This window comes from Mesorhizobium sp. B1-1-1 (genome assembly GCF_006442955.1).
Classification (GTDB): domain Bacteria; phylum Pseudomonadota; class Alphaproteobacteria; order Rhizobiales; family Rhizobiaceae; genus Mesorhizobium.
This window is the reverse complement of the sequence record NZ_VFWW01000019.1, coordinates 1-55395: the sequence shown is the minus strand read 5'-3', so window position 1 is coordinate 55395 and position 55395 is coordinate 1. Positions and strand designations below refer to the sequence as shown.

Sequence of the window (55395 nt, the reverse complement as noted above, 5' to 3'; positions counted from 1 at the left end):
ACGATGACGCCGGAATAGTCGGCGTTCTCTTCCTGGGCCGCGATCTTCACATTGGCATCCGGCTTGTGCTTCTTGAAGTCGAGGAAGGACAGGCTGTCATTGATGGTTGCGTCGGCGCGGCCGGTCAGAAGCAGCTGGATCGACTGGTCGAACCCGTCGGTGCCGACCAGTTCGGCGCCGTTGGCCTCGGCCAGTTTGCCGAAATTCGAAGTCAGCGACTGCGCCGACTTCTTGCCCTTGAGATCGGCGAAACTCTTGATGTCGGTGTTGTCGCCGCGCACGATCAGCACTGCCTTGGAGGCGATGTAGGGGTCGGAGAAATCGTATTTCGCCTTGCGGGCGTCGGTGATGCCGACTTCGTTGATGACCGCGTCATAGCGGTTGGCATCGAGGCCCGCGATCAGCCCGTCCCATTTGCCCTCGAGGAACTCTACCTTCACGCCGAGCTTGTCGCCGATCGCCTTGGCGATTTCGACATCGAAGCCGACCAGCGCTCCGCCGGCATCATGATAGGTAAAGGGTGCGTAGGTGCCCTCCGTGCCGACCTTGATGACGCCGGCCTGCTTGATCTGGTCGAGATTGGCGCCGGCATAGCCTGCGGTAACAGCCAGAACCTGCAAAGTTCCGGCGACGATGAGCGACTTGAGCCATTTCATTTTTCTGTGATCCCGTCCTGGCCTGATATCCGGCATGGTGTGTGAGCGCTGGAAATTGACAGATGTGAGTTGAAAAAATAAGGAATGAGATTTCAAAAACATCCATTATTCGGAATCGGATTCTACCACTGACGTTTCTGGCGGTGCCTCGAACCCGCCCGGAGTTTTTTCGCGCAGCCTCCACGCCGCGCCGCCGGCGGCGGAACCTTTCCCGCGCATGGCACGTTTTGCGTTCGTTGTAGGGCAGGACGCCGTCATTTCAAGTCGAGCGGCTGCCGGGTTTCGAAATGACATCCGTATCGCCAGAGCCAGGGAGTGCCTCATGATGGAAGACACGGCAGGACGGATCATGGTCCGCGCGGCAATGAGGGCTCCCTATCTCGAACGCGACGAGGAGTTGCGGCTGGCGCTGCGCTGGAAAAAGGACAACGACCAGAACGCGCTGCACAGCATCACCGTGGCGCATATGCGCCTGGTCATTTCCATGGCCTCCAAATTCCGTCATTACGGCCTGCCGCTTGGCGATCTGGTCCAGGAGGGCCATGTCGGCCTGCTCGAGGCCGCGGCCCGTTTCGAGCCGGAGCGCGAAGTGCGGTTTTCGACCTATGCGACCTGGTGGATCCGGGCCTCGATGCAGGACTACATCCTGCGCAACTGGTCGATCGTGCGCGGCGGCACCAGCTCGGCGCAAAAGGCTCTGTTCTTCAACCTGCGGCGCCTGCGCGCCCGGCTGGCGAACGGCGCCGCGGAGCCGCTGTCGAACAGGACGTTGTACCGCGAGGTTTCAGCGGCCCTCGGCGTCTCCGAAGCCGATGTCGCGCTGATGGATTCGCGGCTCTCGGCGCCCGACTCCTCCCTCAATGTCCCGCTTGCCGACGATGGGGGCGCGACCGAGCGGATGGACTTCCTCGTGTCGGACGATCCCTTGCCCGACGAGGTCGTCAGCGACACCATCGATATCGAACGCCGCTCGATGTGGCTGAAGGCGGCGCTTGCCGCACTCAACGCGCGTGAGCTGCGCATCATCGAGGAGCGTCGGCTGAGCGACGAGGGCGCGACGCTCGAAGCGCTCGGCGAGACGCTTGGCATTTCCAAGGAACGCGTGCGCCAGATCGAGGCCCGCGCCATGGAAAAGCTGAAAGTGGCGCTGGTGAAGCAGAACCCGGAATTCCTCGCCACCGCCGCCTAAATCCATTCCAGGAAAACTACCTAGAAGTTTCTCGTCCCAAAAACGAGAGAGCGGGTCAGCGCCGACTATCGGCTATTTGTCGGTGACGATCTTGACCTTGTCGCCGGCCGAAACCGCAGCCCCCGGCGACAGCGCGTTGAGCACCCGGAACAGGTCGAGTTTGCGGTCGACGCCGACCATCTGCGCCGAAAGCGAACCCATCGTCTGCCCCGGCTGGACGGTGACCACGCGGATATGCAGCGGCTTCAGCGCCGCCTTTTCGGCGGCACTCAGAATGCGGAACGAGCCGCTGACGGAACGCGCCACGGTGTCGAGCGACGTGCTGGCGGATGGTGCCGCCGTCAGCAGCCGGTAGACCTGGCCGCCGGCGCGGATTACCGCGATATCGAACTGCCAGCCTTCGGCGCCTGCATGCGCCGTCGCCGCCTCGTTGCCGTTGATCGTTTCCTGCCTGACGCTCGCGTCGTCGAGACCGGCCACCCAGCCGCTCCTGATATAATCGGTCAGCGCACGGTTCTTGTCGATCGACACGCCGTCGAAGCGGATCGCAATGTCGCCCGGCCCGGTCGCCGTCACGGCGGCGGCCGAATTGTCGATGATGAAGCCCTCCGGCACCGAGAAGGACACGCCCAGGCCCGGATGCAGAAAGGTCTCGCCGCGCACATACCCTTCTTCCGGCGTGTCGCCGTAGAGCAGGCCGTCTATCCCGGCGAGGAAGGCGTCGCGATCGCGGGTGCCGACGCCCGGCGGGCCGAACTGGCGGGCATGGCGTTGCGCAAGGTCGATACGCTGCGGCGTATTGGGATGCGTTGCCAGGAAATCGAGGCTGGCGTCGGTGGCGCCGCTGATCGAGCGGAAATCGGTGTAGGCCGACATGGACTGCAAGAAGCGGCCGGCGGCGTAAGGATCGTAGCCGGCTTCGCCGATCGACTTGATGCCGATCGCGTCGGCCTCCAGTTCCTGGTTGCGCGAAAACTGCGCCAGTCTCAGCTTGCCGCGGATCAGCGCCGCCTTGGCGGTCGGGCTGTCGCCGAGCACGTCGGAAACAACCTTGGTGGCGAGCCCCTCCTCGGCCTCGAGCTGCTGGCGCTGCAGGCCGTGGTTAGCGGTGACGTGGCCCATCTCATGCGCGATGACGGCGGCGAGCTCGGCCGAATCATTGGCCAGCGCCAGCAGGCCGCGCGTGACGTAGAGGTAGCCGCCCGGCAGTGCGAAGGCATTGACGTTGGGCGAATTGAGGATGGTGATACGATAGGTCTGGGTCGGGTTGGCCGACACCACCGTCAGGCTGCCTACGACCTTGGCGACCATGCGCTCGAGCTTGGGATCGGAGTATTCGCCGCCATAGGTCGCCAGGATGCGTGGATGCTGCGCCTTGGCCAGTTCGGCCAATTTGTTATTGGCCGCGACATTGTCGACCGTGATCGGTTTGTCGGAAGGCTGGAAGCCGGATTCCTGGACTTCCGGAGGTGTGAACATCTGGCAGCTTGCCAGGGCCACGACAAAGCCGGCCAGCGCCAGAAAGCGCGCCAGCATTTTCCCTCTTGGTCTTTCCGTGCCGGTCGGCAGAACGGCTTCCTTTCGGGTCTGGCGCATGCCCGCGAAAATCGGGGCGATCCTCGCAAGGGCTCATGCGCAAATCAAAGCATTACAGCATCCACGCCATACCAACGCGCGGCGGATGCTGCAGGCAAATCACGGCCTGCACCGGACCGGTACAGGGCGGACCTAGCCACACTACCTCTGTCATGGCAAGCAATCGCCCCGTCGCCAGGAGCCGGTTTGAGCGTAAATTATGTCCGCTTCCGGGCAATATCTCGTGATCCAGCCTCCCAGGCGCTTGTGCCAACATAGCGCCGGAAAACTTCAGGACCAGCCCCGGCAAAGAAATCATCCGCCTTGCCCTTGGCGGCAACCATGCCGTTGTCGAGGAACACCACCTCCTCACAAATACGGCGTGCGTCCTGTGGCTGATGCGTGACGAACAGCAGCGTCATGCCCCGCTCGGCATGCACGTCGGCGACAAGATCGAGCATGTCGTCGCGCAAGGCCGGTCCGAGTGAAGCGAAAGGCTCGTCCAGAAGAAGCACCGGGCGGTTGCGAACCAGCACGCGCGCCAATGCGACACGCTGGCGTTCGCCTCCCGAAAGTTCGCGCGGCAGGCGTCTTTCCTTGCCCGCGAGGCCGGTGCGCGCGATCGCCTCCGCGATGTCAGCGCGGTCGGCCTCGGTCAGCCGCAGCGAGGGCGAGCGGCCGAGCCCGACATTCTCTTCGACCGAAAGATGGGCAAAAAGATTGTTTTCCTGGAACACCATCGACACCGGCCGCGCCGAAGGCGGCGCCGCGCCGACATCGGCGCCGCCGATCAGCACGCGGCCAGCCTGCGGCGTCTCGAAGCCCGCCACCAGATTGAGCAGCGTCGACTTGCCCGAGCCGCTCGGCCCCATGATGGCGGTAATTTTCGACGCGGCGAAATCGACATCGAAAACGAGCGGCGCGTCGCCGTAGCTGAACGAGACCGTGTCCAGCCGCACCTCGGCTCCCCTTGTCGCACCATTGGTGGCGCCCGCAGCCATCAGTCTCGTTCTCCCCTTCCCAGCCCGCTCGCCGCCACCACAAGCGCAAGGCAGACCAGACCGAGCAGCAGCGCCAGGCCGGCGGCGTCCTCGGTACGGTAGCTGCCCATGCGCGCCAGGAGAAGGTAGGGCAAGGTCTGCACGGAATCACTGCCGAACAATGCGATGACGCCGAGATCGCCAAGCGACAGCGCCATGGCAAACGCGAAAGCGGTGGCCAGCGGCCGTCGCAGCGAGGGCCAGTCGACCAGCCGCAACCGGGCCCAGCCCGCTATTCCCAGAAGCGCGCAGAGCCGCTCATGGCGCTCGCTCGCCGCATCATAGGCGGGGCGGATGGCACGGATGGCGAAAGGCATCGCCATGACTGCATTGACAGTGACGACCATGACCGGGGCTATGGCAAAGACATCGCCGACATGGCGCAGCAGAAGGAACCAGCCGGCGCCGATGACGATGGGCGGCACGACCAGGACGAAGCCGGCACCGGTGTCGGTGGCGTGTTCGAGCACGGTCCGCGGACCGGAGCGGCGCTTCAGGGCCAGCACGCGGCGCGCCATGGCGAGCGAAAGCGACAGCGCAACCGACAGCAGCGCCGACAGGAAAGCCAGCACGGCGCTGGTCAGCGTCGCCTGCCGCACCGCCGCTTCGCCGGCGAGACGACCGAGGTCGGCGCCGAGGCCTGACATCACCGTCGCCGTCATCGGCCCGGCGACGAACAAAAGGGCCAGCACGACGAGCGCGGCATTCAGCGCGGCCTCGGTCCTGCCGGCCGAGACGTAGCGGCGCGGCGCCACCGGCAGATTGGCGTCACCGGTGGTGTTGGCGCCGAGCCGCGTCAACGCCAGCACCACGACAAAGGTCAGCGCGATCTGCAGCAGCGTCAGCGCCACCGCCCGCGCGGGATCGAAATCGAAACGCAGAGCCTGGTAGATGCCGACCTCCAGCGTCGTCGCGCCGGGGCCACCGCCCAGCGTCAGCACGATCGTGAAGGATGTGATGCAGAGCATGAACACCAGGCCGGCGACGCCCGGCAGAGCGGCGCGCAGTGTCGGCCACTCGATCAGCCGGAAAGCCGGTGCGGCACCCATGCCGAGCTGGCTCGCCAGCCGCCATTGGTCGGCTTGGATGGTTTGCAGCGCTTCGAGGAACAGCCGCGTGGCCAGCGGCAGGTTGAAGAAGACATGAGCAACGAGGATGCCGGAGAGGCCATAGATGCCCGGCCAATTGTAACCGCCGACGGCACCAAGAAAGCCGGCGAAATAGCCGGCGCGGCCATAGAGCGCCAGGATGCCGAGCGCCGCCACGATCGCCGGCAGCGCCAACGGCAGGGCGAAGAGCTGGAGGATGAAGCCGCGGCCGGGAAAGCGCGGATGCCGCGACAGCGCGCGAGCCACGAACAGGGCCGGCGCCACCGACAACAGCGTCGAAAGCGCCGCCTGCCACAACGTAAAGCGCACGACGCGCAGGAGATAAGGATCGAAGGCTGCCCAGGCTCCGGAGAAATCGTTCGCGCCTTCGAAAAGAAGACCCGCAAACGCGCCGCCGATCAGGAGCCCGATCGCCGCAAGCGCGAGGATACCGGCGGAGATGCGGGGGTCAGACGCGCGCTGCACGCTGCGCCACCCAAAGGACCTTTAGCGAGCGTCGCGTTCCTTCGCGCCCCCCTCTGTCCTGCCGGACATCTCCCCCACTTGGGGAGAGATTGGCTGCTTCAGCGCTCCACCCTCTCCTGTGACGTCGCCAATTGGCGAAAGCCGTCGTGACGGCCAATCTCCCCCCTCGTGGGGGAGATGTCCGGCAGGACAGTGGGGGGCGCTGTAGAGCACTCATCATCCGATCATACGACCAAACTACTTGCTCATCACCGCCAGCCATTCATCCACCCATGCCTTGCGGTTGGCCGCGACCTCCTCGGGACTGAACAGCAAGGTTTTGGTCGGTTTGACCAGTCTGTCGAAGGCCGGATTGAGCGGCTTGTCGGTCTTGCCGGCCGGGAACATCCAGTTGGTCTCGGGGATGGCATCCTGGAATTTCGGCCCGGTCATGAAGGCGATGAACTTTTCCGCCAGCGGATTTTTGGCTCCCGTCGTGGTGATGCCGGCGACCTCGATCTGCAGATACTCGCCCTCCTCGAAGGAAGCGGCCTGGTAGCGCTCGGTGTTCTCGGCAACCATGTGGTAGGCGGGCGAGGTCGTGTAGGACAGCACCATCGGCGCCTCGCCCTTGGTGAACAGGCCGTAGGCCTCGCTCCAGCCCGGCGTCACGGTCAAGACCTTCGCCTTGAGCTTGGCCCAGGCCTCCGGCGCCTTGTCGCCATAGACCGACTTCACCCACAACAGCAGGCCGAGGCCCGGCGTCGAGGTGCGCGGATCCTGGATGACGATCTTGTCGTCGGCACTGCCCTCGACCAATTCCTTCAGGCTCTTGGGCGGCGTCTTCAGCTTCTGCGTGTCATAGACGACGGCGAAATAGCCATAGTCGTACGGGACAAAGATGTCGTCGTTCCAGCCGCCCGGCACATTGAGCCCGGTCACGGCGCCATGCGGCGCAAACAGGCCAGTGGCCTTGGCATCGGCGGTGAGATTGGTGTCGAGGCCAAGCACGATGTCGGCCTTGGTCGCGGCCCCTTCCAGCTTGACGCGGTTGAGCAGCGCGACGCCGTCGGCAACCGAGACGAAGTCGACATCGCAGCCGCATTCGGCCTCGAATTCCTTCTTCACCACCGGGCCGGGGCCCCAGTCGGCGGTAAAGCTCTCATAAGTGTAGACGGTGAGCTTGTCCTTGGCTAAGGCCGGCCCGGACAGAACCACGACCATTGCAGAGACAAGGGCGTATAAAAGCGTGCGCATCGGCGCCTCCTTCGTTCGGGTTAAAGGAATTGAGGCGTCGGACTGTCCGAAACGTCTAATCCCTCCGCCGGTACAAACCGGATCAGGTTCAGCGGGTTGGCGAGACTGCCTCTCAGCCGGTCCGCGAAATATCGCGTCCGGCACCCCGTTAGAGCGCCTCGACACATAGGCCCGGCCGGTGAACCGCGCAAGTGGCTGTTTGCCGGCCTTCCGTTTCCGCTGCCGGGCTGGTAAGGGCCACACGATATGAGCACATTCACCATCCTGCTTGGCGGCGATCTCATCCGCACGCCACGGCTCGACCGTCAGGTCGAGGGAACCCGCGTCGTCGCCGCCGATGCCGGCATCGGCCATGCAAGCACGCTCGGCCTTGTGCCGGAACTGTGGGTCGGCGATTTCGATTCCGTGCCCGCCGGCCTGCCGGATGAGTTGGCCGCCGTGCCGCGCCGGACCTTCCCGGCAGAGAAGGACGCCACCGATGGAGAACTCGCGATATCGGCCGCCCTGGAGCGCGGCGCGACCAGCCTCGTGCTCGCCGGCGCCTTCGGCGGCAAGCGCGCCGACCATGCCTTCCTGCACATGGCGCTCGCCCTGCGGCTGGCCGGGGCCGGGACAAAGGTGCTGTTGACCAGCGGCGCGCAGGAAGCCGTGCCCCTGGCGCACGGCACGGCCCGCTTCGACTATGCCGACGGCACCCTGTTCTCGATCCTGGGTTTTTCCGAGCTTGCCGGGCTGACCGTCGCCGGCGCGAAATGGCCGCTTGACCGCGTCAAGGTCGCGTTCGGCTCATCGCTGACCATCTCTAATGAGGTCAAGGGCAGGCTCGAGATCGCGCTGGGAGCGGGGCGCGCGCTGCTGCTCGCCCATCCCTATCCCTTGCCAGAAAGCTGACATGGCGCCGCCTCTTCTCAATCTCGACGGAATAAAACTGACGTTCGGCGGCACGCCCCTGCTCGACGGCGCCGACTTGGCTGCGTCGGCAGGCGACAAGATCGCGCTGGTCGGCCGCAACGGGTCCGGCAAGTCGACGCTGCTCAAGATCGCCGCCGGCCTGATCGAGCCGCAGGACGGCGAGGTGTTCCGCCAGCCATCGGCGACCGTCCGCTATCTGCCGCAAATGCCCGACATGGACGGCTTCGCAACCGTGCGCGCCTATGTCGAGGCCGGCCTCGGTCCCGCCGACGATCCTTATCGCGCCAGCTACCTGATGGAGCACCTCGGCCTCTCGGGCGAGGAGCAGCCGGGCGACCTCTCCGGCGGCGAGGCCAGGCGCGCCGCCCTTGCCCGCGTCATGGCGCCCGAGCCTGATATCCTGCTGCTCGATGAGCCGACCAACCACCTCGATCTCTCGGTGATCGAATGGCTGGAAGAGGAACTCGTCCGCACCTCCTCGGCCCTCATCGTCATCTCGCACGACCGCCGTTTCCTTGAGCGCGTCTCGCGCGCCACCGTGTGGCTCGACCGGGGCCAGACGCGCCGGCTGGATAAGGGCTTCGGCCATTTCGAGGAATGGCGCGACCAGGTGCTTGAGGAAGAAGAGCGCGAACAGCACAAGCTCGGCCGCCAGATCGTGCGCGAGGAACACTGGCTGCGTTATGGCGTGACGGCGCGGCGCAAGCGCAACATGCGCCGCCTGGGCGAATTGCAGACCATGCGCCAGCGTTTTCGCGGCCATCGCGGCGCCGAAGGCACCGCGACCATGGTGGCCAGCGACGCCGCCGAATCCGGCAAGCTGGTGATCGAGGCCAGGAACATCGAGAAGAGCTTTGGCGACCTCACCGTGGTCAAGGGGTTCTCGACCCGCATCCAACGCGGCGACCGCGTCGGCCTCGTCGGGCCGAACGGCGCCGGCAAGACGACGCTTCTGAAGATGCTGACCGGAGAATTGCAGCCGGATGCCGGTTCGGTGCGGCTCGGCACCAATCTGGAGATCGCCACGCTCGACCAGAAGCGCGAGGCGGTCGATCCGCAGGAGACGCTGGCTCAGTATCTCACCGACGGGCGCGGCGAGAACCTTGTCATCAATGGCGAGCAGCGCCACGTCGTCTCCTACATGAAGGACTTCCTGTTCAAGCCGGAGCAGGCACGCACGCCGGTGCGCGAGCTGTCGGGCGGCGAGCGGGCACGGCTGATCCTTGCGCGCGTGCTGGCCCGGCCGGCGAACTTGCTGGTGCTCGATGAGCCGACCAACGATCTCGACATGGAAACGCTGGAGTTGCTGCAGGAACTGGTCGCCGGTTTTGCCGGTACGGTCATCCTGGTCAGCCACGACCGCGATTTCCTCGACCGCACCGTGACCAGCGTGATCGCGCCGGACGGCGGCGGCCGCTGGGTCGAATATGCCGGCGGCTATTCCGACATGCTGGCGCAGCGCGGCGGCACCAGGCTCGACGACCGCAAGGCGCGGGCGAAGGCGGATGCAAGCGAGGCGCCGACGGCGAAGGCGGACAGCCCCACCGCCAAAGCCCCGGCAAAAAAACTCTCGTTCAAGCAGAAATTCGCGCTGGAATCGCTGCCCAAGAAGATCGAGGCGGTGACAGCCTCGATCTCGCGGCTGGAGAACAACATCGCCGATCCGGCCTATTACGAGCGCGATCCGGCCTCGTTCCAGAAGACCATCGCCGCCCTCGACAAGGAGCGCGCGACGCTGGCGGCACTGGAGGAAGAGTGGCTCGAACTGGAGATGTTGCGCGAGGAGATGGAGGGGTGAAGATGGTATGCGCTACGTTATGCGCTTAAAAGAGGGCTGTCTCCGTGCTTCAATCGACGACAAAACCTCAGCGAAAGTCTGTCAATACATCCATTGACGCTCAGCTGATCAAAGACGCCAAAGCGTCGGGTATCAATCTCTCGCGCGCCGCCGAGGCGGGTATTGCGAAGGCCATCGCGTCGGAAAAAACGCGTCGGTGGCAAGAGGAGAACTTTGAGGCGATTGTGAGCTCCAACGCCTATGTCGAGCGGAACGGGTTGCCATTGGCCACACGCCCGCTGTTTTGATGGGCCCGTTACGATCTCTATCGGAATGCCGGAGGCAGTGGTTACCTTGTCGATGTTCAGTCCGACCTTCTTGAGAGGCTGAACACGAGAGTCGTCATTCCGTTGATGCCGCCCGACACAGCCCCCGTTCCTGGCCGCCGGCTCTGCCTTGATGGCCACTGAATTGCCGGATGCCGAGGGAAATCTCTCCAAGCACCACGACGACATCGTCGCCGCGCTCGACATGCTGTTCCAAGGCTTCTGACCGGAGCCGACCGTTGCCGTCGGCTCAGCCCGCCGTCTTCGCCTGCCAAGCCTTGATCGCCTCGTCGAACACCTTCTCGCCGGGAATGCCTTTTTCCATCGTCAGCAACGCTCGTCGTCCGGTCTTGTAGACGACCGGCACGTCGATCCAGTCCTGTCCCCGAAGCAAGGTCAGGTTGGCGTCCTCGTCGGCCTTGGTGTCGTTGAGCGCGACGAGGAAGAAGCCGTCGGCGATCTTGGCCGGAATGCCGATCAGCGGGCTGCCGGCATCCTGCTCGGAACTCTTCATGGCCACGCGCAGGATGTTGTCGACGCCGCCGCCTTCGAAACCGTCGGGCGTCAGGAAGATCATCTCGATGATGTGGCTGGCCGGCAGCGTCTGGTCAGTGTTGCGGCGGATGGTCATGCGCAACTGGATGTCCTTGCCGGGAATGGTCGCCTCGGCGCGGATCGCCGGCTCAGGCGGCAGGTCGCCGCCGGGCGATTCCTGCACCAGCGACCAGACGATGTTGCCCGGCTCGGCCGAACCCTGCGCGGTGCTGGTGCGCTCCTCATAGAAGATCGCCTTCTGGCCGACCGGCAGAGAGGTTTGCGTCGGCGCACCGGCAGGCGAGGGCGGCGTGGCGGCGTTGTCAGCCGGCGCCGCGGGTGCGGTCCCATTGGCGGGTGGCGCCGCCGGCGCAGCGCCCGGTGCAGGGGGCGTGGTCCCGGCGGGCGCGCCTGCGGCCGGCGTGCCTCCTGCCGGAGCCGACAAGGCCGGGGTGGTCGTGGCTGAAGGCGGCGTCGTCAGCGCCGCGACGGACTCGCCCTCGCCCACGCCGCTCTGTCCGCCGGCCGGGCCAGGATCGACCTCGCTTCCTTGCGGTGTCAGTCTTTGAGTGAACTTCGGTGTCCCTTCGGGCTCGGCACCGCTAGCCGCAGGTGCCGGGGGCGTTGCCGCCGCATCGCTCGCCGGCTTGGCGGGTGTCGATTTGACCGGCTCGGTCGTCGCGACCTTGCTGCCGCCGCCCAGACCCAGCATCTTGCCGAAGGCATCCTTGTTCAGCCAGATGCCATAGCCGCCGCCGGCAATGACCAGCAACGCAACGGCAGCGGCAATCAGCCCGCCATAGCTGCGCTTGCGTTCAGCCGGACGCAAGCGCTGGAAAGTGTCGGCGGCCGCAGCCTCTTCGTCGCTCGCAAAGACATCGGCATGCTCGTCGTCCTGACCCACATCCATGCCAGGCTGAGCCCTGTCGTCGAACTCCGTGGCCGGCTGCACCGGTACGGGCTTTTGCCAGTTCGGCTCGACCTCGGCGGCGGGCGATGCAGGCCTGGAGATGTCGGGCTCCGGAGCGGGGGGCGGCGGCTTGTAGGGTTCAGCCTTCGAGGCAGGCGCTGCCGGCCAGGCCGGCTCCGCCTTTACCGGCTGTTTGGTATGGTTCGACTGGTTCTTGTTGCGATCGATGGAGGAAAATATGTGCTCCAGTTCGGCAAGCGGATCGGTCTCCGGCACGCTTTTGGCATATTCGCGCTCGAGCCTCGATATGGCGTCTTCCAGGCCGCGCTTCTGCCTTTCGGCTTCCGACGGCGAAAGCGGCGGCTCGCGCTCGGCAATCTTCTTTGCAATCGTCGAGCGCGCTTTGTCGTAGACTTTGGCCCGCAGCTCCGGCGTAGGATCGCCAAAATTGTTTATCGTATCCCTCAGAGCAGAAACGAAATCTTTCGCCATGCGTCAGTCGACCTGTATTGTGCTCCGGGCCGGCCTCCGCAAATCAGCCGCAACGCCCGGAAAGGCTTGAGAAACTAGTCTTGAAACGGATCGGTCACAAGTATCGTGTCGTCCCGTTCCGGGCTGGTGGAGAGGAGCGCGACCGGCGCGCCGATCAACTCCTCGATATGGCGGACATATTTGACGGCCTGGGCCGGAAGGTCGTTCCAGCTGCGCGCGCCGGCGGTGGTGCCTTTCCACCCCTCCAGCGTCTCGTAGATTGGCTCGACGCGGGCCTGCGCGCCCTGGCTGGCGGGTAAATAGTCGATCGTCTCGCCGTCGAGGCGGTAGCCGGTACAGACCTTGATCTCGTCCAGCCCGTCAAGCACATCGAGCTTGGTCAGGGCGATGCCCTTGATGCCGTTGACGGCGACGGCCTGGCGCACCAGCACCGCGTCGAACCAGCCGCAGCGGCGCTTGCGGCCGGTGACGACGCCGAATTCATGGCCGCGCGTGCCGAGGAATTCACCGATCTCGTTCTGCTGCTCGGTCGGGAACGGACCTTCGCCTACGCGCGTCGTATAGGCCTTGGTGATGCCAAGCACATAGCCGATGGCGCCCGGGCCCACGCCGGCACCGGCTGCCGCCTGGCCGGCGACGGTGTTGGACGAGGTGACAAACGGATAGGTGCCATGATCGATGTCGAGCAGCGTGCCTTGCGCGCCCTCGAACAGGATGCGCTCGCCGGCCCGGCGCTTGTCGTCGAGCACCTTCCAGACCCGGTCCATGTAGGGCAGGATTTCGCCGGCGACCGAGGTCAGCTCTTGCATGACCGCGTCATGCGTGGCTTCGGCATGGCCAAGGCCGCGACGCAGTGCATTGTGATGCGTCAACAGCCTGTCGACCTTCAAGGGTAGTGTTTCCAAATCCGCCAGATCCATCACCCGCACCGCGCGCCGGCCCACCTTGTCCTCATAGGCGGGGCCGATACCGCGGCGGGTCGTGCCAATCTTGGTCCCGGAATTTGAGGCGGCGTCCTCGCGGAAGCCGTCCAGTTCCCGGTGCAGGGACAGGATAAGCGCTGTGTTTTCGGCTATTTTCAGGCGCTCCGGCGTTACCTCGACGCCTTGCCCCTTGAGCTTCGCCACTTCGGCAACGAATGCGTGCGGATCGAAGACGACGCCATTGCCGATGATGGACAGCTTGCCCTGCCGCACGACGCCCGACGGCAACAGCGACAGCTTGTAGACCTTGCCGTCGACGACCAGCGTGTGGCCGGCATTGTGGCCGCCCTGGAAACGCACCACGACATCGGCGCGCTCCGACAGCCAGTCGACGATCTTGCCCTTGCCTTCGTCACCCCATTGCGAGCCGACGACCACCACATTGGCCATGTTTCTTTTCCTTCGAGGCGCCGCCGCGCGGCTTGGATACGGTTCGAAACGACAGGCCTCTATAACGTCAAGAGCAGGCCGATGCGACCTTTCTTTGCCGCCGAAAATGGACTGAGGCACAACAATTTTCAGCTTTGACATCATTTACTTGTCCAGGCGCGGGCAATAGGCCGGCGGGCACGCCCCATTCACCTCTTCCCGCTGCGACCCGCCATGCACCGAAGCGCCTACATGTTCCTGCTGCTCACCACCTTGCTGTGGGGCGGCAACTCGGTGGCCGGCAAGCTGGCGGTCGATCACGTCTCACCGATGACGCTGGTCTTCCTGCGCTGGGTGTTGGCGGTGGCGATCCTGCTGCCGATCGGCTGGAATGCGCTGAAAAGAGATTGGCCCGTGGTGCGCAGGCACTGGTTCGTGCTCGCCGCGCTTGGCGCCAGCGGCTTCACCTTGTTCAACACGATCTTCTATACGGCGCTCAATTACACGACCGCGATCAACGTTTCGATCGAGCAGGCGGCGATGCCTATCCTGATCATCGTAGCCAATTTCATCTTCTTCCGCCTGCGCGTGAACTGGGCGCAGATCGGCGGCGTGGTACTGACGATCTTCGGCGTCATCCTGACCGCCTGCCACGGCGATCCGCGCCGGCTGTTGACATTGGAGCTCAATTTCGGCGACGCCATCATGCTGGTCGCGGTCATCCTCTACAGCGGCTATTCGGTCGGGTTGCGGCTCAAGCCTGCCATGCAATGGCAGAGCCTGATGCTGGCTATGTCGCTCGCCGCGCTCGTCACCTCGCTGCCGTTCTTCCTATGGGAAATCGCGGCCGGCAAGGTCATCGTTCCCGACGCGCGCGGCTGGGCGGTGATCGTCTATACCGCGATCGGCGCCTCGGTCGTCTCGCAGATATTCTACATCAGGGGCAATGAGCTGATCGGCGCCAACCGGGCCGGCCTGTTCATCAACCTGGTGCCGATCTTCGGCACCCTGCTTTCGGTGCTGATCGTCGGCGAGACATTCCAGCTCTACCAGGCGTTGGCGCTCGTCCTCGTGCTGGGCGGCATCGCGCTTGCCGAATATAGCGGCCGCAAGGCAGCCATGCCGAGGCGCCAGTAAACTCGCTCGCGCCCCGATCGTCAGCCTTGAGGAGAGCGTCGGCTCGCCCGGCAATTCGCAGGACTACTGCAATTCCTTGCGCACCGCCGCCACGTCGTCGGACGAGACTGCCGGGGCGGCATTGCCCCAGCAGACAAGCCCTACACGCTGCCGACGTCGAACTGTAGCCGCTTGGCCGAATCGATCGATTTGTGCGCCCGCACCTGCTCCAGCACTTTTTCCGGGAACGGTGCGTCGAGATAGAGCAGCGCGATGGCATCGCCCCCTGGCCGGTTGCGGCCGAGCTGGAAGTTGGCGATGTTGACGCCGTTCTCGCCGCACACCGTGCCGAGCAGGCCGATAATGCCCGGCGCGTCGGCATTGGTCGTATAGAGCATGTGCTGGCCGACCTCGGCATCGAGATTGATGCCCTTGATCTGTATGAAGCGCGGCTTGCCGTCGGAAAAACAGGTGCCGGCGATCGAGCGCGTCATATGCTCGGTCTTGACCGTCAGCTTGATATAGCCGTCGAACACGCCCGATTTGTCGCGCTTGACCTCGGCGACGATGATGCCGCGCTCCTTCACCATGATCGGCGCCGACACCATGTTGACGTCTGCTACCTGCGGCCTGATCAGCCCGGCAAGGGCCGCGCTGATCAGCGCGCGCGTATTCATCGTCGCGGTCGAGCCGTCGAACAGGATTTCCACCTCCTTGATCGGGTCCTCGGTGACCTGGCCGACAAAGGCGCCAAGCACTTCGGCGAGCTTGACGAAGGGTTTGAGCCGCGGCGCTTCCTCCGCGGTGATCGACGGCATGTTGATGGCGTTGGAGACGGCGCCCTTGATCAGATAGTCGGCCATCTGTTCGGCGACCTGCAGCGCGACGTTCTCCTGTGCTTCCGCCGTCGAGGCACCGAGATGGGGGGTGGCCACCACATTCTCCATGCCGAACAATGCGTTCTGTTCGGCCGGCTCGGCCTCGAACACGTCGATGCCGGCGCCGGCCACCTTGCCGCTCTTCAGCGCCGCCACCAGGTCGGCTTCGACGACCAGCCCGCCACGGGCGCAGTTGATGATGCGCACGCCGTCCTTCATTTTGGCGATCGCGGCGGCATCGATGATGTTGCGCGTCTTGTCGGTCAACGGCGTGTGCAGCGTGATGAAGTCCGCGCGGGCGAAGAGCTCGTCCAGTTCAACCTTGTCGACGCCGAGTTCCTCGGCGCGTTTGTCCGACAGGAACGGATCGAAGGCGACGACATGCATCTTCAGGCCGACGCCGCGCGTGGCGACGATCGAGCCGATATTGCCGCAGCCGATGACGCCGAGCGTCTTGCCGGTGATCTCGACGCCCATGAAGCGGTTCTTTTCCCATTTGCCTGCATGCGTCGAGGCGTTGGCTTCCGGGATCTGGCGGGCGAGCGCGAAGATCATCGCTACCGCATGCTCGGCTGTCGTGATCGAATTGCCGAACGGCGTGTTCATCACGATAATGCCCTTGCGGCTGGCCGCCGGTATGTCGACATTGTCGACGCCGATGCCGGCCCGGCCGACGACCTTGAGCCTGGTGGCGGCATTGATCAGCTTCTCGGTAACCTTGGTCGCCGAGCGGATGGCGAGGCCGTCATACTGGTCAATTACTTCAAGCAGCTTCTCCTTGTCCTTGCCGAGATCTGGAAGATAGTCGACCTCGACGCCGCGATCCCTAAAGATCTGAACAGCGGTGGTGGAAAGTTTATCCGAGACGAGAACGCGAGGCATGGGATTGGTCCTTGTTGCTTACCCCACCCGCCTTCGCTTCGCTCAGGCACCTTCTCCACGGGGGAGAAGGTCAGGCGCCGATCTTTCTCCCCTTGTGGGAGAAGGTGGCCGCGAAGCGCCCGGATGAGGGCTGTTCCAGAAAATAGCTATTGAGTTTCAGGCTGCCGCTTTCAGCGACGCCTTCTGGCCGGCGAAGGCCCAGTCGAGCCAGGGCAGCAGAGCTTCGAGATCGGAGGTCTCGACCGTTGCGCCGCACCAGATGCGCAGGCCAGGCGGCGCGTCGCGATAGGAACCGATGTCATAGGCGACACCTTCCTTGTCGAGCGCTGAAACCAGACCCTTGGCGAAGGCCGCCTGTGCGTCGGCGTCGAGTGCAGCGACTTGTCCGTCGGTGAAGGACAGGCAGACGGACGTGTTCGACCGCGTCGCCGGCTCTACGGCGAGATGGCCAAGCCAGGAGGATTTCGCGACGAAACGGTCGAGCACGGCCGCGTTGGCGTCGGCCCTGGCGACCAGCGCATCGAGGCCGCCGATCGATTTCGCCCAGCTGAGCGCGTCGAGATAGTCCTCGACGCACAGCATCGACGGCGTGTTGATGGTTTCGCCCTTGAAGATGCCTTCGATCAATTTGCCGCCCGAGGTCAGGCGGAAGATCTTCGGCAGCGGCCATGCAGGCTTATAGCTCTCCAGCCGCTCGACGGCGCGGGGCGACAGGATCAGCATGCCATGCGCGCCTTCGCCGCCCAGCACCTTCTGCCAGGAGAAGGTCACGACATCGAGTTTCTCGAAGTCGAGCTTCTGCGCGAAGGCGGCCGATGTCGCGTCGCAGATGGTCAGACCCTTGCGATCGGCCGGGATGAAATCGCCGTTCGGCACGCGCACGCCCGAGGTCGTGCCGTTCCAGGTGAAGACCACGTCGCGGTCGAAATCGATCTTGCCGAGATCCGGCAGTTCGCCGTAACCGGCCTCGAGCTTGCGCACACCGGCAAGCTTCAACTGCTTGACCACGTCGGTGATCCAGCCGGAGCCGAAACTCTCCCAGGCGACCATGTCGACGCCGCGCTCACCCAGCAGCGACCAGAGTGCCATCTCGACGGCGCCTGTATCGGACGCCGGCACGATGCCGATGCGGTAGTCGGCAGGAACCTGGAGAATTTCGCGCGTCAGCGCGATCGCCTGTTCGAGCTTGGTCTTGCCGATCTTGGCGCGATGGGAACGGCCGAGCGCGGCAGCTTTCAGCGCCTCGACCGACCAGCCGGGGCGTTTCGCGCAGGGACCTGAGGAAAAATTGGGGTTTGCCGGACGGAGTCCGGGCTTCGTATGCGTCGTCATGGTGGTCTATCCTTCCAGATAGTGGCCCCTCGTTGGGGAGGGGTGGCCCACGGACGGCGATATGCGCTCGGGCTTCGGGCGTCAAGGGGAAAGTTTTTGTCGCGGGCAGGATACTGGCGACCCGCGATCAGGATCTCGTGAGCTTCAAACGCAAACGGCGGACCGAAGAGATCCGCCGCCAGGGTTCATGTATGCCAGCCTACTACCAGAGATCGTAGCGTAGCCCGAGCTTAACCTGATGATTGCTGATTCCCTTGTGGACCGGAAACGAGGTCAGGCTCTCGGCCGTCACATATTCGGCGTCGGGCGCCGAGAAATACTGATAGCCGAGATCGACGGAAACATTCTTCGACACCTGATAGGCAAGGCCGGCATTCAGCGTGTAAGCGAAGGAATACTTGGTCTTGTCGTCACTCAGTCCGAAGTCGTCGGTTGGATCGCCATTGTCGGTGAAATAGCTCGCCGAGAGCTTGTGCGTGCTCCTGACGATGCCGATGCCGGCGCCGAGATAGGGTGTTATGCCGACATAGGTTCCAAGGTCGACATAGCCGTTGAGCATGCCTGAAAAGGCATAGTTCTTCAGGGACGCCGACGCCAGGGTCGCCTCTGCCGCGGTCGCTGAATCGTCATAGCCAATGCCGATCTTGTTGCCGGGAAGGTAACCCAGATTGAGATCGGCACGCAGATAATCGTTGAAGTGGTAGCCGAAGCCGATGCTGGCGAAGACCGAGTCTTCCTCGTTGTCGAAGCTCGCCGGCGTGAAGGCGAAATCCTCATTCTTGAAGCTCTTCTCTACCAGGTAGGAGACATCGCCGCGCAGATACCAGCCCGAGCCGACCTCGACCGGCACGTAGTCGGGCGCCTGGTCGACATAGACCGGGGGATCATAGTCGGCGGCCAGCGCAGGCGTCAGCGGCATGATGGCGAATGTGGCAAGCACCGGCGCCATACGCGATGTGAGTTTCATGATCCCCTGCTCCCGATTTCGGCGCCACCAGACGGCAGCCATCGTTTCAGGAAGCATTGTTAACCATAGTGGTTAAGTCGGGGTTAAGGCTAACAGAGCGTTAGCGAATGATTTTCGGGCAGCCAGACAAGCGAAAACCGCCCGGCTGATGCCGGGCGGTTTCGGACCGTTGGATGGTCGGATGTTACTTGGTGTAGATCGGCTCGGGTTCGGGCTGATAGGCCACCGTCGGCGCGGCGCAACCGTTGTTGCCGCCGAACTGGTACCGCAGGCCGCCGCGCACCTCATGCGTGTCGATGCCGCGGTCGAAGCCCGGCCCGGCGCTGCTGATATCCCACTCGAACATGCGGCCGCCCTGGATGTGGCTGTAGCGATAGCCCGCGTCCAGGATCAGCTTGTCGGTCAGGCAGTAGGAAGCGCCGGCCATGAGCGCGTAGGCAAAGCGCCAGCTTTTCGCACCGGGGTTGAACTCGGTGGTGTTCGGGTCCCTGACATCGTCCCATCTGACATGCGCGCCGCCGATGCCGGCGCCGACATAGGGCGTGATGCCGTGATAGGTGCCGAGATCGACATAGGCGTTGGCCAGCAGCAGCAAGGCGCTCATTTTCGACACTTCGGTCGACGTCGAGAAAGCGTCCGAGGTTCCGCCGTCGAAGTTCGACTTGAACCAGTAATCGGCGGTCAAATCCGTACGAAAATGATCGTTGATCTTGTAGCCGACGCCGGCGCCGAGCGAGAAGCCGCCCTTGAGCTTGCCGAAATCGAAGCTCCTGTCGCCGGGAATGACGTTACAATTACAGGGATCGATGGTGTAGGTCGTGTAATCGATGCCGCGCACTTTCGACTTGTGGTAGTCGAGATCGCCGCGAATGTACCAGCCGCCGACATCGACTGGCTGCTCGTATACCGGCGGCGGCGCCTCTTCGACCACCGGCTCCGGAAGGTCGGCCGCGAACACCGGCCATGCCAGGCCCGCGAACAGCGCGGCGAACAGGGCCTTTCTTGCTGTATTGAACATGCTTGTCACCCCTAGAAACCCTCGGAACAGCGGTCGCGTCCGAATGAGATTGGCTTTCAGGCGTGGATAATGAATTGCAAAGGTTAAAAGGCATTTAACCCTGTCTATTAACCACGAATCTCGAGCATTTGAGGAATTCGGATGGTTCCACGTGTCTCGAGCCAGTTTCGCAGGCAAACAAAAGCCCGCCGGACGGGCGGGCTTCTAAGCAATCAGAGCGGCGTCGGCCCTCCGAATGCACCTGAGATCAGGCGGCGCTGCGTGTTTCCGAGATGACCTCGACGATGTCGTTGACGACGGCCTCGACCAGCTGCGGGTCGTCGCCCTCGGCCATGACACGGATCAGCGGCTCGGTGCCGGACGGCCGGATGACGAGCCGCCCCGCCTTGCCGAGGCGTTGACGGGCGTCCTCGATCGCAGCCTTGACCGGAGCTTCCTCGAGCGGCTTGCCGCCGGCGATGCGGACGTTCTTGAGGAGTTGCGGCACCGGCTCGAACTTCTTCGACAATTCGCTGACCGGCCGGCCCTGCCGCTTGATGCAGGCCAGCACCTGCAGCGCCGAAACCAGGCCGTCGCCCGTGGTCGAGAAGTCCGACAGCACGATGTGGCCCGACTGCTCGCCGCCGACATTGAGCCCGTGCGCGCGCATATGCTCGACGACATAGCGGTCGCCGACCTTGGTGCGGTGCAATTGCAGCTTCATGTCGCCGAGGAAGCGTTCGAGGCCGAGATTGGACATGACCGTCGAAACGACGCCACCGCCGGCAAGCCGCCCGCTCTGGTGCCAGGACTCGGCGATCATTGCCATGATCTGGTCGCCGTCGACGATCGCGCCGTTCTCGTCAACGATGACGACACGGTCGGCATCGCCGTCGAGCGCGATGCCGATGTCGGCGCGCACCTCGTGCACTTTCTTCTGCAGGCCTGCCGGATGGGTCGAGCCGCATTCCTTGTTGATGTTGAAGCCGTTGGGCTCGACATTGATGGCCACCACTTCGGCGCCCAGCTCCCAAAGCGCCTCGGGGGCAACCTTGTAGGCGGCGCCATTGGCGCAATCGACGACGATCCTCAAACCTGAAAGCGACATCGAACGCGGCAAGGTGCGCTTTGCAAACTCGATGTAGCGGTCATGCACGCCATCGACGCGCTTGGCGCGACCAAGTCCGTCGGAATCGGCGAGTGCCAGTTCGATATCCTTGTCCAGCATGCTCTCGATGCGCTCTTCGATCTCGTCGGAGAGCTTGTAGCCGTCGGGACCGAATAGCTTGATGCCATTGTCGTAATAAGGATTGTGCGAGGCCGAGATCATGACGCCGATATCGGCGCGCAGCGAACGCACCAACATGGCGACCGCCGGCGTCGGGATGGGGCCGAGCAGGAACACGTCCATGCCGGCGGCGCAGAGGCCCGCCACCATGGCGTTCTCGATCATGTAGCCGGAAAGTCTGGTGTCCTTGCCGAGCACCACACGGTGACGATGGCTGCCGCGCTGGAAGGACAGGCCGGCCGCCATGCCGACCCTCATCGCGATTTCCGCCGTCATTGGAAACTTGTTGGCGCGCCCGCGAATACCGTCCGTGCCGAAATAATTTCCTGCCATGCTAGTCAGTGTCCCCGGTGGTTCTTGCCCGGTACGTCATGCCATAATTGGCCGGCGCACTACGATCACATTTCGTGATTATCTGTTACCAATCCTTTAGAAAACCCTTGTTGTGCATTGCACACAGACTGGCGCAACCTAGCGTGATGGCGCTGCCTCGCCACAATATACCATGCCTGTGGACCATTCGACATGGATTTACCCACAAATTCTTGTCTTCCACCCGGCAACAGGCAACGATTTCATCACCTTGCCGGCCGAAGCCGGGTTTCGGCGATGTATACGCCACTTAGCATCTGGCGCAACCGACCGTTGAGCGTTATTGATTTGCTGGGACGTATAATGGGCTGCTGCAACGGAGAAACGCTATGCTCATCCACCGACTTGCCACTTTGACCGGCCTTGCGGTCGCGACGTTATTCCTGGCCGCGCCAGCCAACGCGCTGACGATGGCCGAATGCAGCACGAAGTATAACGCGGCCAAGGACGCGGGGACACTTGCCGGCCAGACCTGGAACCAGTTCCGCAAGGCGCAGTGCGGCACTGATGCCGCCGCGACAGCCAAGCCCGACGCCAAGGCAGCGGACACCAAGGCGGCCGATACGAAGCCGGCCAAGGCGACCAAGGCTGCGGCCGCCGCCGACGACGGAGCCAAAGGCCTGACCGCAAAGGAATGCAGCACCAAGTACCAGGCGGCCAAGGCCGCCGGCACGCTCAACGGCATGAAGTGGAACGACTTCCGCAAGAGCGAATGCGCCACCGGCGCGTCCGCTGCCGCCGGCGCATCCGCTGCCGCCGCCACCAAACCGGCGACCACCAAGGCGGCGACCACGGCTGCGGCAACCGACAGCTCGGGCAAGGGCCTGAGCATGGCCGACTGCAGCAGCAAGTACCAGGCTGCCAAGACCGCCAATACGCTCAACGGCATGAAGTGGAACGACTTCCGGAAGGCCGAATGCGGCGCCAGCGCCTCGGACGATGACACCGTCCCGGCTCCAACAGAGGCGACCTACACCAAGGAGCCGGCAAAGCCGACTGTCGCTGCGCCGAAGGGCGTGAGTTTCCCGACCGCAATCTCGCCGAAATTCGCCACCGAAACCCCGGCCAAGGCCCGCATGCATACCTGCCTCCAGCAGTACTATGCCAACAAGGACGCCAACACGCTTGGCGGCTTGAAGTGGATCCAGAAGGGCGGCGGCTTCTACAGCCTGTGCAATGCCAAGCTGAAGAGCTGAGCGACAGCACTATTTGAGGAAAGTAAGGCCCGCGAGCCGCAGGGTTCGCGGGCTTTTTTGCCCGCAGCTTCAGCAGGAATCCCCGCTGACGAGAGGCGCGTTGCCGGCGACGCTGCAAACTCCCCTCGTGGGGGAGATGGCCGGCAGGCCAGAGGGGGGGCACGAAGGATCGTTGCCTGCTCCCGGCCAGGTTGCCTCGCATTCACGAAAAGCTGGGCGAGGGTGGCTCGAGGAATCGTCGAACGGCAAGAGAGATCCTTCCCCGCAGCCCGGAAGGCCTAACTCGATTTGTCGGCGGACGCTGCCCCCGCTGAGCTGCCCGGCATCTTCCACAAAGTGGGAAGATTGGCTGCTGCCACGCCGGCTTCCGCCAATCGCCTAACAAACCTTGCAGGCGCAGGCCACGGAGAAACTCAGCAGCCTGCCCCAAAACAAAAACGCCGCGGTCGAACCGCGGCGTTTCTCAATTTGTTCTTGGCCGAGTTCAGCTCGACGGCTGCGGTTCCATGCCGCCCTCGGGCTCGGGACCCTTTTTGCGGCGGCCCGACTTCGGCACGGCCGAACCACGGCTCGGCGGCGTGTCGTCGCCGAGATCGCGCGCGGGCTTCTCGCCGGCGATCAGCTGCTTGATCTCGTCGCCCGACAGCGTCTCGTATTCGAGCAGGCCCTGCGCCAGCGCGATCCATTCCTTCTTCTTCTTGGTCAGCACCGACCTCGCGGTCGAATAGGCCTCGTCGATCAGGCGCCGCACCTCGGCGTCGATGATCTGCGCGGTTTCTTCCGAGATGTTCTGCGTGCGCGCCACCGAATGGCCGAGGAACACTTCCTCCTGGTTGTCGCCATAAGCGACATGGCCGAGCTTGTCGGAAAAGCCCCAGCGCGTGACCATGGCGCGCGCCAGCTTGGTCGCTTGCTCGATATCGGAGGAAGCGCCCGACGTGATGTTCTCCTTGCCGAACTTGAACTCCTCGGCGACGCGGCCGCCCATCATGATGGCAAGCCGTGAGATCATGTACTTGTAGCTCATCGAATAGCGGTCGCCTTCCGGCAACTGCATGACCATGCCGAGCGCGCGGCCGCGCGGAATGATTGTCGCCTTGTGCAGCGGATCGGCCGACGGCACGTTGAGCGCCAGTATGGCGTGACCGGCCTCGTGATAGGCGGTCAACTCCTTCTCGGCCTGGGTCATGGCCGAGGAGCGGCGCTCGGCGCCCATCATGATCTTGTCCTTGGCGTCCTCGAACTCGGCCATGGTCACGAGGCGCTTGTTACGCCGCGCCGCCATCAGGGCGGCCTCGTTGACGAGGTTCATCAGATCGGCGCCGGAGAAGCCCGGCGTGCCGCGGGAGACGACCTTGAGGTCGACATTGGGCGCCAGCGGCACGTTGCGCACATGCACTTTCAGGATCTTCTCGCGTCCGACGATGTCGGGGTTCGGCACCACCACCTGGCGGTCGAAACGGCCGGGCCTCAGCAGCGCCGGGTCGAGCACGTCGGGCCGGTTGGTGGCGGCGATCAGGATGATGCTTTCGTTGGACTCGAAGCCGTCCATCTCGACCAGCAGCTGATTCAGCGTCTGCTCGCGCTCATCATTACCGCCGCCGAGACCCGCGCCGCGGTGACGGCCGACCGCGTCGATTTCGTCGATGAAGATGATGCAGGGCGCGTTCTTCTTGGCCTGGTCGAACATGTCGCGCACGCGGCTGGCGCCGACGCCGACGAACATCTCGACGAAGTCCGAACCCGAAATGGTGAAGAACGGCACGTTTGCCTCGCCGGCGACCGAGCGGGCGAGCAGCGTCTTGCCGGTTCCCGGAGGGCCGACCAAGAGCACGCCGCGCGGGATCTTGCCGCCGAGCCGCTGGAATTTCTGCGGATCGCGCAGGAACTCGACGATCTCCTCCAGGTCTTCCTTGGCCTCGTCGACGCCGGCGACGTCCTGGAAGGTGACGCGGCCATGCGCCTCGGTCAGAAGCTTGGCCTTCGACTTGCCGAAGCCCATGGCACGACCGGAGCCGGACTGCATCTGGCGCATGAAGAATATCCATACGCCGAGGATCAGGATCATCGGCAGCCACGAGATCAGGTAGCCGAACAGCGAGTTTGAACCGTCGGTCTCCGGCCGCGCATTGATGGTGACGTTCTTGTCCTGCAGCCGCGAGACCAGCGACGGATCGCCGGGCGAATAGGTCTGGAAGCCGCTCGAATTGTCGGTGTAGGTGCCGGAGATGCGGGCGCCGGCGATGGTCACCGTCTTGACCCGGCCCGCCGCGACATCCTGCAGGAACTGCGAATAAGGTACATCGCTCGAAGCCCCACGCGTCTGCGGCGTCTGGAACAGATTGAAGAGGGCGATGAGCAGGACCGCTATGATCGCCCAGAGCGCGAGGTTGCGATAGTTCGGATTCATCAATTGTCCCGTTGGCGTCCGCGGGCGGACACGCGTCGTGAGAGGAAACTTGAGCCTAACATAGGGAGAGCGCCCCCCCTTGCCAAGCAGAACAGCACGTCTGGGTTAAGCTTTCGCCCATGACCGACCGGCGCTATGGCCGCTTGAAAGGCAGGGCGGGAGGCAACGGTGCGCCGATCAATTCGGCGACGACCCGCGCCGGCGCCAGGTCGAAGGACGGCAGGAAACGGACAAAAGGGGCGACGACGGCCTGTGCCGTGAACCTCGGCGACGCCTGCCCACCCTGAGGCAGGCCAGGGTTCTCAACGGCTTGCCGCGATGCCGGCTCGCAGGCCAGCGCGGCGCGCACGAGGCTGCGTGGCGTTTCGCCTTCCGCGATCGCCAGACGCTTCGCCGCCGCTGCCCCGAACGGCGCGATCAACAATGCACTGCCGCCGTCGTCCAACGTGATGTTCCGGCGGCCGTCCCAGAGCAGCCCGCCGGTGGCCGCGACCACACGCGGCAAGCCTCGCGTCTCGCGGCGCAGAAAGATGCCGGCGCGCCTGGAATCGACCACCGTCCGCGACAATGTGGCGCAAAGAAATCCAGCCTTCAGCCTACCGAACAGCGCCTCGCATCGCCCCTGGTCCGGCAGAAACGCAACGCCCCCGCTTGTGGCGAGGAGGATGCGCAGCGCATAGACGGCCGCCGGATCGTCGCCGGCCGAAAGCAGGGTCGGATCGAGGCGGACAAGACCCGGCGCCGGCTGGCTGGCGAAGCGCGCGATCAAATCCGCGGCGCGGATGCCAAGCCGGCTGCGCGCCTCGCTCTCGCGCGCCGCCAGCGTCAATGCGTCATCGATGCGCTGCGCACCGTCAGCGCCGGCCAGTGCCGCGCGCATGCGCGGTCGCTCGAAGGCCGCGTCGGCATTGGTCGGATCCTCGGCCCAGCCGACATGCTCGCGCCGCAGGAAGTTGCGCAAAGCCGCGCGCCGAATGCCAAGGAGCGGCCGCACGATCCATTCGTGCCAGTCGTGCAAGGTGACCGGCGCCATGCCGGCAAGGCCGCGCCCTTCCTCGCGGGCGCCCTTGCCTCGGACTAGCCGCATCAGCACCGTCTCGGCCTGGTCGTCCGCCGTGTGACCGGTCACGATCAGACCGAGGCCTTCCTCCCGCGCCGCCTCGGCCAGCAGCCGGTAGCGAGCCTCCCGCGCGGCGGCCGGCAGCCCGGTCGACGGCTTGCGTCCGGACCAGGCGACGATGCGGTGCGCGATGGCGTGCGCGGCGCAAAGCCTGGCCACCGCTTCCGCTTCGACCGCCGCGCCCTGCCGCAAACCGTGGTCGATCGTCACCGCCAGCAGCTTCGCGGACGGCGCGGTTCGGTCGAGATGTCGTTTGAGAAGGAGAAGTAGGGCGGACGAGTCGCTGCCGCCGGATACGGCCGCAACGGCGCCGCTGGTAAAGTCGATGTGCGAAAAAAGGTCTTTCGAAAGATCAGGCTCGGTGTCGAGCATCAATGCATGTCGCCCGAACACGGCTCCGAAGGCAGGGCAACGGCAGGCAGGAGAAGGGCTAGCACGCCGCCAGGGCCTTTTCCTGCTTCACGCGCTCCTTGAGCGTGTTGGAAATGTCGGGGTAGCGCTTGCCGACTTCGCTGAAGGTGGCGCAGGCCACGTCGTGCTGCTTCAGGCCGACCAGCGACACGCCGAGCTTCAGCAGCATGTCGGGGGCCTTCTTGGCCTTGGGATAGTCCTTGCTGGCGGCGAGGAAGACCTCCGCGGCATCGCGGTATTTCTGCTGGCCAAGCAGCGATTCGCCCAGCCAATAGTGCGCATCCGCCGTTTTCGCGTCACGGGGAAAACGCGCGATGTGGTCGCGAAAACCCTGTTCGGCGGTGCCGTAGTCGCCCGACAGGATGAACTGGTAGGAGTTGCGGTAGAGCTCCTCGGGATCGTTCGTGGAAGGCAGCGCCGCAACCACCGTGCCGCCGGACTTGCCGCTCTTGGCCGGAGCGCCGGCGGCTGGAGCGACATCCTGCGCCGGTGCGGTCGCCTGCGTGCTGCCGCCGGCATCGACCACATTGCCGTTCTTGTCGACGGTGATGCTGCCGAAGGTCTTTTCGGGCGCTCCCGTTCCGGGGATCACCTTGCCCGGATCACCGTCAGAGGATTCGACGATGACGTCCTCGACGCTCTGGCCGCCGCCAGCCGACTGGCCGGCCGCTGCCCGATTGTCGGCCTTCGCAGGCGGTTGCGTGGCCGGCGCCTCGGCCACGCTGTCATCGCTGTCGACGGGCGCGGCCTGTGACTTCTTCTGCCCGGCCGGCTGCTGCGCACCCTGCGTACCGCCTTCGAGCTGCTGGAAGCGGAACTCGTTGTCTTCCTGCTGTTTGCGGATCTGCTCCTGCATTTGCAGGATCTGGAAGTTCAGTTCCTCGATCTTGCCGTTCATCTGGCGCAGTTGGTCCTCGAGCCCGGTGGCGCCTGTGCCAGTCGACTGCTGCGCGAACTGAACCTGGTCCGACTTCTTCTTTTCGCCGAAAACGCCAGGCAGCTCGATGCTGGGCAGATGGAACGAGAAGCCGCTGTCGGCTGGCTGTCCCGTGCCATCAGTCCCTAAGCCACCCGCCATCGCGGTGACGCCTGAAAGGAGCAGCAGCGCAAGCGTGCCGCTCAGAACTGATCTTAAATGCATATGCCTCTCGCCGTGTCGTTAGCTTGTTCGCGCCTTCCAATCGGTATGGGACCAGCCAAGCGCCCTCGGCTCATAGCAGGACGCGAGACTTCGGCCAAATTTTGTTTGAAGGGACCAAACATGAAAAAGGCGGCCTTTCAGCCGCCTTTCGCAAACCTGTGTTGCATTTTTGTCGTCGTGTTTTTCGCGCGTCGCTCGACGCGCGAAAAATGTCAGGAACCGGCGCCGCTGAGCGTGGTGACCGCGCGGCGGTTCTGCGACCAGCAGGAGATGTCGTCGCAAACCGCGACCGGCCGTTCCTTGCCGTAGGAAATGGTCTTCAGGCGGTTGGCGGAGACGCCCTTGGAGACCAGGAAGTCGCGCGTGGCGGCGGCGCGGCGGGCACCGAGCGCCAAATTGTATTCGCGCGTGCCGCGTTCGTCGGCATGGCCTTCAACGACGATCGCATACTGCTTGTACTGGTTCAGCCACTGCGCCTGGCGCGACAGCGTCGTCTGGGCGTCGGCGCGGATCGAGGAGGAGTCCGTGTCGAAGAAGATGCGGTCGCCGATATTGACGGTGAAGTCCTGCGCCGATCCGGGCGTTGCGGCACCGGCGCCGTTGAGGCCGAGATCGGCGGCGCTGTTGGGCGTCTTCTTCGAAGCGCAACCGGCAATGGCGAGCATCGCCACCAGCGCGATCATGACGGGATTTCTGGTAAGTGCTGCGATACGGCTCATGCCGCCTCTCCTTCGCATTCGAGTGATTTCGTTGATCACCCAGTAACCACGTTTGGGTTAACCGGCATTCAAGAAACACGGTTAAAATTTGGTTTAGGCTGCCGTCCGCAGCCATTGCGCCCAACGCTTGACCAAGGGCGACATTGAGCGCGGACCGTAGGCGGAAATGCGGCTAAAACGCGACAAAGAGGTGGAAATGGAGAATTGAGGAATTGAAGAAATGAGGAAAAGGGTCATTTCAACTTCTTCCTGAGATTCACCAGCATTCCATAGATATGGACATAGGATTGCAGCCATTCATCGCGCTGCGCGTGGGTGATGTAGCCAAGGTCGAACGCATACGAAATCCACGTCTCTACTTCGCTGCATGATCCCATGCCATCGAAATGAAACGCGCAAATTCGGGCCTGGAATGGGTCTGTTTGGCAAATCCTTCAGCCAGATTGGCACAGATCGCCTTGCTGGATCGCCGCATTTGGTCAGCCAACGCGTATTGTTCCATTTTCGGAAAAACAAGCGTGGCCTTGTGGACGTCGAGGGAAACCCCATAAGCATGCCTATAGACATCCAAATCCTTCGCGCGCTTGATGTAACCCGCTTCTCTCTCCATCCCTCAATTCTTCATTTCTTCATTTCTCCAATTCCTCTCACTCCAGCAGCGGCGACCAGGCCGGATCGGAGGCAAAGTTCGCGGTCGGGATCGACTGCTCGTTGCGGCCGGTGAGATCGACAGAAACCAGTTTCGGGCCGCCGGCGGAATCGCGGAAGAACATCAACACGCGGCCGTTCGGCGCCCAGGTCGGCCCTTCCTGCTGGAAGCCGGACGACAGGATGCGCTCGCCCGAACCGTCGGTCTTCATGACGCCGATCTGGAATTCGCCGCCGGTCTGCTTGGTGAAGGCGATGAGATCGCCGCGCGGCGACCACACCGGCGTCGAATAGACCCCGTCGCCGAAGGAGATGCGGGTCTGGCCCGAACCGTCGGCGCCCATCACATAGATCTGCGCTCGGCCGCCGCGGTCGGAGGTGAACACCACCTTGCTGCCGTCGGGCGAATAGGAAGGCGAAGTGTCGATGGCGGTCGAGTTGGTGAGCCGGGTCGTCGAGCGGCTCCTGAGGTCCATGGCGAAGATGTTGGAATTGCCGTCGTCGCGCAGCAGGCTCATGATCACCTTCTGGCCATCCGGCGAAAAGCGCGGCGCAAACGTCATGCCCGGAAAATTGCCGACCAGTTCGCGCTGGCCGGTCTCGATCTGCAGGAGATACACCCGCGGCTGGCCGCTCTCATAGGACATGTAGGTGATTTCCTGCCGGTTCGGCGAGAAGCGCGGCGTCAAGACGATCGCCCTGCCGTCCGAGAGATAGCGCACATTGGCGCCGTCCTGGTCCATGATGGCGAGGCGCTTCTTGCGCGCATTCTTGGCGCCGGACTCGTCGATGAAAACGACGCGCGTGTCGAAATAGCCCTTCTCGCCGGTCAGCCGCTCGTAGATGGCGTCGGCGATGATGTGAGCGACGCGTCGCTGATTGGCGTCGTTGGCGAAGAACTGTTCGCCCGACATCTGCTGTCCAGCGAACGTGTCCCACAGCCGATACTGCGCGCGGATGCGCCCGTCGGCCTCCTTGCTGACGCTGCCGGTGACCAGAGCCTGGGCATTGATCACCTTCCAGTCGTCGAAGCGAGGCGCTGCGTCAGGATTGGCGATCTTCTCGATGAAGGCGCTTTTGTCGATCGGTGCGAACAGGCCCGAGCGCTTCAGGTCGGCGGTGACGATGCCGGAAATCTGCGCGCCAAGCCCATCGCCCGACTGGAAATCGGTGATGGCGATCGGCAGCGGCTCGACATTGCCCTTGTTGACGTTGATCTCGACGAGCGCCCACGCAGGCATGACGGCGCCGGCTATCGAGCCCAGCGCTATTGTCGCGACCATCAGGAGCGGCTTGAGGATGAATTTCATGTCTTCTCGCTTCTCTTCACTGATTCTGCGGAGGGCAGGCCTCAAAGGCCAAGCATTTCCCTCGGATCGAAAGTGACACGGACCTGGGCCCAGATGTCCTGTTTGCCCGCCGGAACCTGAAGGCCGGCCATGTTGCATTTCTGAACCGCACGCACGGCGCTTTCATCGAACTGGCGATTCCCGCTCGATTTCTCGACGGTGGGCCGGCCATCCAGCTTGCCCGAGGGGTCGAGGTTGAACATGACCACGGCGACGAAATTCTCCGAGCCCTCCAGCCCCGCCGGCAACGTCCAGCAACCGCCAAGCTGATCCGACAGGGCGCCCAGTTCTGATCTCGACAGCTTCTGCCCCTGGTCCTTCTCGCCGCCCAGCGAAGCCTGCTGTGTCGAACGCTTGGCGCCGCCGCCGGAGGGCTTCTGCTTATCCAGCAGGGCCGAGATCTCGTCGGAATTGAACTGCTTGTCGTCCGACTTCGGCTTGGATGAAGCCTCCTTGACCGGTTTGTCGGCGTCCTTGCGCTCCGGCGCCTTGGCGCTTTCGGCCTGTGCCGGCTGCGGCTTCGGCCGCGCCTGAGGCGCGGGCGCGGAGTCCGGCAGTTGGGCATCGTCAGGCTGGTCCTTGGCGATCGCCTGGGCGACCGCGTCCGGCTTCACCTCGGGTGTCGGCTCGATGGCCGCGGTCTTGTCCTGTGGCGGTGCGGGCGTCGGCTCCTTGGCCGGCGCCGGCTTCGGCTCGGTCTGCTTGACCGGCTCGGGCTTGACCTCTTCCTTGGGCTGCGGCGCGGGAGCCACTTCCGTGGCCGGCGTCGGCTTGGGCTTTTCCTGCGGCTTCGGCACGTCCTCGGTCTTCGGCTTTTCGATCGGCGTTGGCGCCGGCGGCGGGGCCGACGTCATGTCGACCGGCTTCGGCTTGGCCTCGGGCGTTATCGGCTTGTCGGTATCGACGCTGTTCTCGCCGACCTTCTGCGCATCCGGCACCACATCGGGACGCTGCGTGGGCAAGGGCGCCGGCTTTTCATGCACCACCGATTTCTTGTCGCCCTGCAGCACCTGGGCAGTGGCTTCGATCGGCACGATGTCGACAGCGACCGACTCGACGTCGGCCGACGGAAGCGCGGCCGGTGCCGACAGCGTGAACAGGCCGAAGCCAATCAGCGCCGCATGCATGATCACCGATGTGGTGAGGCCGGTCCTCATAGTGGGTCTATTGATCCTGTTCCTGCAGTGAAACCAGGCCGATATTCTTGTAGCCGGCGGCCGAAATGCGGGCCATCACCTTCATCGCCGTGCCATAGTCGGTGGACTTGTCACCGCGGATGAAGATGCGCTCGTCATAGCCGGTCTTCGAGATCGCCTGCAGCTTCGCCACCAGTTCCTCGATCGGGATTTCGGTCTCCTGGAGATAGATCTGGCCGGCGGCATTGATCGAAACGGTGATCGGCTGCGTGTCGGCATTCATCGCCTTGGCCTGCGTATCCGGCAGATCGATCGGCACGCCGACCGTCAAAAGCGGCGCCGCGACCATGAAGATGATCAACAGCACCAGCATCACGTCGACCATCGGCGTAACGTTGATTTCGGCAATGAGGCCATGATGGCGGCCCCGCCGCCTGTGGCCGCGCCCGCCGCGTCCAGCCATGCCTACGGACATTCCCATCGGCTTACTCCTCAGGCCTTCGGCGCTACTTTTTCATCGATTTGGCGCGAGAGTATGGCGGAGAACTCGTCGGAGAACCCTTCCATGCGCACCGCGATCTTGCTCGCGTCCGATGACAGCTTGTTGTAGGCGATGACGGCCGGAATGGCGGCGAGCAGGCCGATGGCGGTCGCCAGCAGCGCCTCGGCGATGCCGGGCGCGACCACCGACAGGCTGGTGTTCTTGGAGCCGGCGATCGCCTGGAACGACGTCATGATGCCAATGACGGTGCCGAACAGGCCGATGAACGGGGCCGCCGAGCCCGTGGTTGCGAGGAAGCCGAGGCGGCCTTCGAGCTTCTCCATCTCGCGGGTCAGCGCCAGGTCCATCGCCTTGTCGATGCGGGTTTGCAAGCCGAGCGGCGTCTTGGCGCCTTTTTCGAAACTCTTCTTCCACTCGCGCATGGCGGCGACGAAGATGGCGCCCATGCCCGATGTCTTGCGGTCGGCCAACGTTCGGTAAAGCTCCTCCAGCGACTGCCCCGACCAGAACACCTGCTCGAACCGGTTCAGCGCCAGCCGCATGCGGGCATAGGATACGAGCTTGTCGACGATGATCGCCCAGGTCCAGACCGAGGCGCAGAGCAGTCCGATCATGACCAGCTTGACCACCCAGCTGGCCTGCATGAACAGCGCCCAAATCGACAATTGCGCGCCCGGTTCGGCGAGTGCGATATTTTCCATCGTAACGTCCTTAAGATTTCCGGGCGAAGCTGGCGGCTGGCCCCTGGCATCCCTTGTGGTCGGTTCGCGCGAAGCTACCGGAACAACCCCAAAACGTGCCTTTCGCGGCCTTTTCGGGGCAAATGTTGGTGAAAGGAAGGCGCTGGATAGCGCCAATCTTCACCAATCTCTTCATGAACCGTTATGGTTAAGGATGGGTTAGTCCACCAGACGCGGCGCATTGCCGCGCTTCAAGCCGGCGCCGGCGATACCGACGACGCCGACCTTTTTAGCCCGCCTTGGGTATGAACGCTGCTATCCACTCCCTGGGGAAGCGGCGTGGCCGGCCATTCTCGCCGATGATCGCCGCCTCCACCCTGGCCTCGACCAGCACCTCGTCGCCGCGCTTGAGCTGCTGGGCCATGAAGATGCGCGCGCCGGAGATTTCCTCGGTCCGGGTGTCGATCGTCAGGATGTCGTCCATGCGGGCCGGGATGCGGAAGTCGATCTCCATGCGACGCACCACCCAGACTATTCTTTCGCCATGCTTGCCATCGGCAAGTTCGGTGTGGTGGACGCCGCTCAGCCTCAGATAGTCGGAGCGGCCGCGCTCGAGGAATTCGAGATAGCGGGCGTGGTAGACGACGCCGGAGAAATCGGTGTCGGCATAGTAGACCCGCGCCATCAGCCGATGGCCGAACGCCGTCAGCGCACCGGAAATCCCCGCCAGCAAGGTCGCGGATTCACCATGATCGTCCATTGCGCTTCCTTTTTCAGTCGCGGCAAGGCACCTGTGCCGCGCGTGACATGGCATCGGATGGCACTGTTGACGGCGATGATCAAGACCTTGGCGACGGCGCTGTTCGTGGTGATGGCTCTGTTCGTCGTTATGGCTCTGGCCCGGCCGGGCCAAGCCGCGACCTTCTCCATGAAGCGCGGGCTCAATCTCGACCAGTGGGTGACCTGGCCGGGCGAAGACCAATGGGGCAACGCCAAGGCCATCCTGCCCTACCCGGAATGGCGCAAATTTCTCAAGGACGACGATCTCGAGGCTCTGAAGCATGCAGGCTTCGATTTCCTGCGCATGCCGGTCGATCCTTCGCCCTTCCTTTCCGAAAATACGATGGCCTTGCGCGAGGATCTCTATGCCAGCGTGCTGGACTCTGTCCGCATGATCAACCGCGCCGGCCTGAAGGTTGTCGTCGACATGCATCTGATCCCCGCCGGCAGTGGGCGCAAGATCGGCATGGCCGAGGTGATGAACAACCCGGTGACATTCGATGCCTATGTCGAGGTGGTGCGCAAGATGGCGCACACGCTCGCCGGGGAAGATCCGGGGCAAGTGGCCTTCGAACCGATGAACGAACCGATCGTCGACTGCGACGCCGACGGCACCAGCCTGTGGCCGCAACGCCAGCAGAGGTTGTTCGCCGCGGCGCGTTCTTCGGCGACGAGATTGACGCTTGTGCTGACCGGGGCCTGCTATTCCGCGGCGTCGTCGCTGGAAAAAATCGATCCGATGGCGATCCCGGACGACAACGTCATCTGGACCTTCCATTCCTACGATCCGTTCCTGCTTACCCATCAGGGCGCGACCTGGGCCGGCGATTTCATTCCCTATGTGACCGGCCTGCCCTACCCGCTGACCGCGGTGCCGCCGGCTGAGCTCGACGTCACGCTCGACGCCATCCGCGCCAGGATCAAGGCCGAGGCACCTTGGGCGCGGCAGGGCGGGCTGCTTGCCTATCTCGACGAGCAGGTAGCCAGCATGGACACCGACGCCAAGCTGCTTGGTCTCATGGACGCCCCGTTCAAGGCCGTCGATGCCTGGGCGAAGGCCAACCGCATCAGGCCGGAAAACGTCACGCTGGGCGAGTTCGGCATGATCCGCCAGGAATACGGCAATCCCTATGTGATGCCGGCCGGCTATCGTGCCGCCTATGTCCGGGACATGATCGCGCGCGCCGAAGCGCATGGCTTCTCCTGGTCGGTCTGGAGTTACGGCGGCGCTTTCGGCATTGTCGATGCTTTCAACGGCGAAAAGGCCGAACCCGATGTGCTGGACGTAATCCGGTCGCTTCACTGAGCGCCGTTGCTCCACGCCGCCGCCGGGATCGATCAGCGAGATCTCCGGTCGCACGCCGCAAAGCGGTTACGGACGCTTGATCGCCGGCCCGAACGCCGCCGCTGGGGCCGCTATTCTTCCTGGAACAAATTGATCTGCTGTTGCGCCAGGTCCTTCGGCGCGTCGAGGCCGAGATGGCGCCAGGCATTGGCCGTCAGCACACGGCCGCGCGGCGTGCGCTGGATGAAACCCTGCTGGATGAGATAGGGCTCGATGATGTCCTCGATGGCATCGCGCGGCTCGGACAGGCCGGCGGCGATCGTCTCGATGCCGACCGGCCCGCCGCCGAAATTGCGCGCGATCATCGAAAGATACCGGCGGTCGAGCGCATCGAGGCCGAGCGCGTCGACCTCCAGCCGGGTCAAGGCCTCGTCGGCGATCAAGCGGTTCACATGACCATCGCCGGCGACCGAAGCGAAATCGCGCACGCGCCGCAACAGCCGGCCGGCGATGCGCGGCGTGCCTCGCGCGCGCCGCGCGATCTCCAGCGCGCCGTCATCGCCGAGCGGCATTTGCAGGATGCGTGCGCCGCGCCGCACGATCTGCTCCAGTTCCTCGACCGTGTAGAAGTTGAGCCGCACCGGGATGCCGAAGCGGTCGCGCAGCGGATTGGTGAGCAGGCCGAGCCGCGTGGTGGCGGCGACCAGGGTGAAACGGGCAAGGTCGATCTTGACCGAGCGCGCCGCCGGCCCCTCGCCGATGATCAGGTCGAGCTGGAAATCCTCCATCGCCGGATAGAGGATCTCTTCCACCGCAGGATTCAGCCTGTGGATCTCGTCGATGAACAGGACGTCGCCTTCTTCGAGATTGGTCAAGAGTGCGGCGAGATCGCCGGCTTTGGCGATGACCGGTCCGGAGGTTGAGCGGAAGTTGACGCCGAGCTCGCGCGCCATGATCTGCGCCAGCGTCGTCTTGCCTAGACCTGGCGGCCCGACGAACAGCACATGGTCGAGCGCTTCCTTGCGCCCCTTGGCGGCCTCGATGAACACTTTGAGGTTGGCCCGCACCGCCGCCTGGCCGACGAAATCGTCAAGCGTCTGGGGCCGCAAACTCTGGTCGGCATCCTCGCCGCGTTTTTCCGGAGCGATCAGACGGGGGGAAAGGCTCATGCCGCCTTCCTTGCATATGGCCGGGAACCGGACAAGCGTGCGCTCACCGCGCCAGTTCCTTGAGCCCGAAGCGAATCAGCTTCGACGCGTCCGCCTCCTCGCCCGCCGTCTTCAGTGCCGCCGCCACCGCATTGGCGGCGGTGTCGCGGGAATAGCCGAGATTGACTAGGGCCGAGACCGCGTCTGTGATCGGCGCGGCTGCCACGCCTTCGCCGAGCTCCTGCTTCAAGCCGATCGTGCCCGACGCGGCACCGGCATAGGCCGGCGCCTTGTTTTTCAATTCGGTAACGATGCGCTCGGCCACCTTCTTGCCGACGCCCGGCGCCCGGGAAACCATGGCGATGTCGCGCAACGCGATCGCGTTGGCAAGATCGGCCGGCGCCAGTGTCGACAGGATGGCCAGCGCCACCTTGGCGCCGACGCCCTGCACATTGCTCATCAACAGCCGGAACCATTCGCGCTCCAGCACCGACTGGAAGCCGTAGAGCCGGATCATGTCCTCGCGCACATAGGTCTCGATGAACAGCACCACCGCTTCGCCGGGCGAAGGCAGCGCGGCCAGCGTCCGCGCCGAGCAGTAGGCGACGTAGCCGACGCCATGCACGTCGACGAGGCAGTGGTCCTCGTCGATCTCGTCGAGCGTACCCTTGAGCTTGCCGATCATGCCAAATCTTTCATGGAAGATAGGCCCTCATGGGTGCGTTTCAGGAGAAATGATGTCAAGGTCCGGGAAATAACTGCGATAACGCGCGGCGTCGCGCGTCAAAAGACGATGTCCGGCAACGGTCGCATGAGCGCCAATAAAGAAGTCCGGCAAGGTTCGTTCGCGGATTCCACCAGCACGGCGATAACGGGAATGCGTCACACCTGCAAGGAAGGCCGCATCCCAGGGCAGAAACTCGCGATCGATCTCGAGCATGTCGACCGCTTTTCGAAGCGCTGCCTCCGAGGCGATCAGCGGCGCCAGTTCAGACCAGATGATCGTATTGACCACCAAGTCGCCGTCGCGGCGGCATGAGGCGATTGCAGACGCCGACCATTTTGTCAGCGGTCCGGCCGGCCCCCAAACGTCGATCAGGACATTTGTGTCAATCAACGTCGAGATCTTCACGCGGCCCCCTCAGCCACTCCATATACTCGTCGGTCGTCATGCCACCCAGATCCAACGTCCCCTCCATCCGGTCAAGGACATTACTGAACCTGCGCAATTTCTCCTCCTCGGGGAGATTCTCGTTGACGGCCACAAGCCGAGCACCCTCATCGGTGGCCACGAATTCCACCTCGGAGCCCGGGCGGATACCCAGGTGATCCCTTATCTGTTTGGGGATCGTGACTTGGCCTTTGGTGGTGACGCGCATGGTAATACCTCAAAGTATTACCTACGACAGACAAGGGAACAAGTCAAGAACATCGTCAACCGGCAAGTGCCATCCGATAGGCGACGCTTTGCCGGTGATGCGCATGGCAAATGGCTATGGCGAGCGCGTCGGCGGCATGTTCGGTGTCGAAGGTCGCTTTCGGCAGCAGCACCTTCACCATCATGTGGATCTGCTTCTTGTCGCCATGGCCGACGCCGATCACCGCCTTCTTGACGGCATTGGGTGCATATTCGGCAACGACCAGGCCGGCGCGTGCCGGCACCAGCATGGCGATGCCGCGCGCCTGGCCAAGCTTCAGCGTCGCCACCGCATCCTTGTTGACGAAGGTCTGTTCGACGGCCGCCTCATGCGGCATGGCCGTATGCAGGATTTCAGCCAACCCGTCATGCAGCTGGCACAGCCGCGTCGCCAGCGCCGCCTTGTCTTCGGAACGCACCGTGCCGGACGCGACGAAGCGCAGCGAATTGCCGAGGCTTTCGACAATGCCCCAGCCGGTGCGCCTTAGCCCCGGATCGATACCGATGATGCGAATCGCGTCCCCCATCCGGTTACTCTACCTCCCGGAGACAGCGATGCCAGCGAAATGTGAACAAACCGGAAACAGCAGCCCGCCGAGCCAGAAATGCTCCGAACCCCCTAGTTGCGGGCGAAAGCCGTGTTGAGCAGGCTGATCTGGTCCGAGACCGGATTGGGCCGGCGGCTCAAGGGCTGCATGTCGACCACCGCACCGGCGCCGTAGATCTCCTCGTCCATGCGGCGCACCAGTGCCTGCAGGCGCAGCGACCGGTTGACGAGGTCGAGGAAATCCTTGGGCAGTTCGGCCCAGCCGGCCGCCTCGTCATGGGCGGAGGCGGTGTCGAGGCGCACCTTGGACTTTTCCGATGCGACCTGGTCGCGGGTCATCTCGCCGGAATTCGCGGCGCGCTGCAGAAGCAGCCACGAGGCGACCTGCATCAGCCTGGTGGTCAGCCGCATCGATTCGGCCGCATAGAGCGTGGCCGCCAGCCGCGACAGCTTCTTGGCCTCGGCCCGGCCCTTGCCGTCGAGATACTCCGCCGCCTGTTCGACCAGCCCCATGCCTTCCTGGTAGAGCGGTTTGAAGGAGTGCGAAAAGACCCGACGTTCCGCCAGCTTGACGGTTTTCGCGCTGCCCTTCGAAGGCTCGTTCATCGATACGCCCCTGCACTTGCAACCGGCCGATTCGGCTTACTGCCGATACACCCGGAACCCTACATAACTGAAGCTTGAAAATGCGCCTCGTCCGGGGTGAAGGCAAGCACATGTTTAACAGAAGGTTAACGTGATCCGGTGCGGACCGTGTCGCTGGAAAGCGGACAAAAAAAGAGCCGCGGATAAGGCGGCTCTCAGGAGTTTAACAGGGAGGCGTCAAACAAAGTGGCTCCAACCACTCGGTAAGAATCCAGATCACTGGATGCGCATAGTAAACGCCTGTAAAGCTTAATGAACCCTTAACGGCGCCGATGTTTTTTGAGCGAACCCCGCGCCACTGTGCCGTAACAGCACAGTTCCTGAAGGATGTGCCGGGCCTCGACTCAGGCCGTTTTCCAAACCGCCGGCAAGGCGATGAAGGCAAACAGCAGCAAGGCCGCGTAGAAACCCATCGAAGACGCCGCCACCAGCGGTTCGATCGCGGCATTGCCGCCAAGCAGGAAGTAGAGCCCGATCAAAAGGCCGATGCCGCTGATTGCGGTCAGCCAGAAGTGAACGACGGCAACCGTCTTCTGTCCGACCGCCGGAAACAGATGATAGAAGAAGGCGAAGACCGCCGACATCAGCCAGCCAGCGACCATCGTATGGGCGTGGGTCGGCATCTGGCCATGGTCCTGGCTGATCGCCATGTACAGGCCGAGCGCCATGCCGCACAGCGCATAGATAACGGCCAGCGTAAAGAAATTCCGTGCTACCCCTTGCATATCTTTCCCCCAAGTTGCCTTTCCCGTTTTCGGGAAAGGGTTGATCGTCAGGCGATTGCTCTCGCCACCGGGCTCCCGGCGCGGGCGCACTAGCATCGGCACTGTTTCTGGACGATGTCGCGCCCCCGGACGCCACTCATAATAGCAGAAAACCGGATGGCGCGCTCGCAATATCAGCGGCTCCTTACGTTAGCCGGCACTTGAAACAGAACTGGTTTTTTCACGACATCGTTCCGAAACAGGCGCGGCGATACACGCTTGGCCATCGAAGCGGCGGGCGGGCGACGGCTCGCTTCCTTCGCTACATCAGGCACCGGGGAGAAGCCATGGATTGGTATTCCATCGTCAAATTGCTGCACATACTTTCGGTGACCCTGTGGGTCGGCGGCGGCTTCGCGCTGATGGTGCTGGCGACGCTTGCCGACCGCTCGGGAAACATCCAGGGAACGCTGCAGGCAATGCGGGCCACGGGCGAATTGGGAAACCGCTTCTTCGCGCCGATGTCGATACTGACGCTGGCCTTCGGACTGATCATGTGCTGGTTCTGGGTCGGCTTCTCGCAACTGTGGATCCTGATCGGTCTTGCCGGCTACGCCACCACCTTTTCAATCGGCATGTTCGTCTTCAAGCCGAGCGCCGATCGCATGGGCGCGATGATCGCCAGGGATGGCGTGACGCCGGCCGCCCTAGCCTATGGCCAGCGCATCCTGCCGGCGGCACGCTTCGACTATGCGGTGATGCTGGTCATCATCGCCGACATGGTGTTGAAGCCGACCATCCACGACTTCACGGTCCTTGCCGCCATGGTGCTTGTGTTGGCGGCCGGCGCCACCCTGGCGCTCGGCCGACCAAGGCGCATGGTGCCGAGCGTCGCCTGAGGCAGGCGAAAACGGTCCCGGCTACATCAGGCCGGCGATCCCGTCCCACAGAAGCTTCACCGCGACGACGGCCACCGTCGCATAGGTGAAGGGATAGAAGATCTCCGGACGCATGCGGCGCACCAGCCAGGCGCCGGCGATGGTCGATAGCGGCGCCAGCGGCATCAGCACCGCCGACGCGGTCAGATTGGTGCTGTCGAACTGGCCGAGCGCGAAATAGGGAACGAGCTTCAGCGCGTTGGTGGCGGCAAAGAAGATCGCCGCCGTGCCGGACAACACCTTCGGGTCGAGCCGGATCGGCAGCGCGTAGACCTGAAAGGGCGGGCCGCCGACATGGGCGACGAAGCTGGTGAAGCCGGCGACCGTGCCCCAGAGGGCCGCGGCGACGCGGTTGGGCTGCGCCGCATGATCGGCGCCGTGGCGGTACTTCAGATAGAGCCAGCGCAGCACGAAAATGATGGCGACGGCGCCGACGATCAGCCGCACGGCCTCCTCGGTGACCAGTGCGGCCGTCAGCCAACCGAGACCGATACCGATCACCGCGCCGGGCATCATGTCGACCAGCATCTTCCTGTTATAGACGCCCCACCATGTCCATACCGAAACGATGTCCATCAGGCATAGGATGGGCAGCAGGATGGCCGCCGCTTGCACCGGCGGCATGGTCAGCGCCATCAGCGGCACGCCGACGAAACCGACCGCGCCGCCAAATCCGCCCTTGGACAGGCCGACCAGAATGACCGCCGGGACGGCGGCCGCATAGAACCACGGATCGGAAAGCAGGCCTGACATGGAGGAGGGACTGGTCTGGAGGGAAAGCGAGTCAACGCCTGAATAGCCCAGATTCCCGAGCGGAGCGACAGCAAATGTGGGCGTCGCCACAGCAAGGCCGGCCCATTCTGCTCTGCCTATCGCCGGGCCGAGACCAGCAGGAACATCGGCCGCTCGAGCTCTTCCGCCAGTTCGGGCTTGGCCGCGATCTGCGCGTCCGTCGGACGGAATTCCTCGACATGCTCGATGGTGAAGCCGCACCGGATGAGCGTGTTGAACGTGGTGCCGATGGTGCGGTGGTGTTTCACAACTCCCTTGGCCAGCCAGTCTGTCTTGCGCGGTCCCTCCACCAGATACCGGTCGACGGGCCATGTCTTGCGGCCTTCGGCATCGACAGACCAGCCGGGATGGGTCGGCGCCATATAGATCGGATGCTCCGTCGAGAAGACGAAATGCCCGCCGGGGACTAGGCACCGGTGCACGGTCTGGAACAGCCGTGCGGCATCGCTGACATAGTGCAGGGCAAGCGAGCTGTAGGCGAGATCGAAAGCCGTCCGCGGCAGGCTGAGTTCGTCGAGATCGGCGCGCTCGTAGACGATGCCGGCGTCCGGGCCGGCGGCACGCGCCCGGGCGAGCATCTTTTCCGAGAGATCGAGACCCAGAACCTCCTTGGCCCCGTGTTCAAGAGCCCAGCGGCAGAACCAGCCGAAACCGCAACCAAGATCGACGATTCGCAAGCCGCCGAGGTCGGGAAGCATCGCGCGCAACGCCGGCCACTCGGCGGCGCCGTCCAGCCCTTGGATGGACCGGCCGAGCTGGCTGTAGCCTGCGAAGAAATCCGGCTGATCGTAGACATTCTGCGCCATGTTCTTTCCTCGTTGTTCATATGCCTGACTGGCGGAGCCGCCACGCATTTCCACCACCGCCAAGCAGAGTCAAGAAAGGCCGACCGGTCATGCGCCGAGCGGTGGCGGCCGCCGCCGGATCGGCTGCGCCTTGATGATGGCGGTGCTGGTCTCGGCCTTGTCGGCGATGCGATCGAGGATACCGTCGAGGTCGCCGATCGAGCGCACGAACAGCCTGGCCACGAAGCAGTCGTCCCCCGTGACCTTGTCGCATTCGCCGAACTCAGGGATCTCCTCGATCAGCTTCTGGACGATGTGCAGCTTGCCCGGCAGCGGCTTGATGCGCACGATCGCCTGCAATGTATAGCCGAGCGCCAGCGGGTCGATCTCGACGGTGAAAGCCCTGATAACCCCGCGCTCCTCGAGCCGCCTCAGCCGCTCCGAAACGCTCGGCGATGACAGCCCGACCTGGCCGGCCAGCTCCTTCAATGAAGTCCGCGCATCCCTCACCAGGATTTCGAGGAGACGTCGGTCGAGATCGTCAAGCATTTCACATTCTCAGGATTTCCGGATCTTTGCCCATGTTTAAATAGGCGAAACTAGCATGTCACCTTTCTCATTGGATGGAAAGCCCAGGATCAGCATGAGATTATGCACGCTCAATGATCTGGAGATTTGTCGTGAGCGATACAGCACGTGGGACGATCGAAATGTCCGCCGCAATGGCGATCCTGGGAACGATCGGATGGTTCGTCGTCCTGTCCGGCCAGCCTATCATGGATGTGGTGTTCTGGCGCTGCGCTTTCGGCGCGGTGACGCTGCTCTTCATCTGCGCCGGCCTCGGCCTGTTGCGCAACAGGCTGTCGCTTCGCGTTTTCGCCATCGCGGCCCTCGGTGGCGCCGCTATCGTCGTCAACTGGCTGCTGCTGTTTAGTGCATTCTCGCGCGCGTCGATCTCGATCGCCACCGCTGTCTACAATACCCAGCCTTTCATGCTGGTCGGCTTCGGCGCGCTCTTCTTCGGCGAGCGGCTGACCCTGACGAAATCGACTTGGCTGGCAATCGCCTTCGCCGGCATGGTGCTGATCGTCCAGGCCGCCCCTGACGCCGGCGATATCGGCACCAACTATTTCGCCGGCATCGTCATGGCGCTGGCCGCTGCCTTCTTCTGGGCCGTCGCCGCCATCGTCACCAAGAAGCTCAAGGGCACACCGCCGCATCTCATCGCGCTCGTCCAGGTCTGCGTCGGCGTGTTGATGCTGGCGCCCTTCGCCAATCTCTCGCATCTTCCGACCGACGCAAGGAGCTGGGCCATGCTGGCGACGCTCGGCATCGTCCACACCGGTCTGATGTACATCCTGATGTACGGCGCCATCCAGAAGCTGCCGACGCACCTGCAGGGGTCGCTGTCCTTCATCTACCCGATCGTTGCGATCCTGGTCGACGTCACGGCATTCGGCCATCGCCTGCATCTCAGCCAACTCGTCGGCGCCGCCGCCATCCTGATCGCGGCCGCCGGCATGAATCTCGGCTGGACATTGTGGAAGCCAAGGCCTGCCGCGGCAGGTGCGCAACCGATCGAGTAACGCCAATCGCCGGCGCTTCGGCGCTCAAAAATAGTGATCCCGCCTGCCCGCCTGTTCAAAGCGGGCACTTTGCTCTATGCCGCAATCCAACCATCTTCGCCCGGCATAGGCGAAACCCGGGATCGAAGACCATGAACGACGCAACGCCCCCCAATCGCTGCCGCATCGTGCTGATCGCGCCATCTGGCGTGCCGGCCGCCCGTATCGTCTCGGCCTTCGAGGGCGGCGACGTCGCCTCGCTCATCCTGCCGCAGAACGACATGGACGAAGCTTCCTTCCAGGCCTTCGCCGCCGAAATCGTACCGGCGGCACAGGCGGCCGGCATCGCGGTCGTCATTGCCGGCGATACGCGCATCGCCGGGCGTGTCCAGGCCGACGGCATTCATGTCGAGGTCTCCAAGGCCGAGCTCGCCGAGACGGTCGAGCATTTCCAGGCAAAAATGATGGTCGGCGCCGGCGGCGCCAAGACACGTGATGACGCGCTCGAACTCGGCGAAGTCAGGCCCGACTATATTTTCTTCGGCCGCTTCGGCTACGACAACAAGCCCGATCCGCATCCGCGCAACCTGGCGCTGGGACAATGGTGGGCGCAGATGATTCAGATCCCCTGCATTGTCATGGCCGGATCGGAGCTCGCTTCGATCGAAACCGTCGCAGATACGGGCGCCGAGTTCGTCGCCCTGTCGAGTGCGGTGTTCGCCGACGGCGTCGATCCCAAGGCGGCGATCGCGCGGGCCAATGCGCTGCTCGACGAAACCGCACCGCGTTTCGAGGACTGACGTGTCTTCGGCAAGGCTTCCCCTTCAGGCCCTGCTTGCTGCGGTCATGATCCAGGCCGCTGCCGCCGAAACGATTCCTTCGCCGCACCCTAAGCCGGATGCCGGCGTGCATACCGACAAGCCGATCGAAAAGCAGTTGCCGCAGCCCGCCACCACCGCCGAGCCAGCGCCATTGCCTTCGGCCGACGCGATCAATCCCGACCGCTTCGGCGCCAAGCCGGCGGATGCGGCCTACGGGGCTTTCCAGCGCGGACTCTACAAGACCGCCTACAACCTCGCGCTGGTGCGGGCGCAAAACGGCGACCCGGCGGCGCAGACGCTGGTGGCCGAGATCCTGTCGCGCGGACTGGGCGTGCCCCTCAATGCGGCCGAAGCGGCGAAATGGTACGCAGCCGCCGCCGAGCAAGGGGTGCCGGAATCGCAGTTCCAATATGCGCTGATGCTGCTCGACGGCCGCTACGTCAAAAAGGACGAAAAGGAAGCCTATGCGCTGATGCAGGCCGCCGCCGAAGCGGGCAACCGGCTGGCACAATTCAATTTCGCGCAGATGCTGGTCCAGCAGGACCCCGGCGACGCCGGCATCGCCAAGGCCGTGACCTATTACGAGCGCGCCGCGGCGACCGGCCTCGCCGACGCCCAGTATGCGATGTCACAGATCTATGCCAACGGCGTCGGCGGCAAATCGCGCGACGACGCCCAGGCCCGGCGCCTGCTGGCTCAGGCCGCGCGGCAAAACTATGACACCGCGCAACTCGACCTCGCCACCTGGATGATCGAGGGCCGCGGCGGCGGGCGTGATTTGAAATCCGCCTTCGGCTGGATGAAGCAGGCCGCCGAAGGCGGCAATGTCGCCGCCCAGAACCGCCTGGCGAAACTCTATATGCAAGGCATCGGCACCGAGCCGGACCTCGTGCTTGCCGGCGCCTGGTACATCGTCGCCCGCCGCGCCGGCCTCATCGACCCCGAGATGGACGATTTCCTGCAAGGATTGAGCGACGACCAGACCAAGCAGGCACTGCAGAAGGCAAACCGCCTGCCCTGACGCGATCAGCGGAAATCCAGCGGAAGTCATCGCGCGATGCTCGTCGAGGCAAGTGACCTCGATCTTTCCATGCAGATGGCTATCATGCGGTCGTCGCAGATCCGTCGGCTGGCAAAAGTCTTCGATATCATTACCGAAGCGGTCGCCGCGGTTTCGATGAGAGCGGTTGAGGGTTTATATCGCGGCATCGCTTCTCCAAGGAGGCAATGAAATGGCTTCGCCCGACAAACGATGCACGCATGGCAGCTTCATCCTCGAGGTAACGCCAAGCGCCGAAGGTTGCGAGGAGTGCCTGAAGACCGGTTCCTGGTGGGTGCATCTGCGGCTGTGCCGCACCTGTGGCCATGTCGGCTGCTGTGACAGTTCTCCGAACCGTCACGCCACCGGCCACTACCGGGCGACCGGCCATCCGGTCATCGAGGCCTACGACCCGCCCGAGACGTGGGGCTGGTGCTATGTCGACGAGGTCATGCTCGATTTCTCGCAGGACAAGACGCCGCAACGCGGCACCATCGTGCGCTTCGATTGAGCCGCCGCCACGGGACACCCGATCAGCGCCAGCTTGCCTCTTCGGGCGATTTGTGGTCTTGGAGGCCCGAAATCGCTGTCTTGCGAACATCTCATTCCCGGATCACATCATCATGGCCAAGATCAACGGCAACGAAATCCGTCCCGGCTACGTCATCGAGCACGATGGCGGCCTGTGGGTGGCCGTCAAGACCAACACGGTCAAGCCGGGCAAGGGCGGCGCCTATAACCAGGTCGAATTGAAGAACCTCATCAACGGCACAAAGCTGAACGAGCGCTTCCGTTCGGCAGAGACGGTCGAGCAGATCCGGCTCGATCTCAAGGATTTTTCCTTCCTCTACGAGCAGGGCGACGCCCTGGTGTTCATGGACACCGAGAGCTACGAGCAGCTCGAGCTGGCGAAGGACTTCGTCGGAGACCGCGCCGCTTTCCTGCAGGACGGCATGATGGTGACGGTCCAGCTCTACGAGGAAAGGCCTATCGGCATTTCGCTCCCCGACCAGGTAACGCTGACCATCACCGAAGCGGACCCGGTGGTAAGGGGCCAGACGGCGGCCTCTTCCTACAAGCCCGCGGTGCTGGAAAACGGCATTCGCGTGCTGGTGCCGCCATTCATCGGCGCGGGGGAACGCATCGTCGTCGACACCAATGAAATCACTTATATGCGCCGCGCCGACTGATGCATGTCGCCCAGAGGTGCCCCAGGTTTCGGGTCACCGACATGCATCAGGACAAAGGTTAAAGCGCGGGCAGCAGGAAGAGTTACGATGGCACGCTCAGCCCTTCTCAACGTCATGGTCCAGGCCGCAATGAAGGCCGGCCGCTCGCTGTCGCGCGATTTCGGCGAGGTCCAGAACCTGCAGGTCTCGATGAAGGGACCGGGCGACTATGTCAGCCAGGCCGACCGCAAGGCCGAGGATATTGTCTTTGCCGAACTGTCGAAGGCGCGGCCCGGTTACGGCTTCCTGATGGAAGAGCGCGGCACGATCGCCGGCGATGACAGCCAGCACCGCTGGATCGTCGATCCGCTCGACGGCACCACCAATTTCCTGCACGGCATTCCGCTTTTCGCTGTCTCGATCGCGCTCGAGCGCCAGGGCCAGATCGTGGCCGGCGTGATCTACAATCCGGCCATGGACGAGCTCTATACGACCGAGCGCGGCGGCGGCGCCTTCATGAACGACCGCCGCCTGCGTGTCGCCGGCCGCACCAAGCTCATCGACACCGTCATCGGCTGCGGGGTGCCGCATCTGGGGCGTGGCCAGCATGGCAATTTCCTGATCGAATTACGCAATGTCATGGCCGAGGTTTCCGGCGTCCGGCGCCTGGGTTCGGCCTCGCTCGATCTCGCTTACGTCGCCGCCGGCCGCATGGACGGATTCTGGGAAGTCGGCCTGTCGCCCTGGGACATCGCAGCCGGCCTGTTGCTGATCCGTGAAGCAGGAGGGTTCGCCTCCGACATGGACGGCGGCCAGGACATGCTCGACAACGGTTCGGTCGTCGCCGGCAACGAGATCATCCAGCGCGCCCTCCTGAAGGCCGTGAAAAAGCCGCTCGCTGCCCGCTGAAGCAGGAATAAGCGCGGAGTAATATCAAATCCCCGCCGCGCTGAAGCGCCGCAGTCGCAAAACGGCAAACAAAGCTTGAAATACTGTCCGGCGCTTGCCCAGATAGGGTTGACGCAGGACGATGATGATCAAGACGCCGCCGCAGATCGAGATCCCCTTTGTCGGACGATGGCACTATTCGCGTGCCGAGATGATCGCCGACGGCATCGTCCATGCCGTCGGCATCGTGCTGGCGATCGCGGCCGGTTCGGCGCTGCTGGCGCTGGCCGCCTTTCGGGTCGGACCGGGCGAATACATCGCCGCCGCCTTCTATGTCGTGTCGCTGCTCACCGTGCTCTCGGTGTCGCTGACCTACAATCTATGGCCGGTGACTTCGCCGGTGAAATGGATTTTGCGGCGTTTCGACCACGCTGCGATCTATCTGCTCATCGCCGCCACCTACACGCCCTTTCTCGCGCAGCTCGACGGCTCGGCGCTGGCCGGCTGGATGATCGTCCTGGTCTGGACCGCGGCCATTATCGGCATCGCCATAAAGGTGTTTTTCCCCGGCCGCTTCGACCGGCTGGCGATCGTCTTCTATCTCGCCATCGGCTGGAGCGGCATCGTCCTGGTCGAGCCGCTCGTCGCTACCTTGCCGACGACGGCGATCGTGCTCATCGTCGCCGGCGGCGTCGTCTATTCCTGCGGCGTGATCTTCTTCGCCTGGAAGGGGCTGCGCTTCCACAACGCGCTGTGGCATGGTTTCGTGGTCACCGGCGCAGGCCTGCATCTGGCGGCGATGGTCGATTGCCTGGTCATCAACCGTCTCTGAAACTGCTGGCGGCAATATTGCCAAGCACCATTCAATTTGGTCACAATTCCGTTTAGAGTCGCCGACGACGTGATCGGCGGCAGCGGCATCGGAAACGGGGCACGGATGGCTTTTCTCAGATCCTTCGGCATGGGCAGGCGCTCCGACGTGCTGATCTACGATCCACACAAATTGTCGAGCCCGCAGGTCTTTCTCCTGACCATGGTCATCTTCCTGGCCATCGTCGCCTTCATCGCAGCGATCCTGACACGGCAGATCTCGACCGCCTTCGTCACCAATCCCGGGCTCAACGGCCTGATCATCGGCGTGCTTGCCGTCGGCATCCTTTTGGCCTTCGTCCAGGTCGGGCGGCTGTTTCGCGAAGTGCGCTGGGTCAACTCCTTCCGCGCCGGTTCCGAGATCACCGAACCGGTGCTGCTGGCGCCGATGAAGGCGATGATCGGCCGCTCGTCGAGCATGGCGTTTTCGACCAGCTCGATGCGCACCATGCTCGACTCCATCGCCACGCGGCTCGATGAAAGCCGCGACACCTCGCGCTACCTCGTCGGCCTCCTGGTGTTCCTTGGCCTGCTCGGCACCTTCTGGGGCCTGCTGAACACGATCGGCTCCATCCGCGAGACCATCGAGTCGCTCGATCCCGGCACGGGCGATGCCGCCGCTGTGCTGGATTCGCTGAAGCAAGGGCTGTCGGCGCCGCTCGCCGGCATGGGCACGGCCTTCTCGTCGTCGCTGTTCGGCCTGTCCGGCTCGCTCGTTCTCGGTTTCCTCGACCTGCAGGCCGGCCGCGCGCAGACGCGCTTCTACACCGAACTGGAGAACTGGCTGTCCTCGGTCACCGACCTGTCGTCCGACATCGTCGTCTCCGACGCGGTCCGGACCGAGCCTTCCGATGAAATCCGCCTGCTGTCGGAGCGGCTGCGCAGCATGCAGGAGAATGGCGGCGGCTCCAATCCGCGCGTCGCCACCGCCATGGCCAATCTCGCCGACGGCATTTCCGGCCTGGTCAAGAACATGCGCTCCGAGCAGCAGATCATGCGCGACTGGGTCGAAGCACAGTCGGATGAACAAAAGGCGATGCGCAACACGCTGGAAAAGATCGCCGACGCCCTGAAGAAGACCGGGGTGCACTAGCATGGCGCTCGCCAGGAGCCGGCGCGCCGACCGCCGCATCGACTATTGGCCGGGCTTCGTCGACGCGTTGTCGACGCTGCTTCTGGCCATCATGTTCCTGCTCACCGTCTTCGTGCTGGCGCAGTTCCTGCTCGGCCGCGAAATCTCCGGCAAGGACGCCGTGCTGTCGCGTCTCAATTCGCAGATCAACGAACTGACGCAGCTTCTGGCGCTGGAGCGTTCCACGACACAGGACAAGGAGGATTCGCTCGCCAATCTGCAGGCATCGCTGTCGGCGGCCGAAGCGGAGAAGAGCCGGCTCCAGCAGCTGCTGGCGCAAGGTGCGGGCGCCGGTGATGCGGCCAACCAGCGCGCGGCGGCGCTGACGGGCGAGCTCGACAGCCAGCGCCAGATCAGCCAGCAGGCGCTGAGCCAGGTCGAGATCCTCAATCAGCAGATCGCGGCCTTGCGCAAGCAGATCGGCGCGCTCGAGGACGCGCTCAACGTCTCCGAGGCCCGCGACCGGGATTCCAACACCAAGATCGCCGACCTTGGCCGCCGCCTCAACGTGGCGCTGGCGCAGCGCGTGCAGGAACTCAACCGCTACCGCTCCGACTTCTTCGGCCGCCTGCGCGAAATCCTCGCCGACCGCGAGAACATCCGCATAGTCGGCGACCGCTTCGTCTTCCAGTCGGAAGTGTTGTTTCCGACCGGCTCGGAGGTGATCAACGATGCCGGCAAGGTCGAGATGAAGAAACTTGCCGACGCCATCATCGAGTTGCAGAAGGAGATTCCCCCGGAGATCAACTGGGTGCTGCGCGTCGACGGCCATACCGACAACAAGCCGCTGTCCGGCACCGGTCGGTATCGCGACAATTGGGAGCTGTCGACGGCGCGCTCCACTTCCGTGGTGAAGTTCCTGATCGAGAACGGCGTGCCGGCCAACCGGCTGGTCGCCGCCGGCTTCGGCGAGTTCCAGCCGCTCGATCCCGCCGACACCGAAGAGGCGCGCAACAAGAACCGCCGGATCGAACTGAAGCTCACCGAACGGTGATCCATCATCACGCGATCTCACGCGAATTTGTTCGCCGGCTCAACTCTAGGGCGCAGTTGTGCACCGGCAAGGCCTGAAAAGATTATCTTTTTTTAATTACACTTCGCCGCAAAGCGCTCCTAGCGTGCTGCGCAGGGCCGAGAACCGCCGGCGATGCCTCCCATCGCGACGCGACGGAACTGGACGGCCCGCATCGTCCGGAAGCGGAACGGCAGAGCCGTTCTTTTCCGCAGCAAAAGGAGGCGCCGTCATGCGCTCTTCAGCATCTCTCAAGACTGCAACCCTTGCCGCGATTCTTGTCGCCGCCCCGCTTGCCGGCGCCTACGCCGCGGGTCACCACAAGGGCGCGCTCGACGCGACCGACCCAACCGACATGACCGGCCCGCGTGTCGAGGCTCTCATTGAACAGGTTCAAGGCGTGCATCAGGGCATAATCACCGCCAGACAGGCCAACAACATCACCCCGGCCGCGGCGGAGCGCCTGGAGATGCGCACCGCTCGCATAGGTCAGGCGGCGGAGAAGATAGCCTCGTCGGATCACGGCAGGATACCGGCCGCACAATATCATGACCTGCTGCGCCGTCTCGACAATGTCGACCAGCGGCTGAGGGTCGACATCGGTAGCGGTTTCCTGATGGGCGACGGCGCCGACGGCGGGAACTATCCGAACGGCTGAGGCCATTCTGATCGCGGCCCAAAAGGAAGGGACCACCTGGCGTCTACGGGACCCAATCCCGCAGGCGCCTCTTTTCCTCACCAGCCGAGCCAGACCGCTACCAAGGCAGCCGCTGCCGGCGCGGCCTGCACGAACAGGATCTTGCGACCGACCGTTGCCGCCCCGTAGAGCCCGGCAACGGCCACGCAGAGCAGGAAGAAAACCTTGACCTGGAAACCGGCCGTGCCGAGGTAGAGGGCCCAGATCAGGCCGGCGGCGAGAAAGCCGTTATAGAGACCCTGATTGGCGGCAAGCACCTTCGAGGCGCTGGCGAATTCCGGCGTCAGCCGGAATGCCTTGTGCCCGCGCGGCGTATCCCAGAGCACCATCTCCAGATAGACGATATAGACATGGATCAAAGCCACCAGCCCGACCAGGATGTTGCCGATCATCGTATTCCCTCGTGATGTATCGTCGGGCAGCATTTCACGCGTCGGCTCGCCAGCGCAAGGCGCATCTGCCGGACGGCGCGTGAGGGTTGCAAACGCGCCGGCGTTGGTATCTTTTTCGCCCTTCCCAATCACGGAAGCCGCCATGTCCTTTCAAAAACTCGATGACCTCGGCCACAAGCTCGAAGCCCTGGAGCACGCGCTGGCCATCCTCGGCGCCGATGAAGCGACCCACATGGCCGTCGGTGGCGGCGAGAAGCGCGCCGAGGCCATGGCGGCACTTGCCGGCATGTACCACACCAGGGCGACCGCGCCGGAAATAGCGGACTGGATCGCCGCCGCCGAAGGCGAGGCGCTTGACGATGAACAGCGGGCGGCGCTGGCCGAACTGCGGCGGCAATACACCAACCTGACCTGCCTGCCGGTCGAATTCGTCGAACGCCAGACGACCGCCCGCATGCGCTGCGAGCAGCTGTGGCGCGACCTGCGGGCCAAGAACGACTGGGCGGGCTTCCTGCCGGCGCTTGAAGGCGTGGTGGCGCTGGTGCGCGAAGAGGCGGCCCTGCGCGCCGACATCCTCGGCCTCGCCCCCTACGACGCGCTGATGGAGCAATACGACCCCGGCAACCGCACCGCCGACATCACCCCGGTGTTCGCCGACTTGAAGGCTTTCCTCAAGGGGTTCGTGCCGGAAGCGCTGGCGGCGCAGGAAGCGCGGCTGCGCAAGCATCCGCTGAAGCCGCTTGCGGGCAGCTACGCGATCGACAGGCAGCGTGAACTCGGCCTTGCCATGATGGCGGCGGTCGGCTTCGACCTGACGCACGGCTCGCTGTCGGTGTCGCACCATCCGTTCTGTGGCGGTGTGCCGAGCGACGTGCGCATCACCACCCGCTACAAGACTTCCGATTTCTTGTCGGCGCTGATGGGCGTGCTGCACGAGACCGGCCACGCACTCTACGAGCAGAACCTGCCGAAGGCCTGGTCGCACTGGCCGCTCGGCAAGGCGCGCGGCATGGCCGTGCATGAAAGCCAGAGTCTGTTCGTTGAAAAGCAGATCGGGCGCAATCCCGCCTTCTGGCGTTGGGCATTGCCGGTCGTGGAAAAGCATCTCGGCGAAATCTGGTCGCTCGACGACATCCTGCCGCATGTCCACCATGTCGAGCGCGGCCTGATCCGTGTCGATGCCGACGAGGTGACGTATCCGCTGCATGTCATCCTGCGCTATGAACTGGAGCAGGAGCTCGTCTCCGGCAGGCTCGAGGTGGCCGAACTGCCCGAGGCCTGGGACGCCAGGATGCGCGACTATCTCGGCCTCTCAACCATCGACAACCCCGCGGACGGGCCGATGCAGGACGTGCATTGGCCTGCTGCCGCCTTTGGCTACTTTCCCTCCTACACGCTGGGCGCGATAATGGCGGCGCAGCAATGGGCGGCGCTGACGCGGGAGCATCCGTCGGCCGATGACGATCTTGCCATGGGGAATTTCGGTGCCATCAACGATTGGCGCCGCAAGAACATATGGTCGCACGGATCGCGCTGGTCGACGCCCGACCTGCTCGAACGCGCCACCGGTGAAAAGCTCAATGCCGTCTATTTCACCGACCACCTGCGCAAACGGTATGGAGCCGCGTGAGCACGCCCAGCGTCGCCGCTACTCAGCCGCGCCCCTGAAGGCGCTGGCGCCGGTCTCGAACTGCAGCTTGGCCAGCCGGGCATAGATGCCGCCCTTGGTCACCAGGCTCTGATGCGTGCCTTCCTCGACGATGCGGCCGCCATCCATCACCAGGATGCGGTCGGCCTTCAGCACCGTCGCCAGGCGGTGCGCGATGACGATCGTGGTGCGGCCCCGCATCAGCCGCTCCAGCGCCATTTGCACCAGCGTCTCGCTTTCGGCGTCGAGTGCCGAGGTCGCCTCGTCGAGCAACAGGATCGGCGCGTCGCGCAGGATGGCGCGGGCGATCGCCACCCGCTGGCGTTGCCCGCCCGACAGCGTCACGCCGCGCTCGCCGACCTGGCTGTCATAGCCCTTCTCGAGCTTGAGGATGAATTCGTCGGCCAGCGCGTCCTTTGCCGCCGCTTCGATCTCTGACTCGCTGGCGCCCGGCCGGCCGAAGCCGATATTGTCGCGCGCGCTGGCCGCGAAGATGGTGACGTCCTGCGGCACGATGGCGATGCGCTGCCGTATCGAAAGGGGGTCGGCTTCGCGGATGTCGACGCCGTCGATCAGGATCCTGCCGGTCTCCGGATCGTAGAAGCGCAGGATCAGCGAGAACACCGTGCTCTTGCCCGCTCCCGAGGGACCGACGATCGCCACCGTCTCGCCAGGCTTGACCGAGAAGCTCAGGCCGTGGACGGCGGCGCGGTCGGGCCGGGCCGGGTAGGAAAAGGACACGGCCTCGAAGCTGATCGCTCCCTTGCTCGCCACCGGCAGCGGCCTGGGATTGGCAGGCGCCACGATCGCCGGCTCCTCGGCCAGGATTTCGGTCAGCCGTTCGGCGGCACCTGCTGCCTGGGCCAATTCGCCCCAGACCTCCGATAGCGCGCCGAGCGCACCGGCGGCGAATACCGAATAGAGCAGGAACTGGCCTAGCGTGCCCGGCGACAGATTGCCGTCGAGCACGTCGCGCGAGCCGAACCACAGCACCGCCACGACCGAGGAGAAAATCGTGAAGATGGCGAAGAAGGTGAGGAACGAGCGCGCGAAGATCGAGGCGCGCGCGGCTTCGAAGGCAGCCTCGACGGCACCCGAAAAACGCCCGGTGACCAGCGTCTCATTGGTGAAGGCCTGCAATGTGCGCACCGCGCCGATCTGCTCGCTGGCATAGGCGGTGGCATCGGCCAGCGTGTCCTGCGCCTGCCTTGACTTGCGCCGCACCGAGCGGCCGAAGGCGACCAGCGGCAGCACGATGATTGGAATGGCTGCGATGACCAGCCCGGACAGTTTCGGGCTGGTGAAAACCATCATCGCGACCGCGCCGAGGCCAAGGATGACATTGCGCAGCGCCACCGAAGCGGTCGCCCCGACCGCCGATTTGACCTGCGTGGTGTCGGCGGCGAGCCGCGACACGATCTCGCCCGACTGGGCAGTGTCGAAGAAGGCCGGCGACAGTTTCGTCACATGGGCAAAGACATCGCGCCTGATATCGGCGACGACGCGCTCGCCGAGCGTGATGACGAAATAGTAGCGGCCCGCCGATGCCGCCGCCAGCAGCGCGGCCATCGCCACCAGCGCGGCGAAATATTCGGCGATGAAGGAGGAACCGGACGGCGTGAAACCATGATCGATCATGCGCCGTACCGCCAGCGGCAGCGCCAGCGTCGTCACCGCCGCGACGATCAGCGAGATGACGGCGCCCGCCACCAATGTGCGGTAGCGGCCGATGTAGGGAAACAGGCGCCTGAGCGGCTTGAGCGAGCGCCGGCGCTCGTCTGCGCTGCTGGTTTGCGCCATCCTGGTCTTTTCCTCTTGGCCGCCTTCAGCTATGCGCCTCAATATGCGCTTGCCGCGGCCTTGTGATTCAATTCCGGCTGATGTATAGGCTCGCCGACCGTTTTAGAAGCCGTGGCTCCTCAATAGCTGCGGCTTCGAGTTTTAAAAAGGGGCGCATCGACGCAGGCTTTCAGCCCGTCAGCCGCGCCCGGCAAACCAGGAACCGAGCCATGAAGACCGATATCCATCCCGACTACCACACCATCAAGGTCGTCATGACCGACGGCACCGAGTACATGACCCGTTCGACCTGGGGCAAGGAAGGCGATACGATGAACCTCGACATCGACCCGACCACGCACCCGGCCTGGACCGGCGGCCAGCAGACCCTGCTCGACCGCGGCGGCCGCCTGTCGAAGTTCAAGAAGCGCTTCGAAGGTTTCGGCCTCTAGGCCTCATCAGCTTTTCGCAGACCAGAGAACCCGCCCCCGTGGCGGGTTTTTTGTTGGCCAATGCACGTCCCTTCACGCTGGCGCTTGCCCCCACCTCCGCCTTGTCGGTCCCGTGTGGGAGGTCGGACCGAAGGTCGGGGTGGGGGCAAGCGCCAGCGTGAAGGGACGTGCAT

General features: G+C 64.0%; 54 protein-coding genes, 2 pseudogenes and 1 riboswitch (1 of these 57 only partly in view). Of the genes and pseudogenes, 22 read left to right on the top strand and 34 right to left on the bottom strand.

From position 1 onward, the window contains the following. Positions 1 to 656, bottom strand: the 5' portion of a protein-coding gene (locus tag FJ986_RS29025) for an amino acid ABC transporter substrate-binding protein (protein ID WP_140493318.1). 118 nt of this gene lie to the left of the window's left edge; the window shows 656 of its 774 coding nt (coding positions 1-656); its start codon is at positions 654 to 656; its stop codon lies beyond the left edge, outside the window. A 322-nt stretch (positions 657 to 978) separates the two neighbouring features. On the opposite strand from FJ986_RS29025, the gene FJ986_RS29020 reads away from it, so the two are divergent. Beyond that, positions 979 to 1845, top strand: coding sequence for an RNA polymerase factor sigma-32 (locus FJ986_RS29020; protein WP_140517570.1), 867 nt, complete (start codon positions 979 to 981; stop codon positions 1843 to 1845). 72 nt (positions 1846 to 1917) lie between these two features. On the opposite strand, the gene FJ986_RS29015 is transcribed toward FJ986_RS29020, so the two are convergent. From FJ986_RS29015 to thiB, 4 genes are all read right to left on the bottom strand, one after another. Further along, the gene (locus FJ986_RS29015; protein ID WP_140493312.1) at positions 1918 to 3381 is read right to left on the bottom strand and encodes a M48 family metalloprotease; all 1464 of its coding nucleotides are present in this window, start codon (positions 3379 to 3381) and stop codon (positions 1918 to 1920) included. Positions 3382 to 3638: 257 nt separating this feature from the next. Beyond that, complete coding sequence (gene thiQ, locus FJ986_RS29010; RefSeq protein WP_140627990.1) at positions 3639 to 4421, bottom strand: thiamine ABC transporter ATP-binding protein; 783 nt, start codon at positions 4419 to 4421, stop codon at positions 3639 to 3641. After that, positions 4421 to 6034 (bottom strand): thiamine/thiamine pyrophosphate ABC transporter permease, encoded by a 1614-nt coding sequence (gene thiP, locus FJ986_RS29005; protein ID WP_140580080.1) that lies wholly within the window; start codon positions 6032 to 6034, stop codon positions 4421 to 4423. Before thiP ends, thiQ begins: the two co-directional genes overlap by 1 nt. Before the next feature lie 237 nt (positions 6035 to 6271). Beyond that, positions 6272 to 7270: a thiamine ABC transporter substrate binding subunit gene (gene thiB / locus FJ986_RS28995; RefSeq protein WP_140554930.1), complete on the bottom strand. Its 999-nt coding sequence runs from the start codon at positions 7268 to 7270 to the stop codon at positions 6272 to 6274. 42 nt (positions 7271 to 7312) lie between these two features. Further along, a riboswitch (TPP riboswitch) is annotated at positions 7313 to 7428 on the bottom strand. Between the two features lie 88 nt (positions 7429 to 7516). Between thiB and FJ986_RS28990 the strand changes: the two genes are divergently transcribed. From FJ986_RS28990 to FJ986_RS31220, 4 genes and pseudogenes are all read left to right on the top strand, one after another. Beyond that, positions 7517 to 8161 (top strand): thiamine diphosphokinase, encoded by a 645-nt coding sequence (locus FJ986_RS28990; RefSeq protein WP_140654780.1) that lies wholly within the window; start codon positions 7517 to 7519, stop codon positions 8159 to 8161. A 1-nt stretch (position 8162) separates the two neighbouring features. After that, entirely contained in the window at positions 8163 to 9980 is a 1818-nt protein-coding gene (locus tag FJ986_RS28985; RefSeq protein WP_140566884.1) for an ABC-F family ATP-binding cassette domain-containing protein, read from the top strand. 44 nt (positions 9981 to 10024) lie between these two features. Continuing rightward, positions 10025 to 10267, top strand: a complete 243-nt coding sequence (locus FJ986_RS28980; RefSeq protein WP_140580085.1) for a type II toxin-antitoxin system CcdA family antitoxin — start codon at positions 10025 to 10027, stop codon at positions 10265 to 10267. 66 nt (positions 10268 to 10333) lie between these two features. Then, positions 10334 to 10429: pseudogene (locus tag FJ986_RS31220) on the top strand (hypothetical protein); the annotation flags it as partial. Between the two features lie 106 nt (positions 10430 to 10535). Here the strand turns inward: FJ986_RS31220 and FJ986_RS28970 are convergent. After that, positions 10536 to 12221, bottom strand: a complete 1686-nt coding sequence (locus FJ986_RS28970) for a hypothetical protein (protein WP_140676702.1) — start codon at positions 12219 to 12221, stop codon at positions 10536 to 10538. Positions 12222 to 12295: 74 nt separating this feature from the next. Then, a complete protein-coding gene (locus tag FJ986_RS28965) occupies positions 12296 to 13594 on the bottom strand; it encodes an adenylosuccinate synthase (protein ID WP_140493285.1) in 1299 nt (432 codons plus the stop codon). Positions 13595 to 13807: 213 nt separating this feature from the next. Between FJ986_RS28965 and FJ986_RS28960 the strand changes: the two genes are divergently transcribed. Beyond that, on the top strand, positions 13808 to 14710 hold the full coding sequence (locus FJ986_RS28960; protein WP_140676699.1) for a DMT family transporter: 903 nt from the start codon (positions 13808 to 13810) through the stop codon (positions 14708 to 14710). A 140-nt stretch (positions 14711 to 14850) separates the two neighbouring features. Here FJ986_RS28960 and serA read toward each other — a convergent pair whose 3' ends face one another. From serA to glmM, 5 genes are all read right to left on the bottom strand, one after another. Further along, positions 14851 to 16449 (bottom strand): phosphoglycerate dehydrogenase, encoded by a 1599-nt coding sequence (gene serA, locus FJ986_RS28955; RefSeq protein ID WP_140554925.1) that lies wholly within the window; start codon positions 16447 to 16449, stop codon positions 14851 to 14853. A gap of 156 nt (positions 16450 to 16605) precedes the next feature. Then, positions 16606 to 17781 (bottom strand): phosphoserine transaminase, encoded by a 1176-nt coding sequence (locus FJ986_RS28950; RefSeq protein WP_140517560.1) that lies wholly within the window; start codon positions 17779 to 17781, stop codon positions 16606 to 16608. 202 nt (positions 17782 to 17983) lie between these two features. After that, positions 17984 to 18748 carry an outer membrane protein gene (locus FJ986_RS28945; protein WP_140676696.1) on the bottom strand — a complete coding sequence of 255 codons (765 nt, stop codon included), beginning with the start codon at positions 18746 to 18748 and terminating at the stop codon, positions 17984 to 17986. 184 nt (positions 18749 to 18932) lie between these two features. Beyond that, positions 18933 to 19766 carry an outer membrane protein gene (locus FJ986_RS28940; RefSeq protein WP_140493269.1) on the bottom strand — a complete coding sequence of 278 codons (834 nt, stop codon included), beginning with the start codon at positions 19764 to 19766 and terminating at the stop codon, positions 18933 to 18935. A gap of 247 nt (positions 19767 to 20013) precedes the next feature. Further along, positions 20014 to 21366 carry a phosphoglucosamine mutase gene (gene glmM / locus FJ986_RS28935; RefSeq protein WP_140493266.1) on the bottom strand — a complete coding sequence of 451 codons (1353 nt, stop codon included), beginning with the start codon at positions 21364 to 21366 and terminating at the stop codon, positions 20014 to 20016. A gap of 368 nt (positions 21367 to 21734) precedes the next feature. Here glmM and FJ986_RS28930 point away from each other — a divergent pair, with 368 nt between their 5' ends. After that, on the top strand, positions 21735 to 22601 hold the full coding sequence (locus FJ986_RS28930; RefSeq protein ID WP_140493263.1) for a hypothetical protein: 867 nt from the start codon (positions 21735 to 21737) through the stop codon (positions 22599 to 22601). Between the two features lie 484 nt (positions 22602 to 23085). On the opposite strand, the gene ftsH is transcribed toward FJ986_RS28930, so the two are convergent. From ftsH to ybgC, 10 genes and pseudogenes are all read right to left on the bottom strand, one after another. Further along, complete coding sequence (ftsH, locus tag FJ986_RS28925) at positions 23086 to 25011, bottom strand: ATP-dependent zinc metalloprotease FtsH (RefSeq protein ID WP_140493260.1); 1926 nt, start codon at positions 25009 to 25011, stop codon at positions 23086 to 23088. A gap of 133 nt (positions 25012 to 25144) precedes the next feature. Next, on the bottom strand, positions 25145 to 26503 hold the full coding sequence (tilS, locus tag FJ986_RS28920; protein WP_140676693.1) for a tRNA lysidine(34) synthetase TilS: 1359 nt from the start codon (positions 26501 to 26503) through the stop codon (positions 25145 to 25147). Positions 26504 to 26561: 58 nt separating this feature from the next. Beyond that, positions 26562 to 27683, bottom strand: a complete 1122-nt coding sequence (gene ybgF, locus FJ986_RS28915) for a tol-pal system protein YbgF (protein ID WP_140654790.1) — start codon at positions 27681 to 27683, stop codon at positions 26562 to 26564. A gap of 212 nt (positions 27684 to 27895) precedes the next feature. Then, positions 27896 to 28402 carry a peptidoglycan-associated lipoprotein Pal gene (gene pal / locus FJ986_RS28910; RefSeq protein ID WP_140493251.1) on the bottom strand — a complete coding sequence of 169 codons (507 nt, stop codon included), beginning with the start codon at positions 28400 to 28402 and terminating at the stop codon, positions 27896 to 27898. A 233-nt stretch (positions 28403 to 28635) separates the two neighbouring features. Continuing rightward, positions 28636 to 29012 (bottom strand): annotated as a pseudogene (locus FJ986_RS28905) (four helix bundle protein). Between the two features lie 37 nt (positions 29013 to 29049). Further along, positions 29050 to 30360: a Tol-Pal system beta propeller repeat protein TolB gene (gene tolB / locus FJ986_RS28900; RefSeq protein ID WP_140676690.1), complete on the bottom strand. Its 1311-nt coding sequence runs from the start codon at positions 30358 to 30360 to the stop codon at positions 29050 to 29052. 41 nt (positions 30361 to 30401) lie between these two features. Next, a complete protein-coding gene (locus FJ986_RS28895) occupies positions 30402 to 31556 on the bottom strand; it encodes an energy transducer TonB (protein ID WP_140676687.1) in 1155 nt (384 codons plus the stop codon). A 7-nt stretch (positions 31557 to 31563) separates the two neighbouring features. Then, a complete protein-coding gene (gene tolR, locus FJ986_RS28890) occupies positions 31564 to 32016 on the bottom strand; it encodes a protein TolR (RefSeq protein ID WP_140493239.1) in 453 nt (150 codons plus the stop codon). 11 nt (positions 32017 to 32027) lie between these two features. Then, complete coding sequence (tolQ, locus tag FJ986_RS28885) at positions 32028 to 32738, bottom strand: protein TolQ (RefSeq protein WP_140493236.1); 711 nt, start codon at positions 32736 to 32738, stop codon at positions 32028 to 32030. A 268-nt stretch (positions 32739 to 33006) separates the two neighbouring features. Continuing rightward, positions 33007 to 33477, bottom strand: a complete 471-nt coding sequence (gene ybgC, locus FJ986_RS28880) for a tol-pal system-associated acyl-CoA thioesterase (RefSeq protein ID WP_140493226.1) — start codon at positions 33475 to 33477, stop codon at positions 33007 to 33009. A gap of 57 nt (positions 33478 to 33534) precedes the next feature. Between ybgC and FJ986_RS28875 the strand changes: the two genes are divergently transcribed. Then, positions 33535 to 34803, top strand: coding sequence for a cellulase family glycosylhydrolase (locus FJ986_RS28875; RefSeq protein ID WP_140676684.1), 1269 nt, complete (start codon positions 33535 to 33537; stop codon positions 34801 to 34803). 110 nt (positions 34804 to 34913) lie between these two features. Here FJ986_RS28875 and ruvB read toward each other — a convergent pair whose 3' ends face one another. The 7 genes from ruvB to FJ986_RS28840 form a co-directional block, all read right to left on the bottom strand. Beyond that, a complete protein-coding gene (gene ruvB, locus FJ986_RS28870) occupies positions 34914 to 35951 on the bottom strand; it encodes a Holliday junction branch migration DNA helicase RuvB (protein WP_140493220.1) in 1038 nt (345 codons plus the stop codon). A 43-nt stretch (positions 35952 to 35994) separates the two neighbouring features. Further along, positions 35995 to 36615: a Holliday junction branch migration protein RuvA gene (gene ruvA / locus FJ986_RS28865; protein ID WP_140676681.1), complete on the bottom strand. Its 621-nt coding sequence runs from the start codon at positions 36613 to 36615 to the stop codon at positions 35995 to 35997. 27 nt (positions 36616 to 36642) lie between these two features. After that, a complete protein-coding gene (locus tag FJ986_RS28860; protein WP_140493214.1) occupies positions 36643 to 37062 on the bottom strand; it encodes a type II toxin-antitoxin system VapC family toxin in 420 nt (139 codons plus the stop codon). Next, complete coding sequence (locus FJ986_RS28855) at positions 37040 to 37309, bottom strand: AbrB/MazE/SpoVT family DNA-binding domain-containing protein (RefSeq protein WP_140493211.1); 270 nt, start codon at positions 37307 to 37309, stop codon at positions 37040 to 37042. The genes FJ986_RS28860 and FJ986_RS28855 overlap by 23 nt, the downstream gene beginning before the upstream one ends. A gap of 55 nt (positions 37310 to 37364) precedes the next feature. Next, on the bottom strand, positions 37365 to 37874 hold the full coding sequence (gene ruvC / locus FJ986_RS28850) for a crossover junction endodeoxyribonuclease RuvC (RefSeq protein WP_140628015.1): 510 nt from the start codon (positions 37872 to 37874) through the stop codon (positions 37365 to 37367). Between the two features lie 92 nt (positions 37875 to 37966). Next, entirely contained in the window at positions 37967 to 38500 is a 534-nt protein-coding gene (locus FJ986_RS28845) for a DUF1465 family protein (protein WP_140525047.1), read from the bottom strand. A 383-nt stretch (positions 38501 to 38883) separates the two neighbouring features. Beyond that, complete coding sequence (locus tag FJ986_RS28840; protein WP_140550847.1) at positions 38884 to 39264, bottom strand: cbb3-type cytochrome c oxidase subunit I; 381 nt, start codon at positions 39262 to 39264, stop codon at positions 38884 to 38886. Positions 39265 to 39590: 326 nt separating this feature from the next. On the opposite strand from FJ986_RS28840, the gene FJ986_RS28835 reads away from it, so the two are divergent. Beyond that, positions 39591 to 40142, top strand: coding sequence for a DUF2269 family protein (locus tag FJ986_RS28835; RefSeq protein WP_140628020.1), 552 nt, complete (start codon positions 39591 to 39593; stop codon positions 40140 to 40142). A 21-nt stretch (positions 40143 to 40163) separates the two neighbouring features. Here FJ986_RS28835 and FJ986_RS28830 read toward each other — a convergent pair whose 3' ends face one another. The 3 genes from FJ986_RS28830 to FJ986_RS28820 form a co-directional block, all read right to left on the bottom strand. Continuing rightward, positions 40164 to 40934 carry a sulfite exporter TauE/SafE family protein gene (locus FJ986_RS28830; protein ID WP_140493196.1) on the bottom strand — a complete coding sequence of 257 codons (771 nt, stop codon included), beginning with the start codon at positions 40932 to 40934 and terminating at the stop codon, positions 40164 to 40166. Positions 40935 to 41050: 116 nt separating this feature from the next. After that, entirely contained in the window at positions 41051 to 41779 is a 729-nt protein-coding gene (locus tag FJ986_RS28825) for a class I SAM-dependent methyltransferase (protein ID WP_140676678.1), read from the bottom strand. Positions 41780 to 41866: 87 nt separating this feature from the next. Then, positions 41867 to 42307 (bottom strand): Lrp/AsnC family transcriptional regulator, encoded by a 441-nt coding sequence (locus FJ986_RS28820; RefSeq protein ID WP_140525044.1) that lies wholly within the window; start codon positions 42305 to 42307, stop codon positions 41867 to 41869. A gap of 131 nt (positions 42308 to 42438) precedes the next feature. On the opposite strand from FJ986_RS28820, the gene FJ986_RS28815 reads away from it, so the two are divergent. The 11 genes from FJ986_RS28815 to FJ986_RS28770 all read left to right on the top strand — a co-directional run bounded on the left by FJ986_RS28815 (position 42439) and on the right by FJ986_RS28770 (position 50912). Further along, positions 42439 to 43344 carry a DMT family transporter gene (locus FJ986_RS28815; RefSeq protein WP_140676675.1) on the top strand — a complete coding sequence of 302 codons (906 nt, stop codon included), beginning with the start codon at positions 42439 to 42441 and terminating at the stop codon, positions 43342 to 43344. 131 nt (positions 43345 to 43475) lie between these two features. Next, positions 43476 to 44123 carry a thiamine phosphate synthase gene (locus tag FJ986_RS28810; protein WP_140566831.1) on the top strand — a complete coding sequence of 216 codons (648 nt, stop codon included), beginning with the start codon at positions 43476 to 43478 and terminating at the stop codon, positions 44121 to 44123. A 1-nt stretch (position 44124) separates the two neighbouring features. Next, positions 44125 to 45165, top strand: coding sequence for a tetratricopeptide repeat protein (locus tag FJ986_RS28805; protein ID WP_140517548.1), 1041 nt, complete (start codon positions 44125 to 44127; stop codon positions 45163 to 45165). A 36-nt stretch (positions 45166 to 45201) separates the two neighbouring features. After that, a complete protein-coding gene (locus tag FJ986_RS30615; protein ID WP_181165380.1) occupies positions 45202 to 45375 on the top strand; it encodes a hypothetical protein in 174 nt (57 codons plus the stop codon). Position 45376: 1 nt separating this feature from the next. Next, positions 45377 to 45694, top strand: coding sequence for a UBP-type zinc finger domain-containing protein (locus tag FJ986_RS28800; RefSeq protein WP_140525042.1), 318 nt, complete (start codon positions 45377 to 45379; stop codon positions 45692 to 45694). Positions 45695 to 45806: 112 nt separating this feature from the next. After that, positions 45807 to 46373: an elongation factor P gene (efp, locus tag FJ986_RS28795; protein WP_140493174.1), complete on the top strand. Its 567-nt coding sequence runs from the start codon at positions 45807 to 45809 to the stop codon at positions 46371 to 46373. An 87-nt stretch (positions 46374 to 46460) separates the two neighbouring features. Next, positions 46461 to 47261, top strand: coding sequence for an inositol monophosphatase family protein (locus FJ986_RS28790; protein ID WP_140493170.1), 801 nt, complete (start codon positions 46461 to 46463; stop codon positions 47259 to 47261). A 124-nt stretch (positions 47262 to 47385) separates the two neighbouring features. Further along, complete coding sequence (locus FJ986_RS28785) at positions 47386 to 48072, top strand: hemolysin III family protein (protein WP_140493526.1); 687 nt, start codon at positions 47386 to 47388, stop codon at positions 48070 to 48072. 105 nt (positions 48073 to 48177) lie between these two features. After that, positions 48178 to 49203: a MotA/TolQ/ExbB proton channel family protein gene (locus tag FJ986_RS28780; protein ID WP_140493167.1), complete on the top strand. Its 1026-nt coding sequence runs from the start codon at positions 48178 to 48180 to the stop codon at positions 49201 to 49203. Between the two features lies 1 nt (position 49204). Continuing rightward, positions 49205 to 50236 carry a peptidoglycan -binding protein gene (locus tag FJ986_RS28775; RefSeq protein ID WP_140493164.1) on the top strand — a complete coding sequence of 344 codons (1032 nt, stop codon included), beginning with the start codon at positions 49205 to 49207 and terminating at the stop codon, positions 50234 to 50236. A 250-nt stretch (positions 50237 to 50486) separates the two neighbouring features. Next, positions 50487 to 50912: a hypothetical protein gene (locus FJ986_RS28770; RefSeq protein ID WP_140493161.1), complete on the top strand. Its 426-nt coding sequence runs from the start codon at positions 50487 to 50489 to the stop codon at positions 50910 to 50912. Between the two features lie 77 nt (positions 50913 to 50989). On the opposite strand, the gene FJ986_RS28765 is transcribed toward FJ986_RS28770, so the two are convergent. Continuing rightward, a complete protein-coding gene (locus FJ986_RS28765) occupies positions 50990 to 51343 on the bottom strand; it encodes a DUF1304 domain-containing protein (RefSeq protein WP_140493158.1) in 354 nt (117 codons plus the stop codon). Between the two features lie 142 nt (positions 51344 to 51485). Here FJ986_RS28765 and FJ986_RS28760 point away from each other — a divergent pair, with 142 nt between their 5' ends. Next, positions 51486 to 52973 (top strand): carboxypeptidase M32, encoded by a 1488-nt coding sequence (locus tag FJ986_RS28760; RefSeq protein ID WP_140525040.1) that lies wholly within the window; start codon positions 51486 to 51488, stop codon positions 52971 to 52973. Positions 52974 to 52991: 18 nt separating this feature from the next. On the opposite strand, the gene FJ986_RS28755 is transcribed toward FJ986_RS28760, so the two are convergent. Continuing rightward, positions 52992 to 54791 (bottom strand): ABC transporter transmembrane domain-containing protein, encoded by a 1800-nt coding sequence (locus tag FJ986_RS28755; RefSeq protein WP_140493152.1) that lies wholly within the window; start codon positions 54789 to 54791, stop codon positions 52992 to 52994. 209 nt (positions 54792 to 55000) lie between these two features. Here FJ986_RS28755 and rpmE point away from each other — a divergent pair, with 209 nt between their 5' ends. Beyond that, positions 55001 to 55222 (top strand): 50S ribosomal protein L31, encoded by a 222-nt coding sequence (rpmE, locus tag FJ986_RS28750; protein WP_006327661.1) that lies wholly within the window; start codon positions 55001 to 55003, stop codon positions 55220 to 55222. The last annotated feature ends 173 nt before the right edge of the window (positions 55223 to 55395 follow it).

What these genes read in the sequence shown, in the direction of transcription:
- FJ986_RS28755 (WP_140493152.1), bottom strand. Translation starts at nt 54,791, where the DNA reads ATGGCGCAAACCAGCAGCGCAGACGAGCGCCGGCGCTCGCTCAAGCCG.
- FJ986_RS28765 (WP_140493158.1), bottom strand. Translation starts at nt 51,343, where the DNA reads ATGATCGGCAACATCCTGGTCGGGCTGGTGGCTTTGATCCATGTCTAT.
- FJ986_RS28950 (WP_140517560.1), bottom strand. Translation starts at nt 17,781, where the DNA reads ATGACGACGCATACGAAGCCCGGACTCCGTCCGGCAAACCCCAATTTT.
- tolR (WP_140493239.1), bottom strand. Translation starts at nt 32,016, where the DNA reads ATGGGAATGTCCGTAGGCATGGCTGGACGCGGCGGGCGCGGCCACAGG.
- rpmE (WP_006327661.1), top strand. Translation starts at nt 55,001, where the DNA reads ATGAAGACCGATATCCATCCCGACTACCACACCATCAAGGTCGTCATG.
- FJ986_RS28775 (WP_140493164.1), top strand. Translation starts at nt 49,205, where the DNA reads ATGGCGCTCGCCAGGAGCCGGCGCGCCGACCGCCGCATCGACTATTGG.
- FJ986_RS28785 (WP_140493526.1), top strand. Translation starts at nt 47,386, where the DNA reads ATGATCAAGACGCCGCCGCAGATCGAGATCCCCTTTGTCGGACGATGG.
- FJ986_RS28945 (WP_140676696.1), bottom strand. Translation starts at nt 18,748, where the DNA reads ATGAAACTCACATCGCGTATGGCGCCGGTGCTTGCCACATTCGCCATC.
- thiQ (WP_140627990.1), bottom strand. Translation starts at nt 4,421, where the DNA reads ATGGCTGCGGGCGCCACCAATGGTGCGACAAGGGGAGCCGAGGTGCGG.
- tolB (WP_140676690.1), bottom strand. Translation starts at nt 30,360, where the DNA reads ATGAAATTCATCCTCAAGCCGCTCCTGATGGTCGCGACAATAGCGCTG.
- FJ986_RS28960 (WP_140676699.1), top strand. Translation starts at nt 13,808, where the DNA reads ATGCACCGAAGCGCCTACATGTTCCTGCTGCTCACCACCTTGCTGTGG.
- ftsH (WP_140493260.1), bottom strand. Translation starts at nt 25,011, where the DNA reads ATGAATCCGAACTATCGCAACCTCGCGCTCTGGGCGATCATAGCGGTC.
- glmM (WP_140493266.1), bottom strand. Translation starts at nt 21,366, where the DNA reads ATGGCAGGAAATTATTTCGGCACGGACGGTATTCGCGGGCGCGCCAAC.
- FJ986_RS28985 (WP_140566884.1), top strand. Translation starts at nt 8,163, where the DNA reads ATGGCGCCGCCTCTTCTCAATCTCGACGGAATAAAACTGACGTTCGGC.
- FJ986_RS28970 (WP_140676702.1), bottom strand. Translation starts at nt 12,221, where the DNA reads ATGGCGAAAGATTTCGTTTCTGCTCTGAGGGATACGATAAACAATTTT.
- FJ986_RS29020 (WP_140517570.1), top strand. Translation starts at nt 979, where the DNA reads ATGATGGAAGACACGGCAGGACGGATCATGGTCCGCGCGGCAATGAGG.
- FJ986_RS30615 (WP_181165380.1), top strand. Translation starts at nt 45,202, where the DNA reads ATGCTCGTCGAGGCAAGTGACCTCGATCTTTCCATGCAGATGGCTATC.
- FJ986_RS28930 (WP_140493263.1), top strand. Translation starts at nt 21,735, where the DNA reads ATGCTCATCCACCGACTTGCCACTTTGACCGGCCTTGCGGTCGCGACG.
- tilS (WP_140676693.1), bottom strand. Translation starts at nt 26,503, where the DNA reads ATGCTCGACACCGAGCCTGATCTTTCGAAAGACCTTTTTTCGCACATC.
- FJ986_RS28940 (WP_140493269.1), bottom strand. Translation starts at nt 19,766, where the DNA reads ATGTTCAATACAGCAAGAAAGGCCCTGTTCGCCGCGCTGTTCGCGGGC.
- FJ986_RS28800 (WP_140525042.1), top strand. Translation starts at nt 45,377, where the DNA reads ATGGCTTCGCCCGACAAACGATGCACGCATGGCAGCTTCATCCTCGAG.
- efp (WP_140493174.1), top strand. Translation starts at nt 45,807, where the DNA reads ATGGCCAAGATCAACGGCAACGAAATCCGTCCCGGCTACGTCATCGAG.
- FJ986_RS28845 (WP_140525047.1), bottom strand. Translation starts at nt 38,500, where the DNA reads ATGAACGAGCCTTCGAAGGGCAGCGCGAAAACCGTCAAGCTGGCGGAA.
- FJ986_RS28780 (WP_140493167.1), top strand. Translation starts at nt 48,178, where the DNA reads ATGGCTTTTCTCAGATCCTTCGGCATGGGCAGGCGCTCCGACGTGCTG.
- FJ986_RS28770 (WP_140493161.1), top strand. Translation starts at nt 50,487, where the DNA reads ATGCGCTCTTCAGCATCTCTCAAGACTGCAACCCTTGCCGCGATTCTT.
- FJ986_RS28820 (WP_140525044.1), bottom strand. Translation starts at nt 42,307, where the DNA reads ATGCTTGACGATCTCGACCGACGTCTCCTCGAAATCCTGGTGAGGGAT.
- ruvB (WP_140493220.1), bottom strand. Translation starts at nt 35,951, where the DNA reads ATGAGCCTTTCCCCCCGTCTGATCGCTCCGGAAAAACGCGGCGAGGAT.
- FJ986_RS28810 (WP_140566831.1), top strand. Translation starts at nt 43,476, where the DNA reads ATGAACGACGCAACGCCCCCCAATCGCTGCCGCATCGTGCTGATCGCG.
- tolQ (WP_140493236.1), bottom strand. Translation starts at nt 32,738, where the DNA reads ATGGAAAATATCGCACTCGCCGAACCGGGCGCGCAATTGTCGATTTGG.
- ruvA (WP_140676681.1), bottom strand. Translation starts at nt 36,615, where the DNA reads ATGATCGGCAAGCTCAAGGGTACGCTCGACGAGATCGACGAGGACCAC.
- FJ986_RS28855 (WP_140493211.1), bottom strand. Translation starts at nt 37,309, where the DNA reads ATGCGCGTCACCACCAAAGGCCAAGTCACGATCCCCAAACAGATAAGG.
- ybgC (WP_140493226.1), bottom strand. Translation starts at nt 33,477, where the DNA reads ATGGACGATCATGGTGAATCCGCGACCTTGCTGGCGGGGATTTCCGGT.
- FJ986_RS28875 (WP_140676684.1), top strand. Translation starts at nt 33,535, where the DNA reads ATGGCACTGTTGACGGCGATGATCAAGACCTTGGCGACGGCGCTGTTC.
- FJ986_RS28825 (WP_140676678.1), bottom strand. Translation starts at nt 41,779, where the DNA reads ATGGCGCAGAATGTCTACGATCAGCCGGATTTCTTCGCAGGCTACAGC.
- FJ986_RS28965 (WP_140493285.1), bottom strand. Translation starts at nt 13,594, where the DNA reads ATGGCCAATGTGGTGGTCGTCGGCTCGCAATGGGGTGACGAAGGCAAG.
- ruvC (WP_140628015.1), bottom strand. Translation starts at nt 37,874, where the DNA reads ATGGGGGACGCGATTCGCATCATCGGTATCGATCCGGGGCTAAGGCGC.
- FJ986_RS28830 (WP_140493196.1), bottom strand. Translation starts at nt 40,934, where the DNA reads ATGTCAGGCCTGCTTTCCGATCCGTGGTTCTATGCGGCCGCCGTCCCG.
- thiB (WP_140554930.1), bottom strand. Translation starts at nt 7,270, where the DNA reads ATGCGCACGCTTTTATACGCCCTTGTCTCTGCAATGGTCGTGGTTCTG.
- FJ986_RS28790 (WP_140493170.1), top strand. Translation starts at nt 46,461, where the DNA reads ATGGCACGCTCAGCCCTTCTCAACGTCATGGTCCAGGCCGCAATGAAG.
- FJ986_RS28895 (WP_140676687.1), bottom strand. Translation starts at nt 31,556, where the DNA reads ATGAGGACCGGCCTCACCACATCGGTGATCATGCATGCGGCGCTGATT.
- serA (WP_140554925.1), bottom strand. Translation starts at nt 16,449, where the DNA reads ATGCCTCGCGTTCTCGTCTCGGATAAACTTTCCACCACCGCTGTTCAG.
- FJ986_RS28835 (WP_140628020.1), top strand. Translation starts at nt 39,591, where the DNA reads ATGGATTGGTATTCCATCGTCAAATTGCTGCACATACTTTCGGTGACC.
- FJ986_RS28990 (WP_140654780.1), top strand. Translation starts at nt 7,517, where the DNA reads ATGAGCACATTCACCATCCTGCTTGGCGGCGATCTCATCCGCACGCCA.
- FJ986_RS28760 (WP_140525040.1), top strand. Translation starts at nt 51,486, where the DNA reads ATGTCCTTTCAAAAACTCGATGACCTCGGCCACAAGCTCGAAGCCCTG.
- pal (WP_140493251.1), bottom strand. Translation starts at nt 28,402, where the DNA reads ATGAGCCGTATCGCAGCACTTACCAGAAATCCCGTCATGATCGCGCTG.
- ybgF (WP_140654790.1), bottom strand. Translation starts at nt 27,683, where the DNA reads ATGCATTTAAGATCAGTTCTGAGCGGCACGCTTGCGCTGCTGCTCCTT.
- FJ986_RS28840 (WP_140550847.1), bottom strand. Translation starts at nt 39,264, where the DNA reads ATGCAAGGGGTAGCACGGAATTTCTTTACGCTGGCCGTTATCTATGCG.
- FJ986_RS29015 (WP_140493312.1), bottom strand. Translation starts at nt 3,381, where the DNA reads ATGCTGGCGCGCTTTCTGGCGCTGGCCGGCTTTGTCGTGGCCCTGGCA.